At 60.9% G+C, this 56,370-nt stretch carries 53 protein-coding genes (2 of these 53 only partly in view); 25 read left to right on the top strand and 28 right to left on the bottom strand.

Features of this window, described 5'->3' with window-relative positions; translation table 11 throughout:
- A protein-coding gene (locus tag E4487_RS01865) for a hypothetical protein (protein WP_257229323.1) crosses the window boundary here: on the top strand, positions 1-398 show its 3' portion. The gene continues 256 nt to the left of window position 1, outside the view; 398 of the gene's 654 nt are visible here — the last part of the coding sequence; the start codon falls outside the window, past its left edge; the stop codon is at positions 396-398.
- A gap of 1,265 nt (positions 399-1,663) precedes the next feature.
- On the opposite strand, the gene E4487_RS01870 is transcribed toward E4487_RS01865, so the two are convergent.
- The 4 genes from E4487_RS01870 to E4487_RS01885 all read right to left on the bottom strand — a co-directional run bounded on the left by E4487_RS01870 (position 1,664) and on the right by E4487_RS01885 (position 4,814).
- Positions 1,664-2,536: a hypothetical protein gene (locus tag E4487_RS01870; protein WP_175252599.1), complete on the bottom strand. Its 873-nt coding sequence runs from the start codon at positions 2,534-2,536 to the stop codon at positions 1,664-1,666.
- 266 nt (positions 2,537-2,802) lie between these two features.
- Entirely contained in the window at positions 2,803-3,657 is an 855-nt protein-coding gene (locus E4487_RS01875; RefSeq protein ID WP_175252600.1) for a PhzF family phenazine biosynthesis protein, read from the bottom strand.
- 132 nt (positions 3,658-3,789) lie between these two features.
- Entirely contained in the window at positions 3,790-4,005 is a 216-nt protein-coding gene (locus E4487_RS01880) for a hypothetical protein (protein ID WP_175252601.1), read from the bottom strand.
- A 200-nt stretch (positions 4,006-4,205) separates the two neighbouring features.
- Complete coding sequence (locus E4487_RS01885) at positions 4,206-4,814, bottom strand: short chain dehydrogenase (protein WP_175252602.1); 609 nt, start codon at positions 4,812-4,814, stop codon at positions 4,206-4,208.
- Positions 4,815-4,905: 91 nt separating this feature from the next.
- On the opposite strand from E4487_RS01885, the gene E4487_RS01890 reads away from it, so the two are divergent.
- A complete protein-coding gene (locus tag E4487_RS01890; RefSeq protein ID WP_175252603.1) occupies positions 4,906-5,796 on the top strand; it encodes a LysR family transcriptional regulator in 891 nt (296 codons plus the stop codon).
- A gap of 183 nt (positions 5,797-5,979) precedes the next feature.
- Here the strand turns inward: E4487_RS01890 and E4487_RS01895 are convergent, their stop codons facing one another.
- Positions 5,980-6,336, bottom strand: coding sequence for a histone-like nucleoid-structuring protein, MvaT/MvaU family (locus tag E4487_RS01895; RefSeq protein ID WP_175252604.1), 357 nt, complete (start codon positions 6,334-6,336; stop codon positions 5,980-5,982).
- A gap of 263 nt (positions 6,337-6,599) precedes the next feature.
- Between E4487_RS01895 and E4487_RS01900 the strand changes: the two genes are divergently transcribed.
- The 4 genes from E4487_RS01900 to E4487_RS01910 all read left to right on the top strand — a co-directional run bounded on the left by E4487_RS01900 (position 6,600) and on the right by E4487_RS01910 (position 9,563).
- Positions 6,600-7,082 (top strand): hypothetical protein, encoded by a 483-nt coding sequence (locus tag E4487_RS01900; RefSeq protein ID WP_175252605.1) that lies wholly within the window; start codon positions 6,600-6,602, stop codon positions 7,080-7,082.
- 9 nt (positions 7,083-7,091) lie between these two features.
- On the top strand, positions 7,092-7,448 hold the full coding sequence (locus E4487_RS24455) for a hypothetical protein (protein ID WP_257229324.1): 357 nt from the start codon (positions 7,092-7,094) through the stop codon (positions 7,446-7,448).
- Positions 7,449-7,531: 83 nt separating this feature from the next.
- Positions 7,532-8,149, top strand: a complete 618-nt coding sequence (gene imuA / locus E4487_RS01905) for a translesion DNA synthesis-associated protein ImuA (protein ID WP_175252606.1) — start codon at positions 7,532-7,534, stop codon at positions 8,147-8,149.
- A gap of 7 nt (positions 8,150-8,156) precedes the next feature.
- Entirely contained in the window at positions 8,157-9,563 is a 1,407-nt protein-coding gene (locus tag E4487_RS01910) for a DNA polymerase Y family protein (RefSeq protein WP_175252607.1), read from the top strand.
- Positions 9,564-9,577: 14 nt separating this feature from the next.
- Here E4487_RS01910 and E4487_RS01915 read toward each other — a convergent pair whose 3' ends face one another.
- Positions 9,578-10,273 (bottom strand): SOS response-associated peptidase family protein, encoded by a 696-nt coding sequence (locus E4487_RS01915; RefSeq protein WP_175252608.1) that lies wholly within the window; start codon positions 10,271-10,273, stop codon positions 9,578-9,580.
- A gap of 84 nt (positions 10,274-10,357) precedes the next feature.
- Here E4487_RS01915 and E4487_RS01920 point away from each other — a divergent pair, with 84 nt between their 5' ends.
- The 4 genes from E4487_RS01920 to E4487_RS01935 all read left to right on the top strand — a co-directional run bounded on the left by E4487_RS01920 (position 10,358) and on the right by E4487_RS01935 (position 16,991).
- Positions 10,358-13,447, top strand: coding sequence for an error-prone DNA polymerase (locus E4487_RS01920; RefSeq protein ID WP_175252609.1), 3,090 nt, complete (start codon positions 10,358-10,360; stop codon positions 13,445-13,447).
- Between the two features lie 307 nt (positions 13,448-13,754).
- Entirely contained in the window at positions 13,755-14,777 is a 1,023-nt protein-coding gene (locus tag E4487_RS01925) for a hypothetical protein (RefSeq protein ID WP_175252610.1), read from the top strand.
- A gap of 335 nt (positions 14,778-15,112) precedes the next feature.
- Positions 15,113-16,315: an AAA family ATPase gene (locus E4487_RS01930; RefSeq protein WP_175252611.1), complete on the top strand. Its 1,203-nt coding sequence runs from the start codon at positions 15,113-15,115 to the stop codon at positions 16,313-16,315.
- Positions 16,299-16,991 (top strand): hypothetical protein, encoded by a 693-nt coding sequence (locus E4487_RS01935; RefSeq protein WP_175252612.1) that lies wholly within the window; start codon positions 16,299-16,301, stop codon positions 16,989-16,991. The genes E4487_RS01930 and E4487_RS01935 overlap by 17 nt, the downstream gene beginning before the upstream one ends.
- 99 nt (positions 16,992-17,090) lie before the next feature.
- On the opposite strand, the gene E4487_RS01940 is transcribed toward E4487_RS01935, so the two are convergent.
- The 7 genes from E4487_RS01940 to E4487_RS01970 all read right to left on the bottom strand — a co-directional run bounded on the left by E4487_RS01940 (position 17,091) and on the right by E4487_RS01970 (position 22,641).
- Positions 17,091-17,747 (bottom strand): hypothetical protein, encoded by a 657-nt coding sequence (locus E4487_RS01940; protein ID WP_175252613.1) that lies wholly within the window; start codon positions 17,745-17,747, stop codon positions 17,091-17,093.
- 2 nt (positions 17,748-17,749) lie between these two features.
- Entirely contained in the window at positions 17,750-18,109 is a 360-nt protein-coding gene (locus E4487_RS01945) for a hypothetical protein (RefSeq protein ID WP_175252614.1), read from the bottom strand.
- A gap of 59 nt (positions 18,110-18,168) precedes the next feature.
- Complete coding sequence (locus E4487_RS01950; protein ID WP_175252615.1) at positions 18,169-18,522, bottom strand: histone-like nucleoid-structuring protein, MvaT/MvaU family; 354 nt, start codon at positions 18,520-18,522, stop codon at positions 18,169-18,171.
- Between the two features lie 109 nt (positions 18,523-18,631).
- Positions 18,632-20,488: a hypothetical protein gene (locus tag E4487_RS01955; RefSeq protein ID WP_175252616.1), complete on the bottom strand. Its 1,857-nt coding sequence runs from the start codon at positions 20,486-20,488 to the stop codon at positions 18,632-18,634.
- A complete protein-coding gene (locus E4487_RS01960; RefSeq protein WP_175252617.1) occupies positions 20,485-20,925 on the bottom strand; it encodes an ABC-three component system middle component 2 in 441 nt (146 codons plus the stop codon). Before E4487_RS01960 ends, E4487_RS01955 begins: the two co-directional genes overlap by 4 nt.
- Positions 20,922-21,989, bottom strand: a complete 1,068-nt coding sequence (locus E4487_RS01965; RefSeq protein WP_175252618.1) for an ABC-three component system protein — start codon at positions 21,987-21,989, stop codon at positions 20,922-20,924. Before E4487_RS01965 ends, E4487_RS01960 begins: the two co-directional genes overlap by 4 nt.
- A 37-nt stretch (positions 21,990-22,026) precedes the next feature.
- A complete protein-coding gene (locus tag E4487_RS01970) occupies positions 22,027-22,641 on the bottom strand; it encodes a secretin and TonB N-terminal domain-containing protein (RefSeq protein WP_175252619.1) in 615 nt (204 codons plus the stop codon).
- A gap of 223 nt (positions 22,642-22,864) precedes the next feature.
- Here E4487_RS01970 and hrpB point away from each other — a divergent pair, with 223 nt between their 5' ends.
- Positions 22,865-25,387, top strand: coding sequence for an ATP-dependent helicase HrpB (gene hrpB / locus E4487_RS01975; protein WP_175252620.1), 2,523 nt, complete (start codon positions 22,865-22,867; stop codon positions 25,385-25,387).
- Between the two features lie 115 nt (positions 25,388-25,502).
- On the opposite strand, the gene drt4 is transcribed toward hrpB, so the two are convergent.
- The 3 genes from drt4 to E4487_RS01990 form a co-directional block, all read right to left on the bottom strand.
- On the bottom strand, positions 25,503-27,146 hold the full coding sequence (drt4, locus tag E4487_RS01980; RefSeq protein ID WP_373921497.1) for an antiviral reverse transcriptase Drt4: 1,644 nt from the start codon (positions 27,144-27,146) through the stop codon (positions 25,503-25,505).
- 533 nt (positions 27,147-27,679) lie between these two features.
- Positions 27,680-29,014 carry an ATP-binding protein gene (locus E4487_RS01985; protein ID WP_175252621.1) on the bottom strand — a complete coding sequence of 445 codons (1,335 nt, stop codon included), beginning with the start codon at positions 29,012-29,014 and terminating at the stop codon, positions 27,680-27,682.
- Positions 29,011-29,691 (bottom strand): response regulator transcription factor, encoded by a 681-nt coding sequence (locus E4487_RS01990; protein WP_134675726.1) that lies wholly within the window; start codon positions 29,689-29,691, stop codon positions 29,011-29,013. The genes E4487_RS01985 and E4487_RS01990 overlap by 4 nt, the downstream gene beginning before the upstream one ends.
- Positions 29,692-29,835: 144 nt before the next feature.
- On the opposite strand from E4487_RS01990, the gene dsbD reads away from it, so the two are divergent.
- Genes dsbD through dsbG form a run of 3 tightly spaced genes read left to right on the top strand, consistent with a single transcriptional unit; the run spans position 29,836 to position 33,139 of the window.
- A complete protein-coding gene (gene dsbD / locus E4487_RS01995; protein WP_150606595.1) occupies positions 29,836-31,566 on the top strand; it encodes a protein-disulfide reductase DsbD in 1,731 nt (576 codons plus the stop codon).
- Entirely contained in the window at positions 31,566-32,375 is an 810-nt protein-coding gene (locus tag E4487_RS02000; protein ID WP_175252622.1) for a TlpA disulfide reductase family protein, read from the top strand. The genes dsbD and E4487_RS02000 overlap by 1 nt, the downstream gene beginning before the upstream one ends.
- Before the next feature lie 2 nt (positions 32,376-32,377).
- Positions 32,378-33,139, top strand: coding sequence for a thiol:disulfide interchange protein DsbG (gene dsbG, locus E4487_RS02005; RefSeq protein ID WP_373921498.1), 762 nt, complete (start codon positions 32,378-32,380; stop codon positions 33,137-33,139).
- A 22-nt stretch (positions 33,140-33,161) separates the two neighbouring features.
- Here the strand turns inward: dsbG and E4487_RS02010 are convergent, their stop codons facing one another.
- The 3 genes from E4487_RS02010 to E4487_RS02020 form a co-directional block, all read right to left on the bottom strand.
- Positions 33,162-34,181: an AraC family transcriptional regulator ligand-binding domain-containing protein gene (locus E4487_RS02010; RefSeq protein WP_047584234.1), complete on the bottom strand. Its 1,020-nt coding sequence runs from the start codon at positions 34,179-34,181 to the stop codon at positions 33,162-33,164.
- A gap of 5 nt (positions 34,182-34,186) precedes the next feature.
- Complete coding sequence (locus E4487_RS02015; protein ID WP_037051692.1) at positions 34,187-35,101, bottom strand: GGDEF domain-containing protein; 915 nt, start codon at positions 35,099-35,101, stop codon at positions 34,187-34,189.
- A gap of 68 nt (positions 35,102-35,169) precedes the next feature.
- The gene (locus tag E4487_RS02020; RefSeq protein WP_175252624.1) at positions 35,170-36,570 is read right to left on the bottom strand and encodes a metallophosphoesterase family protein; all 1,401 of its coding nucleotides are present in this window, start codon (positions 36,568-36,570) and stop codon (positions 35,170-35,172) included.
- A 388-nt stretch (positions 36,571-36,958) separates the two neighbouring features.
- On the opposite strand from E4487_RS02020, the gene E4487_RS02025 reads away from it, so the two are divergent.
- The 5 genes from E4487_RS02025 (at position 36,959) to E4487_RS02045 (ending at position 43,536) form a co-directional block, all read left to right on the top strand.
- Entirely contained in the window at positions 36,959-39,433 is a 2,475-nt protein-coding gene (locus E4487_RS02025) for a TonB-dependent receptor (protein WP_175252625.1), read from the top strand.
- A gap of 131 nt (positions 39,434-39,564) precedes the next feature.
- On the top strand, positions 39,565-41,475 hold the full coding sequence (locus E4487_RS02030; RefSeq protein ID WP_175252626.1) for a phytase: 1,911 nt from the start codon (positions 39,565-39,567) through the stop codon (positions 41,473-41,475).
- Positions 41,476-41,563: 88 nt separating this feature from the next.
- Positions 41,564-42,280 carry a protein TolQ gene (gene tolQ / locus E4487_RS02035; RefSeq protein ID WP_134675719.1) on the top strand — a complete coding sequence of 239 codons (717 nt, stop codon included), beginning with the start codon at positions 41,564-41,566 and terminating at the stop codon, positions 42,278-42,280.
- Between the two features lie 13 nt (positions 42,281-42,293).
- Positions 42,294-42,737 carry a protein TolR gene (gene tolR / locus E4487_RS02040; RefSeq protein WP_175252627.1) on the top strand — a complete coding sequence of 148 codons (444 nt, stop codon included), beginning with the start codon at positions 42,294-42,296 and terminating at the stop codon, positions 42,735-42,737.
- Position 42,738: 1 nt separating this feature from the next.
- Positions 42,739-43,536, top strand: a complete 798-nt coding sequence (locus E4487_RS02045; protein ID WP_175252628.1) for an energy transducer TonB — start codon at positions 42,739-42,741, stop codon at positions 43,534-43,536.
- Positions 43,537-43,548: 12 nt separating this feature from the next.
- On the opposite strand, the gene E4487_RS02050 is transcribed toward E4487_RS02045, so the two are convergent.
- Positions 43,549-44,283: an ABC transporter substrate-binding protein gene (locus E4487_RS02050; protein WP_175252629.1), complete on the bottom strand. Its 735-nt coding sequence runs from the start codon at positions 44,281-44,283 to the stop codon at positions 43,549-43,551.
- Between the two features lie 94 nt (positions 44,284-44,377).
- Positions 44,378-45,466: an endonuclease/exonuclease/phosphatase family protein gene (locus tag E4487_RS02055; RefSeq protein WP_175252630.1), complete on the bottom strand. Its 1,089-nt coding sequence runs from the start codon at positions 45,464-45,466 to the stop codon at positions 44,378-44,380.
- Between the two features lie 223 nt (positions 45,467-45,689).
- On the opposite strand from E4487_RS02055, the gene E4487_RS02060 reads away from it, so the two are divergent.
- Positions 45,690-46,523, top strand: coding sequence for an SDR family oxidoreductase (locus E4487_RS02060; RefSeq protein WP_037051716.1), 834 nt, complete (start codon positions 45,690-45,692; stop codon positions 46,521-46,523).
- Between the two features lie 10 nt (positions 46,524-46,533).
- Positions 46,534-47,280: an ABC transporter substrate-binding protein gene (locus E4487_RS02065; RefSeq protein ID WP_037051718.1), complete on the top strand. Its 747-nt coding sequence runs from the start codon at positions 46,534-46,536 to the stop codon at positions 47,278-47,280.
- A gap of 12 nt (positions 47,281-47,292) precedes the next feature.
- Here E4487_RS02065 and E4487_RS02070 read toward each other — a convergent pair whose 3' ends face one another.
- The 3 genes from E4487_RS02070 to E4487_RS02080 all read right to left on the bottom strand — a co-directional run bounded on the left by E4487_RS02070 (position 47,293) and on the right by E4487_RS02080 (position 48,994).
- Positions 47,293-47,727 carry a VOC family protein gene (locus tag E4487_RS02070; protein WP_037051723.1) on the bottom strand — a complete coding sequence of 145 codons (435 nt, stop codon included), beginning with the start codon at positions 47,725-47,727 and terminating at the stop codon, positions 47,293-47,295.
- A 30-nt stretch (positions 47,728-47,757) separates the two neighbouring features.
- Complete coding sequence (locus tag E4487_RS02075) at positions 47,758-48,426, bottom strand: YciC family protein (protein ID WP_150606575.1); 669 nt, start codon at positions 48,424-48,426, stop codon at positions 47,758-47,760.
- 82 nt (positions 48,427-48,508) lie between these two features.
- Complete coding sequence (locus E4487_RS02080) at positions 48,509-48,994, bottom strand: YbaK/EbsC family protein (protein ID WP_134675711.1); 486 nt, start codon at positions 48,992-48,994, stop codon at positions 48,509-48,511.
- A gap of 103 nt (positions 48,995-49,097) precedes the next feature.
- Between E4487_RS02080 and E4487_RS02085 the strand changes: the two genes are divergently transcribed.
- The 3 genes from E4487_RS02085 (at position 49,098) to E4487_RS02095 (ending at position 51,858) form a co-directional block, all read left to right on the top strand.
- A complete protein-coding gene (locus tag E4487_RS02085) occupies positions 49,098-49,577 on the top strand; it encodes an NYN domain-containing protein (protein WP_037051733.1) in 480 nt (159 codons plus the stop codon).
- Positions 49,578-49,586: 9 nt separating this feature from the next.
- Complete coding sequence (locus E4487_RS02090; protein WP_037051736.1) at positions 49,587-50,189, top strand: PolC-type DNA polymerase III; 603 nt, start codon at positions 49,587-49,589, stop codon at positions 50,187-50,189.
- Positions 50,190-50,505: 316 nt separating this feature from the next.
- Positions 50,506-51,858 (top strand): DEAD/DEAH box helicase, encoded by a 1,353-nt coding sequence (locus E4487_RS02095; RefSeq protein ID WP_175252631.1) that lies wholly within the window; start codon positions 50,506-50,508, stop codon positions 51,856-51,858.
- A 60-nt stretch (positions 51,859-51,918) separates the two neighbouring features.
- Here the strand turns inward: E4487_RS02095 and E4487_RS02100 are convergent, their stop codons facing one another.
- The 4 genes from E4487_RS02100 to E4487_RS02115 form a co-directional block, all read right to left on the bottom strand.
- The gene (locus E4487_RS02100) at positions 51,919-52,281 is read right to left on the bottom strand and encodes a VOC family protein (RefSeq protein WP_037051740.1); all 363 of its coding nucleotides are present in this window, start codon (positions 52,279-52,281) and stop codon (positions 51,919-51,921) included.
- A 76-nt stretch (positions 52,282-52,357) separates the two neighbouring features.
- On the bottom strand, positions 52,358-52,807 hold the full coding sequence (locus E4487_RS02105) for a PAS domain-containing protein (RefSeq protein ID WP_037051742.1): 450 nt from the start codon (positions 52,805-52,807) through the stop codon (positions 52,358-52,360).
- A 4-nt stretch (positions 52,808-52,811) separates the two neighbouring features.
- The gene (locus E4487_RS02110; protein ID WP_037051744.1) at positions 52,812-53,813 is read right to left on the bottom strand and encodes a response regulator; all 1,002 of its coding nucleotides are present in this window, start codon (positions 53,811-53,813) and stop codon (positions 52,812-52,814) included.
- 146 nt (positions 53,814-53,959) lie between these two features.
- Positions 53,960-55,195: a TIGR03862 family flavoprotein gene (locus E4487_RS02115; RefSeq protein ID WP_175252632.1), complete on the bottom strand. Its 1,236-nt coding sequence runs from the start codon at positions 55,193-55,195 to the stop codon at positions 53,960-53,962.
- A 113-nt stretch (positions 55,196-55,308) separates the two neighbouring features.
- Between E4487_RS02115 and E4487_RS02120 the strand changes: the two genes are divergently transcribed.
- Positions 55,309-56,370: the 5' portion of an aminotransferase class V-fold PLP-dependent enzyme gene (locus E4487_RS02120; protein ID WP_037051748.1), read on the top strand. 72 nt of this gene lie beyond the right edge of the window; only the first 1,062 of its 1,134 coding nucleotides appear in the window; the start codon lies at positions 55,309-55,311; the stop codon falls past the right edge of the window.

The following is a 56,370-nucleotide window of genomic DNA, read 5'->3' on the forward strand; positions in this document are numbered from 1 at the left end:
AAGCTGATGGGTTGTTCCTGGCAATCCCATTCTTTAGCTGGTGCTCGGATAAACAGCCCGTGCTCCTGGTGAACAGAACGAACCAGGCAGTCACCTACATTCGTAGAAGCCTGTACGCTTTTGCGAGTGCAGATGATGGCATCGATGAGTACCGAACTGTCGGGAGCGGTTTCGCAGACGGCATCGCAGCCGGAGCAGTCATACAGCCTGGTGAGCGACTACAAATCGATGATTACTCGATGAGCTACGACGGTGATTTCGTCAGCAATAGACGAGTCGTGCTCATCATCGAAGGCAAGCGAGCGGAATGGTTCGTTAGCGTTTCAAAACTCGCTGGTTTCTTGTGGGACGAAGACCTGCATGGCTTCCATGAGCTCAAAAGGACTCAGGGCCCCTGAACCTCCTGGTGCTGTTGCAGCGTTTTCCGACTGAGGTACACGCTGTGACGCGAAAGCTGCTTTGATAGGCCTGCTTACGAAGCGCCTATTAACGTCGCGCTCATCGCGAGTGCGAAGCTATCGTTCAATACCTGCGAGCCCTTTTCCCTGGAGACGACTCCACCGATGCCGTTTGGCTGGATCACACCCATCTTGCCGTTTCCAATGATCAGCTGGATGAGTTTTCCAGCTCCATTGTCGAGTTCTGGCAGTCCCTGCCAGGCAGCATCTATGGTAACGCTGGTGAAACGACGCCGAAGTGGTTCGATACTGTCCTTCAGCGAGATATTAGGGAACGCTCCTGAAGCACCCCAGGCGCTTGCTTAGCAGGTGTACTTCGATAGACATCAAAACAATCTGACCGCAACGAGGCGGAACTACGTGGAAGCACGATGGCGGGTTACCGTTAACTGGGCGGGGAGTCGGACAGGCCTGGAGCATTTTCTGGAGCAGGTTGAATCTCGGCTTTTCCTGGCGGGCGATACTCTGGAGGTCGATCCGGCTGAGCTAAAGGACTGTAAAGAAGCCGGCGACGCGCACGATCACGCGGAAGGGATAGTTCAAGCAGCTAGCGCAGCAGCCTCACTGGCAGCTCCTGGGCTGAAATTTAATGTTGGTACGGTAATCGGGGGGAAGGCAGGGATGCCTCCATCCCAGTATGTCTTTGCCAAGATGACGGCTGGGTTGCAGATCGGCAGTTCGTGCCATCTCGACGTCTATGACAGCTCTGGAAATAGGATTTTGCCAGTCCGTTGGCCAAGGCATGTACTCGATCAGCCTGTCGTTAAGCATGCGTTGGAGATTCTTGCCTCTCTTGAGGACGGCGACTGGGGCGGGCTCTTCAAGCTCATTGAGCTGCTGCAAAGCGACAGGGCACCGTTAGCCAAATGGGAGCTGAAGGCTCGATTGGACAGGATCAGCCGCCACGCGAATAGCCCAACGGCGGCAGGACTCAATGCTCGACATGCGATTGAGAGGAGTGCCCCACCCAGTTCATCTTTGTCGTTCGCAGAGGCAGTTAGCGACGTCAGAGAGGCCGTCACTCGGTGGATCGAGTCGAAGTCAGTTTAATTAGTTGTGCGCGCAGCTCTTCAAACGGATGAATAGATTGTTGTGCCAACGGTACTCAACGCCAACGTTGCCCCTTCTAGCCATGCGTGCCGCTCACTACTGGCCGATCTGCATCTAGGCGTTCTGGAACGATTCAGCTCTCGGCAACTTGGCATCTAAGGGGTGAAGGCGAATTTCTCACCAGGAACCAGGTTGAAGTTGCAGTCTTCAGGAGGCAGGCCGTTCCTCTTGAGCGCATTTATGGTCTCAGCTTTATCGGTCAGGTCTTGCAGCATTTCGTGCTCAAGGTCTTCAAGGTGAGACAGCATATGCACGAAGCCCTCCAGCACTTCTTGATTGTCTTGAAAAAGCTGCAATTTGGAAGCCTCAACCGACCTGATGTTGAGCGGTTGAATTCCCGAGTGCGCCGCTTCTGAATTGCGCAGGCGGTTTACCAGGGCCATGTGATCCATAGCGCAATGCTCAAACTCAAGGCACAAATGGAAGGGGTGTGCGAGCGTGCCAACGAGCGATACCAAGTGGGCCTTCTTACCTTCGTGACGCTTGCAGTCTGGACACGGGGATTCTAGTAGCGCCCCTAGAGCCATTCGCCCGTACCGGGGCTCTGGTATCTGGGTGCAGTAAAGGAGCTGCTTGATTGCGACCTCACAGATCCGGGCCGAATACATGAGCACTTCGTTGTAGAGGCGGACTCGTTCCACCTCTGCGTCTATTTCGTTGTGGCCTGGCGTGTCGGTAGTGGCGTACTCATGCGCGGCGTTAATGGCCCGTGCCATGAGCAGTTGCAATGTCACACCGCTGGTGGTGTAGGGATTCGTGAAACCACCCCACGAAGGGGGTGTCGGTGCTGGCATTAGGGCTAACTGTCCCCGCTGTTGCATCCACGCTCGCATATCACCTGCGAGAGGCAAGATGTTCAGCCCGGCGATTCTCTCTCCCAGCCACCGAAATGCCTGCTGACGATAGCTCCACGAGTGGTGGCTACCGTGCCACTCACGTTTTGATGGTGTTTCAGTGGTGTTGGTCATCATTGAAGTACCGCAGCCGCTGAAGAGGCTGCCTTGCATCTTGGCGCTGAGTTTGCCGGCCAGACTGGATTGCGCATCCTACAGCCAGCATGGACTAATAGTTACGCCTTGGAGGAAATGGAAGAAAGCTCCTAGACCCCAGTGATAGGAAGCAACCGGCCAATAGCAGCCAGTCGCGTCAGGCAGAAAACGATCCATTGCGGACGCTTAACTGTCTCGATGACGTCGGGGAGATTCAGGATATGACACGAGTTAGCCCACCCGAGTCATGGGGTAAGTGAAATTGAACCTTGCACCCGAATTGCAGATACTCCACCGATCAATATCGTACCGTCAGAACTAAACTCCACTTCAGTCCTGCCATCGCGCCCGACTTTATTTCCTTGCGATGCACTATATCGCGATGGTGCTATGCCGCTGCGCTGAAGCATCGCGGCGACGCAGCCATTACCACTGCCGCATACCGGATCTTCTGGGACGGCGTCGCCTGGCACAAATGAGCGCACCTCAACCAATGCAGAATCACCATCTGCATACAGGCCGAAGACAGTAAGTCCCGTGCAGTTTGTAGTTGCTTGCGCGAGGCAATTAATGTTCGGCTTTAGATCTAGAACATCTTGCGCAGAGCGAAGTTGCAAAGTGATCCAGACAGCACCGACATCGATAATTGCAGCATTGCATACGGACTCACGATGGACGCCAATTGCCGCTAGAATGTCCAGTAGCCTGTGCTCACCTAGCGGCGCAAAACTAGGCGCTGGCAATTCAAAGAAGATCCTGTTGCCGAGTAAGTGAAGCGATACCAGTCCCTGATCACACTCCTGAACAAGCATACCAGGTGTCTTGGGAGTCAGCCCATAAGCTAGCAATGCTGTGGCGCTTCCGATAGTTGGGTGTCCTGCAAAGGGTAATTCACCTTGCGTGGTAAATATCCTCAGTCGGTAATCAGCGTTACTGGTCGTTGGGGCGCATACAAAAGTCGTTTCGGATAAATTTGTCCAGTTAGCTATTTCAAGCATCTGTGAGCTCGTGAGCTTGTCCCTTTCCAGGATAACTGCAACTGGATTTCCTTTAAATGGAGCCCCTCCAAAAACATCAACCTGGAAAAACGGAAGATTCATTTGGCCACTACTCCCTGCCATGAACACCTTTAGTCATAATTTTGAGCGCCAGGCAACGCCTGGCTAACACTTACGTTACTCTCTTCAAAGGATATTTAAAAATCTCAGATGAGTGCACCTCCAGAGCTGATACTAGCTTGCGCTAGATCTTTTGCAATTGGCTTTATCATGGCTGACAGCCTCAGGCTTCAACTCTTTCTTTTCGACTTCATTTGCGTGAATAATTTTTTGTTTAGCTCTAAATTGTTCATGCATCTTCATAGAGCGATCATGACCGTCTTCGGCATGTACCTGTGTGTAGCCAGCGACAAGCAAAAGACCGACAATAAAACCATTTATGATCTTCATGATATATATCTCGCTAGTTTAATTGATGATTTACTGGGCGCGCATGAAAACAGCGCAAGCTCATAAAGGCTGAGCCTTTTAATTAAATTAATAACGTAATGTAGATGCATGTAACTTGAGAGGCATCCGACCTGATTAACTTTCAGGTCGGCGCCCTCTTAAATTCCAGTGACTTACTTTCAGTGCAGATGGGCTCTTCTTCAGGCGTCGACGAATATAACCTTTCCGGTGATGAAACCATCAACCGAGCGCTCAAAGGCTTTGCCTACCAGCGCGCCAGGGACAGGCTGGAAGCCTGGCATCATTTCCCCATATACGTCCCATGCCTCTTCCAGAACTGTAGGGTTGACCACGTTGATGCGAATCTGACGTGGAAGCTCGTGCGCTACGCACTGTACGAAGGTGTCGATGGCGCCGCTGGTGGTAGCGTCAGCAATCGCCATAGGAATAGGTTTGACATTGAGAATGCCCGAGATCAACGTAAACGAGCCGCCATCGTTAATGTAATTCAGACCCACATTTACCAGATTGATTTGGCCGACCATCTTGCTTTGGATAGTTGTGTCCCATTGCTCATCGGTCATTTCGTTGAATTTGGCGTATTCACAGTAGCCAACTGTATTAACGACAGCGTCGAACGGCCCAACCTTTTCGAATAGAGCCTTGATCGACGCCTTGCTGGTGATATCCACCATGTGGTCGCAGCCGGTGCCAGAGCGGCTGGCGGTGATGACGTTGTGTTTCTTGAGGCCGGTCATAGCGGCTTTGCCCATGTGCCCTTGGGCACCAATCAAAATTACGGTTTTCATAGCAATGCCTCGTTAAATCTAAGGAGGCGACACTCTATGCGCCCACTGATACAATGAAAATCATCGCGGACTTGTATGAGATACAATCAAAATGACTGAGAAAATTGATATCCGACACATGCGGGTTTTACTGTATCTCGTGCGCGAGAAAAACGTTTCTCGCGTTGCCGAGCGGCTTGAGATATCACAACAGGCGGTTAGCAACTACCTCAAGCGCATGCGTGAAGTGTTTCCCAATGAGCTGTTCCTGCGTCAGAGCGCAGGCCTGCAGCCGACTGACTATGCGTACGACCTCGCAGCTAAATTCGAGAAAATAGTTGAAGAGATCGATGGCATCTTCAATTCATTCCCATTCGATCCGGCAACGAGTGAGTACGTATTCAGGGTGATCGCAAATGAATATGCGCAACTGTCTATCATCCCATCGCTTTCGCTGCTCATGCGCGAACGCGCACCCGGGGTGAAGCTTGAAGTCATTGATTTCAATCCCGATCAGCATGTCAAGACGTTGGCGCAAGGAGAGGCTGACCTAGTGATTGGTTTTTCTGACTACGTTGATCCGGGATTAGTGCGTAATAGACTGAGAAGCGACCACTACTGCTGCGTCGCTCGGCAAGGTTCGCTGCTGCCTCGGCAGATACAGGTTCTTGCAGATGTGTCTTTACATCCTCATGTAGATTTCGCCAGTGGAGTAGGCAATCTGGGGAGTCGAGTTGATGACTTCCTGAGTGCCCGGAATGTCAGCCGCACAGTGATTGCCACTTTGCCCTGCTACACGTCTCTGCAAGCGTTTATGCAAGTGAATGATACGTTGGCATTTGTACCCTCAGCCATTGCTGCTACCGGTGGCTTCCAAGTGATTGACCTAGACATGTCCTCCCTAGATTTCAATGTGGTTGTGGGATGGCATAGAAGAGCTTCGGGCAGTGCATCCAGAGATTGGCTTGTTCAGGTTATTGCTGGATTGCACACGTCAAGTTAGCTCAAAATGAACACGCCCTGATTTTGTAGACGCTCAATGACCGCTTCTGGGCGGTTAGCGCCCCATGCCCTGACTAGTAATCCTTGTCCTTCCGTATGCGGAGGACAAATCCATGAACACCATTGCTACCTAACCCAGAAACAACAAGGGCCGCAGTCGCGGCCCTATCGTGCAGCTTTCAGCTTACTGCAGCCAGCTCTCAACAGTCTCGGCGCCGTACTGTTCTTTCCAAGCTTTCAGTACCTTGTGGTTGCCGCCTTTAGTTTCTACAACTTCACCGTTATTCGGGTTCTTGTAACGCTTCAAGGCACGCTCGCGACGAGCACCTTTCACCGGAGCTGCGATGGTCTTGGCAGCATTCGGATCGAGGATGGCGATAACGTTGCGCAGGGAGTAGTTGTAGTCGGCTAGCAGGGAACGCAGTTTGGTTTCAAACTCGATTTCACGCTTGAGTTTCTCGTCGCCTTTCAGGGCTTCGAGGCGTTTTTGCTGCTCGGCGATTTGGGCTTCCAGAGCTTTGTATTCGGCAATGATTGACATTGATATTTCCCTAGTTTTGGGGTGTGTCGAAGAGATATTAATTAGCTACAGGGTATTAGAAAAGACAGGGCGAAAGAAGCCTCTATTGTGCCTGAATCGAACGAACAAATACGATGAAACGCGCCGACTTTTTGAATCGACCCGGCTTTCGTAGATTGTGGATGACCGCTGTTGGCCGGAAGCTGTCTTTCAATTCGCCTATTTCGTGAAGTTGCTCTAGGGTTGTGGTCTGCCAGGACGGCGGCCCTCAGAAAGGACTCTACATGCGCTATCTCAACATGCTCCTGATCGCACTCGCTTCAGCTCTCTGCGCGGCCTACGTCGCTCTCTGGCTCACGAAGCCTGCGCCTATCGAAAACACCACCATCCCGCCGTTGATCTTCAGGGGAGAGCAAGACGAGCTCGTCATTTGGGGTGGCTGGAAGACTGTCGCGGGATACCAGGCGCCCGGAACGAACGCGGTAGAGATCCGCTGCAACCGCTTCACCAACACCTGCCATGAAGCAGTCGCCTCGATCCTGCATCACGCCGAAGGCGAAGACCTGGAAGCGCAGGTCTTCAGCTACAAGGTAAACAGCTGGGACGAGACCAAGCTTGAGGCTGTCGCGCAGCGGGCTATGGGGGAATGTTTGGAGCGTCGCCTGGTCATCCACACACCTGACAAATCTGCCGCTCTGAGTTGGTCTCCACCCCCAGGATGTGAGGGTGATACAGGCCGAGCGGTGCTTGTCGGTGATCCACTGTAGAAGGCCGCGATGAGCCGTTCCCAACAGCTGCGAAAGGTTCGCCTCAGCCTATGCCTGGTCATTGCCGCAGCGCTTGGTCTAACGGCCCTCGAAGCGGTGGCAGCTAATACTCCTTGCTCCGGGAGGAAGGGTGGTATCGCCGGCTGTGATGGCGATCTCTTCCTCTGCAATGACGGCTCGATCAGTGGCTCGAAGAAGAGCTGCTCAGCCTACATGGGGATGGGGCGTGCTCCAGCTGCTGTTCCACAGCAGCTACTCAACTCCAGCGGCGAATGCACGTGCGGCACCAGTACCTTCTGCACCGGCTCACGCGGTGGCGTTTACTGCCTGACTCCCTCGGGCAAGAAGAGCTATGTGAGGAAGTGAGTCGAAACGCTCGTCGGGCTTGCTTGACCGGTATCTAGCTAGACCGAATACTGTATTTAAATACAGTATTTTGGTTCGCCTGCATGTCATCTGTGATTTCTCTCGACCGCCTGCTCGATGCGCGCCGTGTCTGGCGCGGTCAGGCGGGCCCGTCACCTTCAACAAGCTGCCCTCCAACTGGTCACCGCGACCTGGATGCAGCACTTCCCGGCGGTGGCTGGCCAGCTGCTGCGCTGAGCGAGATCCTGGTCGCCACCAAGGGGATCGGTGAGCTGCAATTGCTATGGCCTACCCTGGCTCGCCTCACCTCGGCGGGTGAGCGCGTGGTGCTGGTGAGTCCTCCTCACCTGCCGTACCCCCAGGCATGGATCGGCGCCGGTATCGACCTGCGTCATGTAAGCATTGTCCAGGCGCAAGACCGTGATGCGTTGTGGGCGACTGAGCAGTGTCTGCGCTCAGGTAGCTTCGGGGCTGTGGTGTCATGGCCGTACAAGGCTGATGACCGAGCATTGCGCCGTTTGCAGGTGGCCGCAGAAACCGGCCAGACACTGGCATTTGCCTACCGCCCACAACAGGAAGCTGTGAGCGCCTCGCCGGCTGCCCTGCGCGTGGCCATTGATGCGAAGCCTGCCCAATTGCGGATACTCAAGTGCCGGGGCGGTCTGCCTCCGTCGCGGCCAATCGCGACCACCTGGCATTGAGTCGATCATGCTCTGGGCCTGCATCCTGCTGCCGCAATTGGCCATGGACGGCGTGCTTAGGCACTGCGCCGACAGCCAAGCTCCGCTCGTGCTGCTTGCGGGGCCGCCGCAGCGCCGCATCCTGCAAGCAGTCAATCCGGCAGCCAGAGCACTCGGCTTGAGACCTGGGCAGGCGCTCACGGCGGCTCAAGCGCTGACGACTGACTTCACCACCGCAGATTACGACCAGACGGAGATTGATCGCTGGCAGCGCTTTCTGGCTGCTTGGGCTTATGGTTTCAGCGCCCAGGTGAGCCTGCGCTATCCGCGCTGTTTGCTGCTGGAAGTCCACTCCAGTCTGGGGCTGTTCGGCCCCTGGCCAGTCTTCGAAGCACGTCTGCGCGAGGAGCTCACTACCCTAGGGTTTCAGCACCGCATCACTGCCGCACCCAACCCCGCCGCAGCCCGAGTGCTAGCAAACGCCCGCGACGGCCTGGCAGTGTTTGATGACGAAGAACTCCGCCAGGCTCTTGACCCTCTGCCGGTGGCACGCCTCGGCCTGCCTGAGGCTGCTGCGATGGCCTTCAGCCGGATGGGGCTACGTCAGTTGCAGCAGCTGCTGGCGCTGCCTCGTGACAGCCTGGCTAAACGTTTCTCTGCCGAGGTGTTGCTGCATCTCGACACTGTGTTTGGCCGGCGTCCGCTCGCCTTGGAGTTCTACTCTCCGCCTGATGTTTTCGACACGCGTCTTGAGCTGAACTTCGAGGTCGAGTCGCACCAGGCTTTGCTGTTTCCACTGCGTCGTTTGACGGCAGATCTAGCTGCCTATTTGGCGGGTCGTGATAGTGGTGTGCAGCGATTCACCCTGCACCTGGAGCATCGCAACCAAGCCGATAGCTTGGTCGTGGTGGGGCTGCTCAGTGCCGAGCGTGATGCTGCCATGTTGTTTGAGTTCAGCCGTGGTCGCCTGGAGCATCAACAGCTGCCAGCACCTGTATTGGCCGTAAGGCTGGTGGCGCGGGATCTGCCTCCGTTCGTTCCGCAGCATCAGCAGCTCTTCGACGAGAGGCCGCAGCAGACGCAATCCTGGGAGCAGCTCCGAGAGCGTCTTCGGGCCCGCCTGGGCGACGACGCTGTGTATGGACTCAGCCATCGAGCTGATCACCGCCCTGAACGGAGCTGGACTCAGGATGAGATCAAGACTCCTCTGCCAGCGTGCGCGCCACGTCCAGGCTGGCTGCTGGTTGAGCCTGAGCCACTGTCCGAATCAGGGTTGCGCATTCTTTCCGGCCCAGAGCGCATAGAATCGGGGTGGTGGGATGGTGGTGATGTGCGCCGCGACTACTACGTGGTGGAGACCCGATTTGGCCAGCAAGGCTGGGCCTATCGGGCCGTAGGCTCCGGGCAGCTGATGTTGCATGGCTGGTTCTCATAAGCGGGTTCCTGGGCTCAGCTGGAGGCCGACGTCAGCGGTTCAATCAAACTCGCACCCTCGTTCCGATAGTTGCCGACCTCACGTCCCACTGCATACCAATGAAATGCGTCCACTGGCAGAGCCTGTTCGTGAAGCATGTGGCCAGCTTCGTCGAGGCTGATGTCTGAGATCCACGTTCTCGCGCTTACCGCATCGAACACCACGGGGCGGCGGTCATGCACATCGAGCATCCCGCCCTCGGAATCCGCTGTGATGATACGGAACCCGTCATCTGGTTTGGGTTCCTGGTCGGGCTCTGAAAATTGCCCAACAGCAGGAAGGAAAAGCGGCTCGCTGTCCTGACGACGGATGTAGTACGGCTGCTTCGTCTTCTGGCCTTCCACTGGGCACCACTCGTACCAGCCGTCTACGCACAGCAACGCGCGATGTGGCCAGACTTGTCGGTAGAAGGGGCTCGTGGCGACTTTCTCGCGCGTTGCGTTGAAGTCGTTGCGCACCGGCTTTTCTGCCCAGGCCGGCAGCCAGCGCCATCGCTCAGGTGCCCATAGGTATCCCTGGGCCATTCTGCGCAGTAGGCCTATCCGCGAGTGAGGAGCCACGTTGTACCGATTGATCGGCTCTGCTGATGGCGGCAGCAGGAGCTGGCCTTGAATGGCCAGCGAGGCGAGGTACTTCTGCTCAGCCCGGATCTGCGCAAGTCGTCCACACATCTTCTGCTCCTCTTGTCAGCCCATCGTTGACCCTTTGGGGGGGATGGCTAAAACTGTATATCCATACAGCACTTGTAATCGATCATGAAAGACCTCGAACCGCCACTGCCTCAGTATGCGGAGCTTCATTGCCTCAGCAATTTCAGCTTCCAGCGCGGCGCATCCAGTGCGGAGGAGCTTTTTCTCAAGGCCCGCCGTCTCGGCTACCGGGCGTTGGCTATTACAGATGAGTGTTCGCTGGCCGGAATCGTTCGTGCCTGGCAGGCCTCCAAGTCCAGCGGCGTTTCGCTGATCACCGGTACTGAGGTCAGGCTAGTCGAGGGAGTCCAGCTGGTTCTCCTGGCTTCCAGCCTCGTCGGCTACCAACGAATTTGCGCGCTCATAACCCAGGGACGACGACGCACGGCCAAGGGCACCTACGAGCTGCGCCAGTCAGATCTTGCCGGCTCCACTGAGGGTATCTTTGCTCTCTGGATTCCGGGATTCAGTAAAAACGAAGCGCATGGTCGTTGGGTCGCTTCGGCGTTCCCAGAGCGCTGCTGGATCGCGGTCGAATTGCATCGAGGCCCCGACGATGCCGCGAAGCTCACTGGCCTTGATGCCCTGGGTCAACGCCTGGGGATTCCCCTCGTAGCCGCAGGCGACGTGCACATGCATGCCAGAGGAAGGCGTGCGCTACAGGACACTCTCACTGCGATCCGCAATCACTGCACCGTCGCCGAGGCAGGACATCACCTGTTCCCCAATGGTGAGCGCCACCTCAGGTCTATCTCTTCCCTGACCAACCTCTACCCAACGCAGCTGCTGGAGGAGACCGTCCGGATCGCAGAGCGCTGCACCTTCGACTTGAGCGAGCTGCGCTACGAGTACCCGCACGAGGTCGTGCCCGAAGGAAAAACAGCGGCGGCCAGGCTCAGGGAGCTGACATACGAGGGCGCCAGTTGGCGATGGCCCGCAGGCATGACGGAGAAGGCCCATGCCCAAATCGAGGCAGAGCTGGGGTTGATCGAGGAGCTCAGCTACGAGAGCTACTTCCTCACCGTCCATGACATCGTTCGCTTTGCCCGAAGCAAAGAGATCCTCTGCCAGGGGCGTGGCTCCGCAGCCAACTCGGCGGTCTGTTTTGCCCTGGGCATTACCGAGCTCGATCCCACCCGAATGAACATGCTGTTCGAGCGCTTCATCTCGAAAGAGCGCAACGAGCCGCCCGATATCGACGTCGACTTCGAGCATGAACGACGCGAGGAAGTGATCCAGTACATCTTCGAGCGGTACGGTCGTGAGCGTGCAGCCCTGACTGCCGTCGCAAGTACCTACCACTTTGCCGGCGCCATCCGCGATGTCGGAAAGGCACTTGGCCTGCCGCCCGACCAGCTGACTGCACTTTCGAATTGCTGTGGGCGGTGGAGTGATCGCATCCCAACTCCGGAGCGGCTGCTGGAGGCTGGCTTCGATCCGGAAAGCCCTGAGCTGAAGCGAATCCTTGTGCTCACTGGCGAGCTGGTCGGCTTTCCGCGTCACCTGTCCCAACACCCCGGTGGGTTTGTGATCTCCGAATACCCGCTATCGGCCCTGGTGCCGGTCGAAAACGCGGCCATGAAAGACAGGACGATCATTCAGTGGGACAAGGACGACATCGATGCTTTGGGGCTCATGAAGGTCGATGTGCTGGCCTTGGGCATGCTTAGCGCGATACGCCGCTGTCTGGATCTGCTGCGTTCCTACGAGCGCCGAGATCTAACCCTCGCCACCATACCGGCAGAGGATCCTGAGACCTACGCGATGATCAGCCGGGCGGACACGCTGGGTGTGTTCCAGATCGAGTCGCGGGCACAGATGGCGATGCTGCCTCGTTTGAAGCCAAAGACCTTCTACGACCTGGTCATTGAGGTGGCCATCGTGCGTCCTGGGCCCATCGTGGGGCAGATGGTTCATCCCTACCTGCGCCGGCGCAATGGCGAAGAAGAAGTGACTTATCCCAGTGAAGAACTGAAGGAGGTGTTCGCCCGCACCCTCGGCGTGCCTTTGTTCCAAGAGCAGGTTATGCGCCTGGCCGTCGTCGCAGCCGGATACACCCCAGGGGAGTCCGACCAACTACGCCGCTCGATGGCTGCGTGGAAGCGTCATGGCGGTCTGGAACCACATCAAAAACGTCTGCGCGAAGGAATGCTGGAGCGTGGCTACACCCTGGAGTTTGCCGAGCGCATCTTCGAGCAGATCAAGGGCTTCGGTAGCTACGGGTTTCCTGAGTCGCATGCGGCGAGCTTTGCTCTGCTCACCTACGCCAGTTGCTGGCTCAAATGCCACGAGCCGTCGGCGTATGCATGCGCGCTCATCAACAGCTGGCCGATGGGTTTCTACTCGCCCGATCAGGTGCTCCAGGATGCGCGCCGGCACGGGATTGAGGTGCGCCCGGTCGATGTCGCAGTGAGTGATTGGGACTGCACTTTGGAGGAAGCTGGCCGACACCTACCAGCAATTCGCCTGGGGCTCCGGATGATCCGTGGTCTGCCCGAAGAGGTCGGACGGCGGATTGAGGTTGTGCGGGAGGAGAGGCCTTTCGAGGACGTGAGCGATCTGTGTTTACGAGCAAACCTGGACGGCAAGGCGCGCGAGCTACTGGCCGATGCCAATGCCCTGAAAAAGCTCGCCAGCAACCGTCACCAGGCACGTTGGGAGATCGCTGCCGTGCAGCAACCCTTGCCGCTTTTCAGCTGTAGCACCGACGAGGAGCCGGTGGTGATACCAGCCCCAACCGTGGTCGAGGACATGCACGCCGACTACGCGCGAACGGGCACTACGCTTGGCCCGCACCCCATGTCTCTACTGCGGGAGACATTGCATGCAATGCGGGCGAAGAGCTCCCGTGATTTGGGCAGCGTGGAGGACGGGAAACACGTCACGGTGATCGGCATCGTCACTGGAAGGCAGCGCCCATCCACAGCGTCCGGAGTCACTTTCGTCACCCTGGAGGACGAGTTTGGCATGGTCAACGTCGTGGTTTGGCGAGATCTGGCGGAGCAGTACAGGCTCGCGCTAATGGGCTCGAAACTGCTCCAGGTGAAGGGCAAGCTGGAAGATCAATCGGGTGTGAGGCACCTGATCGCGGGGCATTTGAAGGATCGGAGTGATCTGCTTGATGGGCTGGATGTGAGGAGCAGAAATTTCCACTAAGCAAACCGAAGCTCGTCAGCGGCAACTACCAGGCAAAAGTCGCACATTATTGAGCTCTAATGACGCGGTGATGGCCAGCTGCTATAACTCCCACGCATCAAGTAACTTGAGTGGGGCGTCTGTATGGGAAAGAGATCTTCGGTTATTCTCCATTCTGTGTCGCAAAGCTCGTATAACTTGGCATTGAAGAATATTTCAATTAAAGGCAATGGCTCTAGCCCGATTGTGCAGAAATAGGGTTTAAATTCTGCTGAGATAAAGTAGTTTAAATTACTAAAAATTATCCTCGTATTAGATTGAGAAAGAAATGGATTTTTCGAGGTTCATACAGAAGGGCTCCCTTGAAGGAGTGCGCCCTGACCAGCCACAGATTGGATTCAGCATCCATGAATCCATTGTTCATTTTAATAACAGCTTTATGCAGAGCGGCTCTAAGCTACTGGGCGACTTTATACAAGAGCATGCGCCTGCTAGAAAATGGATTCTATCGTCAGACTACGCATTTTACGACACCAAAAAATTCAGTGACGCTGTAACATTTTCGCTATTCCCGCATTGGGCCCCCTTTGAAGAAATGTCATCACACATAGATTCGATGGCCCCATCCGACATCAAAAATGTCGGCTCAGTAAACGACAGTTTCATATCATTCCTTAGGGAGGGGCCAGTATTCAGTGTCACGCTAATATTAGATCGCGAGCGTCGAATGTTCAGCGATGAAAAACTTTACCACTTAGCCCGAATTGACTCTCAGGTTGGCATGCTGGAGCACTGGTGTCAATCCACGCCAAAAGGGAAAGATAGGTATCAAAATACAATCAAGCAGCTGAAAAAAGTGAAGGCGCTAGTTGGCTCAAAAAGTCTAAATTTTCGCCTATTCAGAGACATTGAGATTGTCGGTAGTCTGGCGGCTTATTTGCTTGCAGAAATAAGTGTAAAAGCCAATCCTGAGAAAATAGCTTGGCTCTCAGATCGCGACAGTATGCTGAATTTCAAGGGCAAAGTCATAGGTGATTATATGTTTGACCAAGTTAGCTATCTTTATCACGCCCTTTGCTCAAATAGCGAGGTAGATTCTTCCGGCAGACTTTTATTTGTCAAGCCCGAGGCGAGCGGAGAACTGGTTTACGATAGCTTCATCAGAGTGCCTGACTATATTGCCGGAACCATGGCCGACTATGACTTTGAAGAAAAAGAGTCTTCCCATGTTAAATTCGAAAGGGTACGGGACGGGGTATTTTCCGAAGAGCGAAGAAATATATCCTACAGGCTATTTTTTCACCCGGACATGAAGGCTCACAGGCTTACATGGGGTTTGGCAGAGAACTAAAAATAAGAGTCTGAGACCCCATTATTCTTTCACAGGCAGTGAAGCGTGCTTTCAAAATTGTGAATTACCCATAAATAGTCACTGAGAACGTCCGCTTCTGGCCGATAGCAGCCGGTCATGAAGGGCTGCTTCCGGTCAGTCGGGACACCTTTTCCCCCAATTTCGTTACAGCTTTCCTCAGTGAAGGAGAGGGAATGCACGGCGAGTTACTCCTAGAGGGACTACCTAGACCTGACTCTTATCAAGAGAAAGTAATCAGGGGAGATGACGAAAACTAGTCGTGGGGAAAGACCATCAATCCGAGCCAATTTCAATCGAAAAAGAACATAAAATAAATGACGACTTTACTTGCCCAGCTGACAAGAGTTATCGATAACTCCATTGAGAGAAATAAAGATCCCAAAATATCCTACGTGATTGGTGATAACGGTTCAGGGAAAAGCAGACTGCTAGCCGACATATGTGAGCACTACGAGGGCGCTATCGAAAGCAGCGTAGAAACAGTTCTATGCATTACGAATGCAGCAAGTGACCGGTTCACCTTTACAGAGGGTCGACTGAGACAGTATTTGGGTCTGCGAAATTCTGGTAATGCAATTTTTTCATCAGCGCTAAGTAGGCAAATGGCGCTATTGGTTGTTGAGGCAGTGGCGCAGGGGCGCTACAGATATCTTATTGAGCTTGAAAAAACGCTAGGCAAAAAATTCGACATCGATCTTGGCGGAGCTGATGGTTTAAATGCGGAGAATCTCTCGTCCACGATTGATAAAAGACGCATAAAGACGGATAAATTCAATGAGAGGTTTAGTCTCGCTAAGCGTAGAAGATTAGTAAGCTTACTTAAAGGTGGCTTGGATTTCAGGCGGCTAAGCAGGATTGATGCTGAATTGCTAATCCTTTATTTGCAAACCCGGCCAAGTGTCACTCTTTACTTAAGAGACAAATCTGAGCTTCATGAGTTTGAGGCATTGAGTTCAGGCGAGCGAAACCTAATTGCACTCGGCCTTAAAATCATAAGCCATGCATGTCCCTATGCGCTAATACTTATAGATGAGCCTGAAATAAGTTTGCATATGCAGTGGCAAATGGAATTTCATAAAAATCTTGTGCAAATGCTACGCCCGTATAAAAATTACCATGTAGTAATCGCTACTCACTCTCCCGTCCTTGTGTCGGAAGCTGCAAAAAACAGTCGAGCCGACGCGATATTTGTGCTCAAAAGCGCACCCAACTCAAAAGACAGGGAAGCTATTGCACAAGACTTCAAAATCATCGACGCTGACGACGTCCGAAGCTGTGATGATCTAACCCTCCTACATTTCCATACGCCGACATACAACTCAAAAGCTATCGATATTCGTATCGCTGAACTGGTATTGGATGCCACGTCGCCAGCACCAAGCGGGGCAAGCGTCCAAGCACTAGAAGAGTTGAGAGATACCGAAAACCTCCAGCCTGACAAAAAAGCAACAATTGAGGAGGCAATAGAGTTGATTCAGGAAAGGAACTCAAGAGTTAAAAATGAAAAAACTAGCTGATAAAACATCCCTTAAGGTTTTAAATCGGCTAGAGCGATATATTTCCGCAGGCTCTATTAAGGCTGGCGATGCTTGGGATGTTTTCTCGCGCCCCGATAAGGCTCTTGAAGCAAAGGTAAAAGAGCTCAAGATTAACGCCCTCGAATTAGAAAGCCTGAAAAAGCTGAAGGTATTAGTAAAGGATAAACTAAAAAGCAGGATTTCTGGGCGTTGTGCATACTGCAAAAGAGTCATGGGTCAGCATGGTATGTCATGGCACATTGAACACATCAAAGGAAAGACGCTAAATCCCCAGTTTATTTTTGACATGGAGAATCTTACATTTGCATGCATTGATTGTAACTATACAAAAAGCTCATCAGTTGATAAGCCTAATTTATCTCACGAAATTATTAATCCCAATTCCAAGGCTTTTCAATACAGCAAGCACATTAAATTTATACATATAGCCACGGAGAACTTGCATTATCTTCGGTATTCGCCTATATCGACCGAGGGTACTGCTACCTACACGAAACTTGCGTTCAAACGGCTTGAGCTGATTGAGCTGGTTACAAGCCTGAATCCGGTTATCAGAGATATAGCCACTCGAATAGATACGAGAGTTGATGACCTCGATGAAAGTGATGATTCGCTGAAGGAGTTCATGATGGCGCTTAAAGATGCGATCACTTGAACACTTAGAGCCCGTTTGCTCGGTTCAACATGAAGGGGAATGAAGCGGAGCAAGGGCGCTATTGAGCCTTTCCGAACCGCTAACCAAATGAGCTCCGTGCTAGTGGGCAGGCTCAGCCTGAGGTGAGCAAGGCGGCTCCACAGGCGGCAAGCAATCCGCGAACTCCCGGTAGATCTTCCCCATGACGCCCGCTTCAGCAGGTACGCCCGCGATGATCAGCAGCAGATTGCCCGCCAGCCCCAGCAGGCCGTTCGAGTGCCGTATCTGCATAAGGGCAAGCTCCATGGGGAACCCTCGCCCATGGCGGTGCACCGCGTGAATGCCACCATGCACGTATGAGCTCAAGGGCTTCCAGGAGTAGTGCTTGAACTCGCGCAGGCCGGCGACAGGTACGTGGGGTGCCTTCGCTTCGATCTCATCGAGCATCCGGCTGAGCATTGGGATCTTGCTCGCTTGCTTAGCTGCCTCGCGTGTCAGCTCAGCGAGCATGAGCTCCACTTCCTGGTCAGAGGCACAGTGGTGCATCCAAATCGCTCGTACCAGGGACTCGTACTGCACGCGCAAAAGTGCGGCTGCTGAGGTGCAGAGGCCAGCAGCTGTCAGGTACTTCAAGCTCTGAGCGTGCTCGAAGCAGGGGCTTGCTACCGAGCGAACTGCTTGCAGGCGCAGAGAGTCGTCGAATAGTGGAAGGCCCAGAAATTCTGCGATGCGAGCTTCAAGCTCTGCCGACCGACCAAGAAGTTGATTGAGATCCATAGCTACATCCCAAAATCCGCAACGGCTCTTAGTCGGCGCAATCCCGCTGGGACATGTGCAGCAGGAAGGTCAGACAGGAGGGTAATTGTCAGCCTGCCATGGAGGTGCCGCAGCACCTGGAAGTGCTCACGATTCATGGTGCGAAGTGCTCCGAGCAATGGCCGTTCCCCGGCCTCTACATTTGCCAACAAAAGCCCTATCAGTTGCGCCAATCCATCCGCACTCACATGCCGGGGAAGCTCTTCGGCGAGCTTGCCCGTCAGCAGCGATTCTAGAAAGCCCAGGACTTTCTGTTCCAGCACTTCAGCGCCGTACTGTTCCAGCGCAATTGCCCAGAGCAACCTTGCCTCATCGCGTGTCATACAGCTCCCAAAAACGACAAGGGCCGCAAATGCGGCCCTTCCGTACATTCAATACGCGCTTATTGCAGCCAACCATCAACTGTCTCGGCGCCGTACTGTTCTTTCCAGGCTTTGAGAATCTTATGGTTGCCGCCTTTGGTCTCGACCACTTCGCCGTTGTTCGGGTTCTTGTAGGTCTTCAAGGCACGCTCCTTGCGAGCGCCTTTAGGAGCAGCAGCACCTTTGCTTGCTTGCGGATCGAGCAGAGCAATGACGTTACGCAGGGAGTAGTTGTATTCAGACAGCAGGCCACGCAGTTTGCTTTCAAACTCGATTTCGCGCTTGAGCTTTTCGTCGCCTTTGAGGGCTTCGAGGCGCTTTTGCTGCTCGGCGATCTGGGCTTCGAGGGCTTTGTATTCTGCGATGATCGACATGGAATATCTCGATGATGAGTCGGTGGATTTAGTGCTGAGCGATATTAAGGCGGAAAGCTCTTAATATGCCAAGATAAGTTCACACCTTGGCAGAGACAGGCTGCGTCGCTTAGCTAGTGATCTTTCGTGTGTAATCTTTCCCTTCAATGGGCGTGAAGAAGCCGAATCTTCCGACTCCTCGACGCCTAGAGAAATGCATGTAGTTGACGTGAGGAATAATGCTCAGATCAGGCTCTTGGTTGTCGAAGATGATGATCTGCTTGTCCTTGTAGTTCTCAGCGATGTCACTATAGAAGGAGTAGATCATATCGCCAGCAATCAAGTCCTCCTCAGAAATCTCCTCACCTCGCTCTTGGTCTGCCTGCTTATAGGTGGTGAGAGGCGAATCGAGGACGACTAAGCCAGGATGCCTTCCTAAAGGAGCTAGGTGCTGCATCAAGCCGATGACGAAGGCGGAGAAGCCGATAGCCCTGTAGCCCTTACCAAAGCTTTGGCGGGGCTTGCCGCCGATGACCAAATCCCTGGTTTTCAAGTCAAACGTTGTTGGAGTGTGGTCAGGGAAGCCCCAGCGTTTGAGTACTTGCTCGATAGCCGTGGATAGAGCAGAAAGTTCGCTAGCGAAATCAACCGCCGTGTACTCTTCTTGCTTCTCATTCAGGCCTTTAGCCAACTCGTCCATTTCTGCTTTTAAGCCTTGGATGGACTTAATCGCGTGCCGGAGTGAAAGCACCTGGCTATTTAGGCCCGAGCATGTTGCCTTCGACTCATTTACCAAATTAAGCAACTCAGAAATAGAAGACCCGAGGCTAGATTCAATAAATTCAAGCTCCAAATTCTGCAAGGACAGTTCGTCATCAGTCACATCAATCGAGATGATCAAGTCCTGCGTAGCCATTTCCAGCTCGTTCATGTGCCAATCAATCTTGGCAATCTCCGCTTGGACTGCGGGGACAAGGTCGGCAGGAGCAGCGCATGGGCTTTCCTGATGGATTTGCCCACCACATGTAGGGCAGGCAACATCTTCGTAGAGAGCTAATAGTCCCGAAGCCTCGCCGATCCCTACCAAACGCTCACGATCAGATTGATACTTTCCTTTAAGCGACCCAAAGCGCTCTAGAAGAGTTCGGTTCTCGGCAAGTTTTAAATCTAAGGCCGATATCTTTCCAACAACTCTACGCTTTTCTTGGAGCAAGCTATCATGGTTAGAGATTGCGGCATTCAGCTCTGCCTCTCTGAACTCCAGCAGCGCCTCCTCTCGCTGTAGCTCTTCTTCAAATTTGTCAGCCTCCTGCTCCAAAGGCCCCTCACCTTGCGGGTGGAGCCGTGCCAGCAAATATTCAATCGCTGATATCTTCTGCTGAATAGAATAGCTTGATTGAACATCCTTCTTGAGTGCTTTAGCCTCGGAGTCATCCACGCCAGTAAGCACAGTACGAAGAAGCGATTCTTCGGTCGTTGCGTCGGTATTTTGGCCTGTTCCAAGGGGTGATTGCTCGGCCACTATCCGTGCTTCATCTACAACAAATAGCTTTTCCATCACCCTAATCGAAAGCGCACCAGTATTAAGGCTCTCCTTACCGGCCAGCAGCTGCTTGTCATTGAGAGAGAATTTCCCCAAGAGGAAATTCGACAAATTACTAAAATTCCCCTCTTTGTGTTTCGCCGCCAACTTCTTCGGTTGTTGCCCCTCTTCGAGCAGCATTATTGGAGCACGCAGGGTCAGTTCGCGCTGCAAGCTAAAGCAGCTTCCGTCTTCATTTTCGAACTCAACGGTCAGCATAGTATAACCAGCTGACTCATCGATGGTCTTTGGCGGATTCTTTGCTCCGAAGATGAATTTCAGACAATTTAGAACATATGATTTACCCGTATCTGAAGCCCCGGCGATGATATTGGCACCATTAGTAAAATAGAGCGCTGCCGGCCCCTTATCCTTACCACTTACTGTCAGGCTCTTGATTATCATCTGCCGAGAACTCGCATCCTAAACATTTTTTGTTGTTCTTCACGAAGTCGACCTAGATTGCGCTCAACCCAAGTCAGATTCTTGATCAGCTTTTTATAATACGACGATTTCAAAGCGCTGACGTAGTGAATGGCTTCATCCGTGGCCCTATACTTTATCCCGTCACTACCAATTGAAGAGGTGATGATGCCCTTGGATATGAAAAACTTTAACGTGGTCGGGAGTGTTTCTCTTCTTTTTATAATTTCAGAAAAATGATTTGGCAGCGCAGGATGAATATTTTCACCCCCATCAAATTCCTTCGAAAATATAAGCGCATAGTCGAAGAAAGCTATTTCATCTAGATTGAGCTCAACACCTGGTATCAGGGTGAGCAGCAAAGCCACCCTAGTCCCAACCTCTACAGGGCTATTGAATAACTCGGATTGGGGAATCATTTTCTCACCCACTGAAACTTCCGTTCATTCACTATGTGATGACACAACCCTTTTTTGTCCTGAATCTTCATGAAGGGCGACAAGGGGTGCGATCTGTAATCCACCATCGCAGATATTTCACAAGTCCTTAAATAGCGGGCAAAACCATCTGAATGCTGCTGACTGACGGTAGCCCTTATCGCTTCATGGCATTCCTCTTTCAGATCCCCAAAGCAATAATCATCGGGAATCCAGTCTCTGGAAAAACGCTCCAGTGACTCTGCTGCATAGTAATTATTTCTAGCGCTTCTCAATTCATCCGCTAGCTCAGGGTGCTGATGAATATTTGAGCTATCGACTACAGCACTTTTGTGCTCAGTGAATGCATCGAAAAGGGCTTGCGTATAGACACGCTCGGTTGCATCGATGGCATCCGGCGCTTTAGGTATAACTGGACGTCTCTTGTCGTATGTGCCAAAGCGATAGCCATGAAAAGGCGTATCCTTATGCATATCTATCAATTGCAAGGGGGGGATATGATCAAATATAGAAAAGTCGATGGTATCGATATGCCGTAAGAAATTATCATCCAGTTCTATGAGCTTAGAAGTGGTGATTTTCTTTGCGCAAGTGGTCTCCCAGCGCTCTAGAAGCTGCCTTTTTAGCTCATTTGGATCAGCAATCACCTTCAGAAGATCAGTGCTACACCCTTTAGGTGAAACAAAATAGTACCTCCCAGGAAGGCTATATTTCCCTATGTAGGAATAATAGGCGATCTTGCCGATTTCAAGAACAACATCAGCAACACTCAGCTTGTCCTTGTATCGTTTACACTGATAATTGTCCCAGCCGGATTCAGTGTGCGCGATAATATCGCGCCCCATATCCCCGCCGCCGCCACATCTCACTACCTGCTTATACTTACCCTTCAGATAATGAGTGATTTCGAGAGTAAAAACCTCCCAATCATCTGAGGACATGATTGTGAGTCTATCGAGCACCGAGACAGGCATGCCATGCTGCATGTCCAATGCTGTAATCATTGCTTCCGGTGCTGGTGGTGCCGGAATTTCAAGCTCATCCAAATCTGACACCTGCATTGCCCCGCAACAGATGGTATGGCTAGTATTTTTTCACGATGTAAAACACGCCGCCCTTGATCTCTAACTTGTTGCCGGTAGACGTCAATATCGCATCCAGCGCCAGATCCCATGGCACATTCCTGAGTGCCAAGCTGATCGTGCCCTCAACGTCACTGGAAATAACGAAATTCTTGTCAGTGAAGTCGGCCAGCAATTGAATTGCAGACCTGACATCTATTTCCGTAAGCCGAATTGATACTTCCTCCCCGAAATATTGATCACCTTGGACGATGCTGTCTTTGTCCAAATCAACGATGATCTTCGGTTTCAGGGTAAAAAGAGCGATCTGGTCTGACGCACCCAGTTGTACAACTCTCTGTTCCAGCTGATAGCGATCTGAACTAACAGATAGTCCATATCTGCCCTGATTTAGGCATATGCCATTGTAGAACGGCTTGTCTAAATCATTAATTTCGACCTCTGCGTCAAACGGATAGGCTTCAACTCGAAGCGCGACTTGTCCGCTCGGGCAGGAGGAATTACGAGGCCCAACCTCTAGACCAGCAATTGAGAGAATGCCTTGAAAGGCAGCAATACCCGCTGTAAAGCCGGTGACTAGTAGTCCGAAAGGCTTTAGGGCGTCCGGGAACTGCATGGGCGATATCCATATCTGTGTGATACGACTTTATAACCTGCGCTATCAATCGCAGGCAATCTCATCTGGCCAGCATCAAGGCACCCTAATTGGCTAAGCAACCGGGCCTGGGGGCGAAGGACTGGTGTGAGGCTGCCCGAAAATGGCTACGGAAGTGCTTATCCGAATAGGTAAGTTGGCAGATGCCTCAGCGATATACTGTGCAGCTTGATTTGGAGCCACCATGATCCAGCTGCCCATCGATGCCGCAATCCCCCCTCTGCGCCAGGCCCTGGCTGACCACGACTCCGTCGTATTACAGGCCCCTCCAGGTGCCGGTAAGACGACACGCGTTCCCCTTGCTCTGCTGAACGAGGCCTGGTTGGGAGGACAGAGCATCTTGATGCTCCAGCCCCGTCGAGTGGCCGCTCGCGCAGCTGCCGAGCGCATGGCCAGTGAGCTGGGCGAGAAGGTGGGTGAGACCGTTGGTTACCGTATTCGCCTGGAGAGTCGGGTCGGCCCGAGTACGCGGATTGAGGTAGTCACTGAAGGGATCCTTGCGCGCCGGCTCCAGGATGACCCTTCGCTGGAGGGTGTCGGTCTCGTCATATTCGATGAGTTCCACCTTCGGAGCTTGGACTCCGATTTGGCCCTTGCGCTCTGCCTGAATGGCCGTGAGCTGTTCCGTGATGACCAACCACTGAAGCTTCTGGTGATGTCGGCGACCTTGGAGGGAGCTCGTCTTTCGAACCTCCTGGGTGATGCTCCGGTCGTGACCAGTGAGGGACGGATGTTCCCCGTCGACACGGTATGGGGTCAGCCCTACCAGACCGGTGAGTACATCGAGCCCAAGGTTGTCCGAGCCTGCCTCGATGCTGTCCACGATCAACAAGGCAGCATTCTGGTCTTCCTGCCCGGCCAGGCCGAAATCCGCCGCGTGCATCAGGAGCTCAGCGACAAACTCGCGGGGCGCGATGACCTTCTGTTGTGCGCCTTGCATGGCGAACTGGATCTGAGTGCCCAGCGCACGGCTATCGAACCGGCGCCACCGGGCAAGCGCAAGATCGTGCTGGCGACCAACATCGCCGAGACGAGCTTGACCATCGAGGGTGTGTGCGTGGTGATCGACTCCGGTTTGGAGCGGGCGCCACGGTTTGACCCGTCAAGCGGAATGACGCGCCTCGCGACACAACGTATATCCCAGGCCAGTGCCGCTCAGCGTGCTGGCCGTGCTGGTCGCTTGGAGCCGGGTATTTGTTATCGGCTTTGGTCTCAAACTCAACATGAGCAGATGGCGGCCTATGGCGCCCCGGAAATTCACCAGGCCGACTTGGCGGCTCTGGCGCTGCAATTGGCGCGCTGGGGTGTTACGCCTGATCAGTTGAGGTGGCTCGATATGCCGCCCGCAGCTCCCTTTACCCAGGCCCGAGATCTGTTGGGCCGGTTGGGGGCTTTGGAGGCGGATGGTCGTTTGAGTTCGCATGGCCAGGCGATGGCAGAGGTGCCTGCACATCCGCGTATTGCTCACTTGCTGCTGCGTGGTCATGCGCTGGGGCTTGGGCCGCTCGCTTGCGATGTTGCGGCGCTGCTAGGTGAGCGTGATGTGCTGCCAGGTGGTGGGGCTGATCTACACAGCAGGCTGGCGATGCTGGAGGGCAGTCAGCGCATGCCTCGCCATGCACAAGGGGCTGCACAGAGGATTAAGCAGCTTGCTCGTCAGTACCGTAGTTACCAACGTGGAAGCGTTACGGCGGCTGTGGTTGACCCTGAGCATCCCCGCTGGCTTGGCTGCCTACTAGCGCTGGCGTATCCCGACCGCGTAGCTCAGCAGCGGCGTGCCGGTGGTGGGGAATACCGGCTCGCAAACGGGCGCGCGGCGATGTTCACAGAGCCCGACGCGCTGATGAAGCACACCTGGTTGGTGGTGGCTGAACTGGGTAGCCGACAAGGCCAGCGTGAGGAGCGCATCTATGTCGCGACCGACCTCGATCCTGCGTTGTTCGAAAACGTACTCGCAGAGCTGGTAACGGTCGTCAACGAGCTCGACTGGGATGACCGTGCTGGAGCATTGGTAGCTGATCGGCAGCGCAAGGTGGGTGAGCTGGTGTTGAGCCGCGAGCCGCTCAAGGAGCTCGATGCGGATGCTCGTAGTCGTGCGCTTTTGGGGCTTGTTCGGAAGAAGGGCTTGGAACTGCTGCCTTGGACGCCGGAGCTGCGACAGTGGCAGGCGCGTGTGGCGCTGCTGCGTGAGCTGGATATGGCGCAGCAGGGGCAGAGTAAGTGGCCGTGTGTTCGTGATGCCACGTTGCTCGCGACTTTAGAGGAGTGGCTGCTCCCGTACTTGAACAACGTCAGCCGTCTGAGTCACTTCGGCCTGTTAGACCTCAGTTCCATTCTGCGCGGAGCGCTTCCCTGGCCGCTGCCGCAGGAGTTGGATGAGCTGGCTCCCACGCACATTAAGGTGCCGTCAGGCTCTTCAATCAAACTGGACTACAGCGAGTCTCCGCCAGTGCTGGCCGTAAGGCTCCAAGAGATGTTCGGGCTGGCGGATACCCCTCGTATTGCCGGTGGCAAACTGCCGATCAAACTGCACCTCCTTTCGCCGGCAAGGCGACCTGTCCAAGTGACCCAAGATCTCGCGAACTTCTGGCGCAGCACCTACTTGGAAGTGAAGAAGGATCTGAAGGGGAGGTATCCGAAGCATTGGTGGCCTGATGATCCGATGGAAGCGGAGCCTACGGCTCGGGCGAAGCCGAGGGGGGCTTGATTGGAGATCAAGGCTGGCTGGTGTGCAGGATGCCTTAAGCATGCTCCAGAGCCCAAAGTGCCTCGGTGATCAGGGGCTCTGGTGTCGCGGTGTGTGTTCCTTAATCTTCATCGCCCTATTTTTTGTCCGTGAAGTCATGGAAGCTAAGCCTCTCCTCTCTCTTAACGAAAGGGTTGTAGAGGTAGGCGCAATAGTCTTCAGCCTTGGACTGAGACGTTGAAGGGTTTACGAACTGGACGTCGTATTTCTTCAAAATTTCGAAAGTGGGTTCGGCCTCATAAGGGTTGCCGATTCTGTCGTGGAAGAAAAGTTGATAGAGCAGTATCCAGTACTGGTCGAGTTCATAAAGCGTGCTGCTTTGAACTAACTCGCTCGCAAAGGCTACCGCAGCATCTACACCAGCATCGAAGCCGCTTAACAATGTTATTGCAGCGGCGTCTCCGCTCTGGATCACCCGATCAATGTTTTCGGTGGATGGATGAGATTTTAGTTGCTTTAAGTAATATAAAGCCCAGCACATACCATCTGAGCGACGGTGCAAAGCATTCACTTCGAGGATCTTGTCGAATTTTTCAGTCACCAAATCGGTGTCATAATATTCCGAGGTTACATCTATCTTCTCAAGCAGTGGCAAGAGTATCGGGTAGTGCCAGCTTAAGTTGAGGATGTAGTCGAACACTGTTGCGGCGGTGCTGCCTTGAGCCCTATGGCAGATGAGGCCAGCTGCAAGTTTTAGTACGCTGCCATCAGGCTCCGCTCTGTTTAAGTGGACAGCATAATCCAAGAAATTAATTGCGTCGTGAGTGTAAAGCGTTAAGGCGCCGCTTGAGTCGTTTTTCCAAGGCAACGCATTGTGTAGCTGAGTGGCCCATGAGTCTACTAATGGCTCGGGGAGTTCGGTGATTTTAGTTTTACTGAGGTTCAACGATAAGCGGTAGCGCGAGAGCGCGATATTGAGGGAGCGAATGAAGTCCTGCGCTTCCAGATGTGTTTCGCAATAGGCTGTGTAGTCATCTATGTACCGAACAAATCGGAACTTGCCAGCTAGCTCCCGATCTACGGCTGCCAGAATGATTTCGACTGCGATGCTGGATGAGGCAGGGCCAATAGGAAGACCCGAAGTCTCATTGCGCTTTGCATTGCGGAGTACAGCGTCGAGTTCAGAGCTCCAGTGCTTCTCTCCTTTCCTGGCGCGAAGCCGCTCTTTAGCCTCCGCATAGCCTTGGATCGCCCACTCCAGCGAATGGGTGTAAATAGAGCCAAAGCAATTTGCGACATCGGCATGTGCCCTGAAGCCCGCAGCGAAGCTTAACTCTAATGTGCTTTTTGTTCTGGTTTCATGGTCGTCATAATTCATGATGAAGATTCGGCCATCATTATGCTGTTCAGCGGTGACGGCGCTATTTTTATCCTTCATCAGTCTGATTACTTCCTCCCTATGGTCTTTTATGTTTGTATAGATCCTGGAGTAGGCCAGAGGGTGGATGAGGCTTAATATCCTTGGGACATTGTTAAAGCGTGTCGCCCGGAACTCAACGAGATCGAACCAGTAAGTTGTTCGCTGCTTGCTGAGGTCTATCTTGGCTAGTTCCTCAGCGATTTCAGGTGTGAATCGGCTGGAGGAGAAGCAAGGTGGGAGTTCTGGGGTGGAGTCCTTTTGATTTGGAAAGTAATTCCAGCGAGTTAATGCTTCTAGGAAATGCCTTTCTTTGCTTTGAAAGATCGCGACATTTGATGCGGGGCTGGTGAATTCTTTCACGGAATTTAAATCTCCCTTGATGATTTTTGTATTGTTATTGTTTAGCAGTATCGAGCTTCAGATGTATTTAATGGGGCTAGCCAGCTTTCTTCCCCGATCATACTTCTGGCAGCCCAGATGGTCGATAGATCTACTTGGTTGCTTTTATTTAGCCCTGCTAGAAGGATGGTCGGCTTGAGATGGCAGCTGCCGGGGCCGCCGTAGGGCAATCGAGGAAATTGAAGTGGCCGCTACAGGAGTGATCAGGGGCAGTCGCGGTGACGGTGTGTCAATCCTTCGTCGGAGGGCGGGGAAAGGTGGGTTTATAGGGTGTCAATCGTGGATTATTTTCACCGATTGCATGTCAATCTTTGTGGTGTGGTATTGACAGTCAATGGGTGTCAATGGCATTATTAGTTTGTGTCAGCTTGTATGCCTATTTCGAGGCGTCAATCTCTAGAACACTCACGTGGTGTCAACAACTACTGGCCGGACGATCCGCTGATCGCCGAACCCACGGCACGTGCCAAGCCGCGCAAGTAAGAGCGCGTCGCTCAGCCGCCTTCGTTGCGCAGCCGGGCCGCGAGGCACACCTCCAGGCCATCGGCATGGGCGATGAACTGCAGGCTGCAGCCGCAGCGTTCGGCGATGGCCTTGACGATGGACAGGCCCAGGCCACTGCCGTCGCTGTCGGCGCTGCGCCAGAAGCGCTCGGTGACGCGTTGCAGGCGCTCGGGGGTCATGCCCGGGCCCTGGTCGCGGATGCTGAAGCGCACGCGACCCTGGCCGTCGCGTGCGATGTGCAGGTCTACCTGGGTGCCTGGCCTCGTGTGCCGGCGGGCGTTCTCCAGCAGGTTGCGCAAAGCAGCGATGGCCAGGGCCGGGGGCATGGCCAGGCACTGCTCGGACAGGTCGTCGGCAACACTCAGTTCTACGGCCGCACCCGGCTTGTGCGTCGCATCGGCGATGGCCTGCTGCGCGATTTCCAGCGGGCGGCATGGCAGGCCTTCATCGAAGGGCAGGTTGCCTTCGACCCGTGCGAGCATCAGTAGCTGTTCGAGTATGCGCTGCAGGTGATCGGCGCCCTGTTCCGCCATGGCGATGGCGATCCGTGCCGGCTCACCCTCGGTCATGGCCGCGACCTGCAGGTGGGTTTTTACCGCAGTCAGCGGGCTGCGCAGTTCGTGGGCGGCATCGTCGGTCAGGCGCCGCTCGCGCTCCAGGGTGGCGCCGATGCGCTGGAACAGCTGGTTCTGTGCCTCCACCAGCGGCGCCAGCTCGGCGGGCAGGTCGGTCAACGGCAGCGGTTCGCTGGCGTTGGCGCTGCGTCCGGCGAGCGCCGCCCGGATTCGCTCCAGCGGCGCCAGGCCCCGCCCCAGGCCGACCCAGAGCAGGGCGAGGCTGCCGAGCAGGGCGACCGCCACCGGCACCGCAGCGGCCAGCAGGATCGAGCGCTGCAGCGTGGCCCGTTCATCCAGGCGGTCGGCGGTGGTGATGCGCAGGTCATCCTGGATCAGGGTGAAGCTGCGCCACAGCTGGTCACCGATGACCTGATCGTGGAAGCCCTGCTGGCTGGCATCGAGCATGTTCTCCGGCGTCGAGTGGCTGCGTGCCAGCACCTCGCCGCGCAGCGAGCTGATCTGGCAGGCCAGGCCATTGGGAATGCCCAGCTGCTCCGCACTCAGGCGGGTGCTGCCGTCCTGGCTGGTGCGCGCCTGCGGCAATTGCACCAGCAGGCCGGCGACCATGCGGGCCGAGGCGGCCAGGCGTTCGTCGAGCGACTGCAGCAGCTGGCTGCGCAGGTCGTAGAGCATCCAGGTGGCGGCCAGTGACCAGAGCAGCACGAAGGCGGCACCGAGGCCGAGGGTCAGACGCAGGCGCAGGCTCATCGGGGCTGCTCCTCGTGGCCGGCGGTGCCGAGCCGGTAGCCCAGGCCGCGCACGGTCTCGACGATGCCGTTGCCGAGCTTGCGGCGCAGGTGATGGATGTGCACGTTGAGGGCATTGCTCTCGACGTCATCGTCCAGGCCGTACACCGAGTCCTTGAGGTGCTCGCCGCTGAGAATCCGCCCCGGATTCTGCAGCAGCGCCTGCAACAGCGCCTGTTCGCGCCGCGACAGGTCGACGGGGACGCCGGCGAGGCTGACGGTGCAGCGGGTCGGGTCGTACTGCAGCGGGCCATGCTCGATCAGGTGCGTGGTCCTGCCGGCTGCGCGGCGCAGCAGGGCATGCAGGCGTGCGGCCAGCTCGCGCAGGTCGAAGGGCTTGGTCAGGTAGTCGTCGGCACCCGCCTGCAGGCCGGCGACACGCTCGGCCACGGCGTCGCGCGCGGTGAGGACCAGCACCGGCAGGGCCAGGCCGTCACGGCGCAGGCGGCGCAGCAGGTTCAGGCCGTCTTCGTCGGGCAGGCCGAGATCGAGGATCAGCAGGTCGAAGTGACTGTGCTGCAACAGGCTTTGCGTCGCCGCCGCGCTGGCGGTGTGAGCGACGGTGAAGCCCTGTGCCTGCAGGCCTGCGATCAGGCCACTGGCGATCAGCGAGTTGTCTTCGGTGAGGAGCACGTGCATGTTCGAAAGGGCGCGAGAAGGGCGAGTCGACAGTATCGCTCATCCCGATTAAGACAGGATTATCGGCGCTGCCCCGGGCACTGTTAATCGCCTGTTAATTGCCCTCTGGCATGCTCGACGCATCCTGGATTTCAAGGTGCCCGCATGCGTGTCGTCATCCTTCTGCTGAGCCTGTTCTGCTCCTCCGTGTTCGCCGCACTGCCGTTCGACGGCCCGCGCGCGGACGAGGAATTCCTGCCTGTCGATCAGGCGTTCGTGTTCGATGTGCAGCAGCAGGATGGGGGCGCAACGACACTGAGCTGGGACATCGCGCCAGGCTATTACCTGTATCGGCAGCGCCTGAAGTTCATCGGCCTGGCGGACGCGCATGCCCCTGAACTGCCCACGGGGCTGGCGCATGAGGACGAGTACTTCGGCGCCTCGCAGATCTACCGTGAGCGTCTGCAACTGAGCCTGCCGGCCGAGGCCCGTGGGCGTATCGAGGTGCAGTGGCAGGGCTGTGCCGATGCCGGCCTGTGCTACCCGCCGCAGAGCCGCACCCTCGACCTTGGCGGTGGCGGCGCCGTCAACGTCGCCCAGGCCGACGACCTGGCGCTGCTCGACGGCCTGCAGCAGCAGGCGCTGTGGCTGAGCATGGCGGTGTTCTTCGGCCTCGGCCTGTTGCTGGCGTTCACCCCCTGTTCGTTGCCGATGCTGCCGATTCTGGCCGGCATCGTGGTGGGCAGCCGGGCTTCGTCGGCGCGTGGTTTCGCCCTGGCAGGCAGCTATGCGCTGAGCATGGCGCTGGTCTACGCCCTGCTTGGCGTCGTCGCCGCGCTGCTCGGGGCGAACCTGCAGAGCCTGTTGCAACAGCCCTGGCTGATCGCCTCGTTCGCGGCGCTGTTCGTGGTGCTGGCGTTGCCGATGTTCGGCTTCTTCGAGCTGCAGCTGCCTACCGCGCTGCGTGACCGCCTGGAGCGGGCCGGGCGTGGGCGCGAGGGCGGCAGCCTGCTTGGCGCCGGGTTGCTCGGGGTGCTTTCCGGGCTGCTGGTCGGGCCGTGCATGACCGCGCCACTGGCGGCTGCGCTGCTGTTCATCGGGCAGAGCGGTGATCTGTTGCAGGGCGGCCTGGTGCTGTTCGCCCTCGGCCTGGGTATCGGTACGCCTCTGGTGTTGCTGGTGACGCTCGGCCAGCGTTTCCTGCCCCGTCCCGGGCCGTGGATGGCGCGGGTCAAGGCGGTGTTCGGGTTTCTTTTCCTGGGCACCGCGCTGTACCTGCTGCAACCGCTGCTGGGCGAATCCACCTGGCTGGCGCTGAGTGGTGCCTGGCTGGTGCTGGCGGCCAGCAGCCTGTTGCACCTGGCGGGGCAGCTGCAGCGGCAGCGTGCGCTGGCCCACGCCGGCGCCGCGCTGCTGGGCCTGTGGGGCGTGGCGATGGTGCTCGGGGCGGCGGGCGGTGGGCATGACCCGATGCGGCCGCTGGGGGTGTTCAGCGCCGTGGCGGCGCCGCAGGCCGAGGCGCGCAGCGCCGGTTTCGTCGATGTGCGCGAGCCCGAGCATCTGCAGCGCGAACTGGAGGCGGCGAAGGCCAGTGGGCAGTGGGTGCTGGTGGACTACTACGCCGACTGGTGCGTGTCGTGCAAGGTCATGGAGCGCGAGGTCTTCGGCAATGCCGAGGTTCAGGCGCGACTGGCGCAGGCGCGTAAACTGCGACTGGACGTCACCGCGCCGGGCGCCGCGAGCAATCAGCTGCTCGGCCGCTATCGCGTGCTGGGGCCGCCGACGCTGCTGCTGATCGGCCCGGACGGTGCGGAGCGACGCCAGCAGCGCATCACCGGTGAGGTCGATGCCCGGCAGTTCATCCAGGTATGGGACAGTGCGATGGAGCGTGGCTGATGTTGACGATGGATGTAGGACCGCTGGCGCTCGGCGTCGGCCATGTGTTGCTGCTGGTCAGCCTGCTGCTGGCCACGCTGGTCGGCTGGTGGCTGGGGCGCAAGCGCCAGGTCAACCCGGAGGCGCTGATCTTCCGTTTGTTGCTGGCGGCCCTGCTGGGCGCACGCCTGGCGTTCGTCGCCCTGTATGCCGGGCACTACCGGGATGCGCCCTGGCGGGTGATCGATATCCGCGACGGCGGCTTCATCGCCTGGGGCGGTCTGCTGGCCGCCGCCCTGCTCGGGGGCTGGTACCTGTGGCGCCGGCCCGAGCTGCGCACCGCGCTGGGCGCCGGCATGGCCACCGGGCTGCTGGTGTGGGGCATGGGCAGCCTGGTGCTGCATACCCTGGAGCGTGGCACCCGTCTGCCGGACCTGGCCCTGCGTGATGTCCAGGGCCGCTCGGTGATGCTGCGCGAGCATCTGGGGCAGCCAATGGTGATCAATCTCTGGGCCACCTGGTGCCCGCCCTGCCGCCGCGAGATGCCGGTGCTGGCCGAAGCGCAGCGCCTGTATCCGCAGGTGACCTTCGTGTTCGCCAACCAGGGCGAGGGTGCTGGCGAGGTCCGCACCTTTCTCGCCAGCCAGACGCTGCAACTGGACAACGTGCTGCTCGACAGCGGCGGGCGCCTGGGGCAACTGGTCGGTTCGCGAGCGTTGCCCACCACCCTGTTCTACGACGCCGAGGGCCGCCAGGTCGGCAGCCACCTTGGCGAACTGTCCAGCGCCAGCCTGGCGCGGGCACTGGAAACCCTGAAAACGGACGAATGATCATGCAACCAATCAAGTCTCTAGTTCTGCTCGCCACGCTGCTGGCGCCGTTGGCGCAGGCCGCCGAGCTGCCCGCCGCGATCAAGGCCGTCGAAGGCCGTGGGGCCAAGGTGGTCGGCACCTTCGAGGCCCCCGGCGGGCTGCAGGGTTATGCCGCCCGCTACAACGGTCAGGGGCTGGCGCTGTACCTGACGCCGGATGGCGAGCACGTGCTGATCGGCACGCTGCTCGATGCCAAGGGCGCCGACCTGACGGCGGAGCCGCTGGAACGCCTGGTCTACAAGCCGCTGGGCGAGGAAATGTGGCAGCGCTTGCAGAGCAGCACCTGGATCGCCGATGGCGACGACAAGGCCAGCCGGGTGGTCTACGTGTTCTCCGACCCCAACTGCCCGTACTGCAACCTGTTCTGGCGCCAGGCGCGGCCCTGGGTCGAGGCCGGGCGGGTGCAGTTGCGCCATGTCATGGTCGGCATGCTGCGTGCCGACAGTCCGGGCAAGGCCGCGGCGCTGCTCGCGGCGCAGGATCCGCGTCAGGCGCTCGGCGAGCATGAGGCGGCCGGGCGCGAGAGCAAGCTGCAGGCAGTGGCGAAGATTCCCGACGCGATCGCGGCCCAGCTCGACGCCAACCTGGCGCTGATGGGCGAGATGGGCGGCGAGGCGACGCCGGCCATCTACTACCTCGACGAGCGGGGCCGCCTGCAGCAGCACAAGGGGGCGCCACGCCCGGACAGCCTGGAAGCCATCATGGGCTCGGCGAAACCCTGAGGCGCGGGCGCAGTGGCCGCTGTCAGCGGCACAGCAGGCCACCCAGCTCGCTCGGCACGCGGCCGGTCCAGCGCTTGAACGAGCGGCGGAAGTTGGTGATGTCGTTGAAGCCCAGGCGCTGCGCCACCTCGTCGTTGCTGCAGCCCTTGACCTGGTAGAGGTACAGCGCCAGTTCGCAGCGGGCCCGGTCGAGCCGCTCCTGGAAATGACTGCCGTGCTTGCTCAGCTTGCGCTTGAGGGTCGCCGGGCTGGTGGCGAAGGCCTCGGCGACTCGCTCCAGGCTCAGCGGCTGGTGGATATGGGCGCTGAGGTGGGCGTGCAGCTCGTCGAGCAGGCTGCCCTGCCAGCCCCATTGCGCGAGCTGCTGGTCGCACTGCTGGCGGGCGATGTGCGCGCCGGTGGCACCGGCGTGCGGCCAGGGGCGCAGCAGGTATTCGCGGGGCAGGCTCATCACCGTCGATGGGCGATCGAAGCTCAGCTCGTCGCTGAGATGCACCCAGTACTGCTCGACATGGCGTGGCTCGGCGTAGGCGAACTGCAGGCGCCAGGGCAGGCGTTCGTGTTGCTGGCGGCGGGCCAGGGCGACCACCGCGGTCATGCTCGCCTCCAGCAGAAAGGGCAGCTGCTCGGCGGCGCCGCAGCTGTCGCGCCAGTACAGGTGCAGGTACTGCTCGTCGAGGTGCAGCACCGGCGTCAGCAGGGGCGAGAGCAGGGCACGGTAGCGGCCGAGGTCCTGCAGCGCCTGCAGCAGGTTGTCGGCCTGCTCCAGCAACTGGCTGGCGGCGCCATAGTGGCCGGGCCACAGGCGCTGGCCGAACAGGAAGCTGCTGTCCGGCGCATCCAGCAGGCGCCTGGCGTTGGCGATCAGGCGCAGGAACTGCGCGGGGCTGACCCGTGCCCGGCCGGTGACGATGTCCTCGTAGAACAGTTCGCAGCCCCGCAGCAGGTGATGGCTATCGATGCCCCGCGAACGTGCCAGGTCGATCAGCACGGCGGGCAGATCGTGAGCGGCGATGAAGCGACTGTCGCACTCGTAGCCCATGGCGCTCACGCACTGTGTGCCAGACGCGGCTTGGCCCGCGCCAGCGTCAGGTTGAGGCGCTTGAGCAGCTGCTCCTCGTCATCGTCGAGGGCCATGACCGCGGCCACGGTGGCCCGCAGTTGCAGGCGTTCGCCATGGCGCTGGCTGCGATGGGCGAGGCTGGCGATGCTCTGGCGCAACTCGGCGGCGATGCTCAGCGCCTGCTGTTCGCCGGTGTTCGGCAGCACGGCGACGAAACGGTCGCCGGCCAGGCGGCAGAGCATGTCCTGCTGGCGCAGGTTGAACAGCAGCAACTGGGCCACCACCTGCAGCACCTGGTCGCCTTCGGCCTGGCCGTAGCGCTGGTTGACCAGGCTGAAGTCGTCGAGGTCGATGGCCACCAGCGACAGCGGCTGATGCTCCGCGCGCGCCTGTTGCAGCGCCTGCTGCAGATGCTGGCGCAGGTACTGGGCGCCGGACAGCGGGGTGAGCTTGTCGAACAGGCGATGGTCGCGCTGCAGGTGTTCGCGCTTGCGCATCTGCGCGCTGATGGCGCGCTGTTCCTGCTGCAGGTGGTACATGCCTAGCGTCAGCAGCAGCATGCCGAGCGGCATCGGCGCGGTCTCCAGCCAGTTGTCCCAGACCGTCTCCTGCGGCAGGCGGATGAACTCGTCGAGGCTGTCCATCCACATCGAGAAGGCGATGCAGCACAGGCCCAGCGACAGCAGGCGGGTGACCCAGCCGGCCGGGCGGCCACTCAGCAGCATGATCAGCCAGCCGCAGAGGATCAGGCAGGTGCCGCCTTCGCCGGCCACGTCCATCCAGTTGATCTCGGCCCAGGACTTGATCTCGCCCGCACCGAGGTAGAGCAGCAGCCCGGCGTTGGCCGCCAGCAGCAGGCCGGCCAGGGTCAGGCCATGCAGTTTCAGCAGTGCTTTCATGGTCGATTCTCCCGGCAATGCTCGTCCGTGGCCGAGCATGCCGGAGGCAGGTCTCATTTCGATGACAGTCATTTGTCCCTCGCGCTGCAGGGCAGGCCGTCCGGGCCGGCGTTCCGGGTGCAGTAGCGCTCGGCCGGGGTAGCCAGGTCGGGCTCGTGCAGGGTCTTGTGGCCGCTGGCGTCGCGCTGGATGTCGAAGGCGTCGTAGAGCCGGTCGTCGGCGCTGTAGGCCCTGACGCTGAGGCGGTTCTGCGCCACGCTGATGGTCTGGTACAGCTGGGTGTCCTCGGCGCTGCGGTCCGGCTGGCTGTGGGCGCGATCGTTGAGGCCGTACATCTTCGAGCCGGTCACCGAGACCATGTACACCGGGCCGATGGCCTGCTGGCTGCGCAGGGCCTGGCGCGTGGCGGCGCGGCCGGCGACATGGGTCAGGCGGCTGTAGCAGTGGTCGTGGCCCTGCAGCACCAGATCGACGCCATGGCGCTCGAACAGGGGTTGCCAGGCGGCCTTGAGTGGTTCGCTGTCCTCGGGGCGGGCGCAGGTGTAGATCGGTTGGTGCATGACCACGATGTTCCAGCGCGCCTGGCTGCTCTGCAGTGCGTTCTCCAGCCAGCGGGTCTGGGCCTCCAGGGTGCCGAGGTCGAGTGCCGAGGTGCCGTCCAGCACCACGAAGCGTACGCCCTGGTAGTCGCTGACGTAGCTGGTCTCGGCCACGCCCTCGGCGCCGTTGCGTGGCAGGGCGAACTGGGCGGGAAAGTGCGCGCCGAGCGTGCGACTCTCGCTGCCGTCGGGCAGCAGGTCGTCGAGGTATTCGTGATTGCCGACGGCGACCAGTTGCGGGATGGCGGCGTAGGCCCAAGCGCCCGCCTGGTTCCACTCGCCCCATTCGTCGTCATGGGCGAGGTCGTCGCGCGAGGCCACCAGGTCACCGGCATGCACCACCAGCGCCGGGCGGGCGACGCTGCGCAGGGCCTGGCGAATGCTGCGTGAGGCGACCTCGAGGATGCCGTTCTGGGTATCGCCCAGGTAGATGAAGCTGAAGGGAGCGAAGGTGCGGCTGGCGGTGCGGAACTGATGCCACTCGCTCCAGCCCGCGCTGCCCTGCACCCGGTAGGCATAGGCGGTATCCGGGCTGAGGCCGTCCAGGCGCACCTGATGGTAGAGGGACGGGCCGTTCTCGGCGTCCAGGCGGCGACTGCTGCCACTGAGCTGGCGGGCCTTGGCCACCACCTGCGGGCCGGCCAGGGCCGGACCGAACTCCAGCACGGTGCTGTCCTGGCGCAGGTCGGTACGAAAGCTCACGGCCATCTGCGTGGCGGCGTCGGCGCCGGGCGTCAGCACGATGCGGTCCGCCAGGTTGCCGGCGGCATAGGGTTGGCCTGGCGAGCGTGGCAGCGGCGACTCGGCATGGGTCAGGGGGCTGCTCAGGGCAGTGGCCAGCAGCGTGGCCAGCAGCAGGGGGCGATGCATGTGCGGTTTCCTTGGCTGATCCGGAAGTGCGTTCGGCGCCAAGGAAACAAAGGCGCATGACGGTTCGGTTACCGCGCCGGGGGTCGATTCGGCTCAGGTGAAAGGTGCCGTGCAGGGCGATTTTTTCAGCCTGGATTAAGCCGGTGCGGGGTCGTGGGCGCAGTGGCGCCGCTGTCCACCCGGCGCTGGCCGCTCCGATTCCCGCGCAGAGCCTCGGGCAACGCGGCATGGCCGGGTCATTTCAGCTCAGAACACCTGTGAAACCGCCACGAAACAGGCTTTCAGGGCCCGCTCCGGCAGGGGCTGTCACGCAAGTGCCACAAAGCATTCCTAGCTTTCGCTGCCATCGCCTGGTGTCGCCAGGGGCCATTGAAACGAGGGATTCAAGGTGGCAAAGCCATTTCGTCATATCCGCACAGCGGGATTCAACGTCAGCCTGCTGGCCATCGCCATCAGCGCCGCACCGGTCTGGGCCGAGGAGGCGGTCGAGCGCGTCGAGGTGATCGGCCAGGCGGCGAGCATCGACAAGGCGCTGCAGGAACAGAAGAGCGCCGACAGCATCAAGAGCGTGGTGCATGCTGACGGCGTCGGCCAGTTGCCCGACGACAACGCGGCCGAGGCCCTGCAGCGCATTCCGGGGCTGTCGGTGGAGCGCGATCAGGGCGAGGGGCGTTTCGTCAGCGTGCGCGGCATCGCGCCGGATCTCAACAGCGTGACCATCAACGGCACCCTGGTGCCGGCCCCGGAGGGCGACCGCCGTGCGGTGGCGCTGGACGTGCTGCCGGCGGAGCTGGTGCAGTCGCTGTCGGTGGTCAAGAGCCTGACGCCGGACATGGACGCCAACTCCCTGGGCGGCACCATCGAGGTGGAGAGCCTCTCGGCCTTCGACCATGACGGCCTGTTCTACACCCTCTCCGGCGAGGCCAGCCACGACACCAACGTGGACAAGACCAGCCCCAAGTTCTCCGGCGCCATCAGCGATCGCTTCAGCCTGGGTGAGGGCACCGACAACTTTGGCGTGGCCGCGGCATTCAGCTGGCAGAAGCGCAAGTTCGGCTCGGAGAACGTGGAGACCGGCGGCGCCTGGGATTTCGACGATGGTGCGCGGCTGGAGGAGGTCGAGCAGCGTGACTACCAGATCACCCGTGAGCGTACCGGCTTCGGCCTGAACTTCGACTATCAGCCGGACGACTATTCCAACTATTACCTGCGCACCCTGTACAGCAAGTTCAAGGACACCGAGACGCGCAATGCCGCCGGCATCGAGTTCGACGACGCGCAGCTGTCCGCTGAGCGTGGCGATGGCGAAGGCTGGCGCGAGCTGAAGTCGCGTGAAGACACCCAGGAAATCCAGTCCTACGTGTTCGGTGGCGAGCGCATGATCGATCTGTGGACCATCAGCGGCCAGGCCGGCTACAGCCAGTCCACCGAGAAGGACCCGGGCGGCATCGCCGGCGCCAAGTTCGTCGGCGACTTCACCGGCATCGGTTTCGATGGCACGCGCAAGCCGCACCTCGTTGCCGGCGACGCGTTCTACGATCCGACCGCCTTCGAACTCGACGAGGTGGAGTGGGAGAAGGTCAGCGGCAAGGACAAGGAAAAGAACATCCGCCTCGACCTGGCCCGTGACTACGACCTGGCCGGCAACGCCGCGCAGGTGAAATTCGGCGGCAAGCTCAGCCGGCGCGACAAGACCAGCGATACCGAGGTCTGGGTCTACGACGATTTCACCGGCGTCGGGCTCGACGGCTTGCAGAGCGGCCGCGTCGACTACTCGCTGGGCCGCTTCGGCAACGGCATCAGCGCCGGTGCCATCAAGGGCCTGATCGGCGGGTTGGATCGCAGCCAGTTCTACGACGAGGAGAACTCGCGCATCAACGACTTCGACATGCGCGAGGACATCAACGCGGCCTACCTGATGAACACCCTGGATGTGGACGACTGGCGCTTCATCGCCGGCCTGCGCTACGAGGGCACCGAGTTCGAGGCCAAGGGCACCGGCCTGCGCGATGGCGTGTACGAGGACAGCCAGAGCCGCAACCGCTACGACCACTGGCTGCCGGGCCTGCATGCGCGCTACCAGCTGTCGCCGTCCACCGCGATCCGCGCCGCCTGGACCAACAGCGTGGTGCGCCCGACCTTCGGCCAGCTGGCGCCGGGCTTCGCCATCGACGGCGCGGACGCCTCCTTCGGCAACCCCGATCTCAAGCCGCTGGAGTCGATGAACCTCGACCTCGGCATCGAGCACTACATGGGCCGTGCCGGTGTGGTCTCGGGCTTCCTGTTCTACAAGGACATCGACAACTTCATCTACAACACCGACCTGGCCGGCAGCGGCGAGTGGATCGGCTTCGACGAGGCACTGACCTTCGACAACGGCAGCAGCGCCAAGCTGTATGGCGTCGAGCTGGCCTACTCGCAGAAGTTCGACTGGCTGCCGGCGCCGTGGAACGGCCTGCTGCTGGGTGCCAACCTGACCCTCAGCCAGTCCGACGCGAGCATCGAAGGCCAGGGCGCCAAGCGCTCCATCGACCTGCCCAACCAGTCCGACACCGTCGGCAACTTCATGCTTGGCTGGGAGGACGAGCGCTTCAACCTGCGCCTGGCCGCCAACTACAAGTCCAGCTACCTGTACGAGATCGGTGCGGTGGAGGACAAGCGCCATGACCTGTACGTCGACGACCAGGTGTTCGTCGACATCAAGGCCGGCTACTTCATCACCCCCGAACTGCAGCTGACGCTCGAGGCGCAGAACATCACCGACGAGTCCTACTACGTCTACACCGGCAGCCGCCGCTACAACGCCCAGTACGAGGAGTACGGCCCGACCTACAAGATCGGCCTGACCCTGACCCATTTCTGAGCGCTGCGTGTTTCAGGGTGGAAAACGCGTTCTCGTCCACCGAAAGGCGCTCGCCACACCGACATCTTCAATGGCCTGGCCCGTCGCCACTCGGCGGCAGCGGGCCGGGCCACCGTTACCAGGAACTCTTCATGCGTTTTTCCAACCTGTCCCTGCTGGGGCTCTGCATCACCCTGGCCGCTTGCCAGAGCCATGAGCCGCAAGAGGCTGTCTCGGCCGTGCCGAACGTCGTGCTCAGCGACGCGCTGATCGCCAGCGAAAACACCCAGTGGCTGGCGCCGCTGCCCTTTCTGCCGGGGGCCGAGCGTCTGCAGGTCGGCGCCCGCAGCCTGCAGGTCGTCGATGCCGATGGCCAGGTGCTGAGCGAACTGGCGGGGCGTTTCGCTACCCTCGACCAGCGTGCCGACGAGCGTGGCGTGCTGGTTGCCACGCTCGACAAGCGGCGTCAGCAGGCCCTGCTGGCGCGCCTCGACGACGCGCAGCAGTGGAGCGCGCCGCACTACCTGCCGAAGACCCGCTTCGCCATCGAAGGGCTGTGCCTGTATCGCGATGAAGCGCGCAACGACTTCCTCTTCCTGGTCGGCGAGGAGGGCATCGGCGAACAGTGGCTGGTGGCCGAGCACGGCCGGCCGCTGGCGCAGGCACAGCGGGTGCGGGCGCTGAGCCTGCCGCCGCAGAGCAGCTTCTGCCAGGTCGATGACAGCTCCGCCAGCCTCTACGTCAACGAGGAAGGCGTGGGCCTGTGGCGCTACGCCGCCGCTGCCGAGGCGCCGCTGCTGCGTGAGCCGGTAGAGCTGGTCGCGCCCTTCGGCGAGCTGCAGGACGCCGGCGGCATGGCGGTGCTGCCCGATGCCTTGCTGCTGCTGGATCCGGCCGCCGCCAACCTGCACCTGTTCCAGCGCCACGCCGCACAGTGGCAGCGTGCCGCTGTACTGAGCCTGGCCGGGCTGGACGAGCCGGAGCAGGTCAGTGCCCGGCGCACGGCGCAGGGGCTCGAGCTGCTGCTGGTGGCCGACGATGGCGCCCGTCGCGCCGCGCTGAACTGGCAGCCCGAGAGCGCTGAAGCGCCGCCGGCGGTGCCGGTGGTCACCCCCCTGGTGCAGAGCGAGGTCGCGCCGAGCCTGGGCGATGCGGCGGACGACCCGGCGATCTGGGTCAATCACGCACAGCCCGAGCGCAGCCGCGTGCTGGGCACCGACAAGCAGGGCGGTCTGCTGGTCTATGACCTGGCCGGCAGGCAACTGCAGGACCTGCGCGTCGGCCGGCTGAACAACGTCGACGTGCGCAACGGCTTCCAGCTGGGCGCGCGCCGGGTCGACCTGGCGGTGGCCAGCAACCGCGATCACAGCAGCCTGCAGCTGTTCGCCATCGACCCCGCCAGCGGTGAACTCGGCGAGATTGGCCAGATCCCCACGCCACTGCGGGAGATCTATGGCCTGTGTCTGTTCAAGGATCGCCAGGAGACCATTCACGCCATCGTCAACGACAAGGACGGCAGCTTCCTGCAGTACCGCCTGAGCGGTGCCGGCGGCAAGGCCAGCGGCCAGCTGGTGCGCCGTTTCCGCACCGCGACCCAGCCGGAAGGCTGTGTGGCGGACGACCGCAACGAGCGCCTGTACATCGGCGAGGAGGACGTGGCGGTGTGGACGCTCGATGCCCGTGCCGACGCCCCGGCCGAGCTGGAGCGGGTCATCGCCGTGGGCGGCCCGCTCGAAGACGACATCGAGGGCTTGGCCCTCTATCAGGGGCGGCAGCGTGACTACCTGCTGATCTCCAGCCAGGGCAACGACAGCTATGTGGTGGTCGAGGCGCAGGCACCCTACAGGCTGCGCGGCAGCCTGCGCATCGGCCTGAACGCCGAACGCGGCATCGACGGGGCTTCGGAGACCGATGGCCTGGAGGTGACTTCAGCCAACCTCGGCGGCCCCTGGAGCGCTGGCCTGCTGGTGGTGCAGGACGGCCGCAAGCGCATGCCCGAGGGTAACCAGAACTACAAGTACGTGCCCTGGACGGCGATCGCCGCCGCGCTGGGCCTGGAATGAGACGGCTGGCGTCACGCCTGTCATCCCGGTGTAACGCCAGTGTCTTGAAATGTGAGCCATGGGGCTCGAGCCATTGAAGGAAAGCATGATGCAAAACCAAGCCCATCTCGAACACATGACCGTCTGGGGGCTGGTCAGCGAGGCCAGTCTCGTCGTGCAGGCGGTGATGCTCTGCCTGGTGCTGGCCTCGCTGATCAGCTGGTACCTGATCGTCCAGCGTGGCGGCGTGCTGCGCCGCACCGAGGCGCTGGCGAGAGACTTCCTCAAGCGCTTTCGCAGCGATGAAACAGGCGCCCTGTACCGCGCAGGCGTGCAGCAGGAGCTGCCCGCCGATGCCGCCCTGCAGCGTATCTTCCTGGCGGGTTATCAGAGCTTCAGCCAGCTGCAGGCGCATGCCGGCAACAGCACGGAGACCGTGCTCGACGGCGTCGAGCGCAGCCTGGCGGTGGCGATTGCCGAACAGGAGGAACGCCTGGAGAAGGGCCTGCCGTTCCTCGCCACGGTGGGCTCGGTGAGCCCCTACATCGGTCTGTTCGGCACCGTGTGGGGGATCATGAATTCCTTCCTCGGCCTGTCCCAGGTGCAGCAGGCCACGCTGTCGACGGTGGCGCCGGGCATTGCCGAAGCGCTGATCGCCACGGCCATCGGCCTGTTCGCGGCGATCCCGGCGGTGATGGCCTACAACCGCTTCTCGGCGCGCAGCCAGACCCTGATCGCGCGTTACTACGCCTTCGCCAACGAGCTGCAGGGCCGCTTGCATCGTCGCCTCAATGGCGTTGGTGCGGGCATGGCCGCTGCCGCTTGAGGAGGATGACGCGATGCTGGTTCGACCGACGCACAAGCATGGCCTGAAGGCCGAAATGAACGTGGTGCCCTATATCGACGTGATGCTGGTGCTGCTGGTGATCTTCATGGTGACCGCACCGATGCTGGTGCAGGGCGTGCAGATCGAACTGCCCAAGGTGGCGGCCGAAGCGCTGCCGGCACCGGGCGAGCAGCGCATCGTCACCCTGTCGGTGAAGGACGACGGCAGCTTCCACTGGAACCTGGGCAGCGAAGTGGATATCGAGTCGCAGACCGACAGTGCGCCGAGCAAGGAGGCGATGCGCGAGAAGATCGCCGCCATCGTCGCCGCCAACCCGCAGACCCAGGTCTACGTGCGCGCCGACCAGAATGCCGACTATGCGTCGGTGGTCGCCGGCATCGCCGAGTTGCAGCGTGGCGGTGTCAGCCGCCTGGGCCTGATCACCGAGGCGCCCTGACATGAGCAGCATGACCCTGGAAATGCCCGCGCCGCGTCTGGCCTGGCCGGCCTGGCGCGAGCATGGCCTCGCCATTGGCGTCGCCATCGCCCTGCATGCCGGCCTGGCCTATGTGCTGCTGCACCTGGCCCACCAGGCGCCGCTGCCGACACCGCTTGCCACGGTACTCACCACCGAGCTGATCAGCCTGCCGGCCCCCGTGGTTCAACCGCCGGCGCCCGTCGTCGCCGAACCGGCAGTGGCGCCGCCGCCGGCGGAGGCGCCGGTCGAGGCGCCAGCACCCGAACAGGCGGACCTGGCCTTCAAGAGGGCCGAGCAGGCGCGTGAGGAACAGGCGCTGCGCTTGCAGCGTGAACGTCAGCAGCGGCGTGCCGAGGCGCAGCGCCAGGAGCGTCTGGCCCGCGAAGAGGCGGCGCGTCAGGCGCAGCTGGAAGCGCAGCAGTTGGCCGAGGCCCGCCGGCTCGAAGCCGAGCGCGTGGCGGCGGCGAATGCCGCAGCCGCTGCGGCGCGCGCCGAGGCGCAGGCGGCCAGCCGCCAGTACCTGCCCATCGCCAAGCAGGCGCCGGACTATCCAGCCAAGGCGCTGGAACGCAAGATCGAGGGCGAATGCACGGTGGCCTATACGGTGAACGCTGCCGGGCGCGTGGAGGACCCGCAGGTGGTCGGCAATTGCCATCCGTTCTTCGTCAAACCGTCACTGGCCGCGGCCAGGACCTTTCGCTACCAACCGCGCGTGGTCAACGGCCAGGCGGTGGCGGTGGCCAACGTGAAGAACACCTTCAGCTACCGCATCGAATAGGTGTGGGGCGACTCAGGGCAGTTGCAGGTCTTCGCCCCTGGCCTGCAGGCGCTGGTAGGCATGGTCGAGCGCGTCGCGTAGCTGTACGGCATTCGCCGCGTGGCGGGAGACGATCAGCTTGAGCTGCAGGCGCTGCACCTCGACGAACGGCAGGTCGCCGATGCCGAGGCTGCGCCGGGCCTGCTCCACCGGCATCTGGTAGTCGAGGAGGAGGTCACCACGTCGGCGCAGCAGCATCTCCAGCGCCGCGGTGTGCCGCGAGGTGCGATGCAGGGTGATGTGCCGCGCCGGGTCTTGCAGCCACTGGTTGATGCCCTGCCAGTAGCTGTAGCCGGTGATCAGGATCACGCCACGGCCCTGCAGGTCGTCGGGCAACCTGGGCGGTGCGGTGCCCGGGCGGTAGTACAGGTTGAGGGCGATCTGCCCGAGCAGGTAGCGGCTCTCCAGGGTGTGCTCGGCCAGTTCGGGCTTGCCCGGGGCGCCGAACCAGAGCGCGATGCTGCCGTCGATCAGGCCGTTGTACAGGCGTGCGCCGGGGTAGGAGCGGAACTCCGCCTGGTAGCCTGCCTCGTCGAGCAGGCGCGCGGTCAGTTCGAGGCCGACGCCACTGGGGTGGCCCTGGTCGTCGGTGTAGGAGTAGGGAGGGAATTCGTAGTAGCCGACATGAATGCGTCGCTCGCTGCCGGCCGCACAGGCGACCGGCAACCACAGCAGGGCGATGAGTATCAGGCAGAAGCGTCTTGGCATCGAGGTGTCGCGGCTGTTTGCCGTCTTGTCATTCTTGAGGCGGTGCCGGTCGAGCATGGACAACAGGCGGTGGCGTTGTCCAGCCCTGTCGTGCCTATTCCTGGCTGGGGATGAAGAAACGTCCGATCACCGGCAGGTGGTCGGAGATGGCCAGCGTGTCGTCCTGGCGCACCTGGCTGGCCAGCGGCGTCAGGCGCGGGCTGTAGAACAGGTAGTCGAGGGTGCGATCCGGACCGCTGGCGGCAGGGTCGTTGGGATAATGGGTGTACCACCGCGCCTGGTCCGCGCCGCTGGCCTGCAGCAGACTGGGGATCATCGGGTAGCGCCTGGCCAGGTCCTGCAGCTCGCTGTCGGCGGCATACCAGCTGCGCTGGTCGTCGGGCAGGTGTTCGAACTGACCGGGCGGCAGCAGGTTGAGGTCGCCACCCAGGACCCACGGCTGGCCGGCCTGCTGCAGTTGGCGCAACAGGCCATCGGTCATCTCGACCTGGCGTTGCATGGTGTCCTCGCCCAGGGCGAAGGCATCAAAATGGGTGTTGATCGCCGCCAGTTCGCCGCCACCGCGGATCGGCAGGTAGCTGACCAGCAGGGCGCGCTTGAGCTGAAAGGGGCGGCTCAGCAGGTTGCTGGCCAGCATCGGCAGTTGCAGGCGCTCGGCGCGGGCGATCTGGAAGCGGCTGAGGGTGCCCAGCTTCATGCCGACGCTGCCGAGAATGTGCGGGTGCGGCACGAAGGCGGACTTCCAGTAGAACGCCTGGCTGCTGCACGGGTAGAGGTCTGCCAGACGCGTCTGCAGCAGTGCCAGCTGGTCCTGGTAGTCGGTGGCCTTGGCGTTGTCGTGCAGCTCCTGCAGCAGCACGACGTCCGGTTGCTCATCGCGCAGGATGCGCACCACCTCGTCCAGCGTCCGTACCAGGTCGGCGCTGCTCGGGCGTTCGTCCGGGCCGTCGCCGCCAGGCAGGTCGTACCAGAACACGTGGCGCTTGCCGGCCAGGTACTGCACGTTCCAGGTCATGACCTTCAGCGCCTGCCCTGGCTGCAGCTGTGCCACCTGGCCCGTGCAGGACACGTCCGCCTCCTCGCGCGCAGCGGGGTTCCAGGCCAGGACATGGACCAGGGCCAGCAGAATGACGGGCAGCAGGGCGACGAGCAACAGCAGGCGAAGCGGGCGGGGCAGAGACATGGCGGCATGAGCGACTATGCTGGAAGGAGGCGAGGATACCCGAGTGCACCGGATCGGCCCAGGCATTGCTGGGCGATTGTCGAGTATCTGCCGAGTTCGCACGGTCGTTCGGCCCCAGGGACAGATGGCATGAGCTGCAGTAGCATGCGAAAGACTGTTGTGTGGGTCGCCCTGGCGAAGGGCGGCAGTTGATATCGGTGAGCGTGGATTCCGGGAGCCGCACATGTATCGCAAGGTGTTCGCCAACAAGGTTTTCGATCGCAAGGTGGTGCTGATCACCGGCGGTTGCGCCGGCATCGGCCGCGCCCTGGCCGTGCGCCTGGCGCAGGCTGGCGCGCGCCTGGTGATTCTCGACCTGCACCAGGCGGCGCTGGATGGCCTGGTGCAGCACCTGGCCGACCATCACAACGCCGAGGCGCTGGGCCTGGTGTGTGACGTCGCCGATGCCGATGCGGTGCAGCGTGCCGTGGCCCTGGCCTGCGAGCGCTTCGGCGGCATCGACGTGCTGGTCAACAATGCCGGCATCACCCACCGCAGCACGTTCGCCGAGACCAGCCTGGACGTGTTCCAGCGGGTCATGGCGGTGAACTACTTCGGCGCGTTGCACTGTACCCAGGCCGCGCTGCCCAGCCTGATCGCCCGGCGCGGGCAGATCATCGTGCTCAGCTCGCTGTCGGGCATCGCGCCGTTGCTCTATCGCAGTGCCTACAACGCCAGCAAGCATGCCCTGCACGGCCTGTTCGAGACCCTGCGTTTCGAACTCAAGGGTTCGGGCGTCAACGTCATGCTGGTATGCCCGGGCTTCACCGCGACCGACCTGCGCAAGAACGCGCTGGTCGGTGACGGCTCGGTGGCGGCGCAGCCACCGCTGGCAATGGGCAAGGTCGCTTCGCCGCAGGATGTCGCCGAGGCCATTTATCACGGTGCGCTCAAGCGCCGGCGGCTGTTGGTACTGTCCAACGTCGACTGGCGGGCGCGGGTGCTGGCGCGTTTCTTCCCGCGGCTGTTCGAGCGTGTGCTGTTGCCACGGCTTTCCGGCTTGAAGCCGCGAAGCTAGGAGGTGTCCGATGCGTGCCTGGCTGCTGCTTATCCTGCTGCTGGCCTCTGTGGTGTGCCGGGCCGAAGAGCCTCGTCCGCTGCAGGTGATGACCGATCTCTGGCCGCCGTTTCGCATGCTCAAGGAGGATGGGCAGCTGCAGGGGCTGGATATCGATCTGCTCGACGAACTCTCACGTCGCACCGGACTGCGCTTCGAGGTGCATCGCGCGCCCTGGGCGAGGGGCCTGGCGGCGCTCGAACAGGGCACGGCGGACATGATGACCGGCCTGGCCAGAACGCCGGAGCGCGAACGCTACATCCAGTACCTGGATGCGCCCTACTACGCCTGCTCGCCGCGCTTCTACGCCAGCCCGGCGCTGGCCATGCGCCTCAAGGACTATGCGGCGCTGCACGAGCTGCGCATCGGCTACGTGCTGGAGTCGGTGTATTTTCAGCCATTCGACGATGACCAGGGGCTGAAGAAGGTCGGGGTCAGCAATGAAAGCCAGTTGCTGGGGATGCTGACCCGTGGCCGTATCGACGCGCTGGTCGGTACCGACTGCCAGGTCGACTATGCGCTGCTCGACCCCAGGTTGGCCGGCCGCATCGTCAAGGCGGCCTATCAGCCCGAGGCGCGTACCGAACTCTACATCGGCTTCTCGCGCCAGCGCCTGGAGCGCATGCCGCAGCTGGCGGCTGCGCTCGAGAGCCTGTTGCGCGAAGGGTGGGTCGCCAATGCCGCCCTGCGCTATCAGCCGGTGGTCGCGCACCAGTAGCAGGGTATGTCGTCAGCCATGCTCGTGCTGCGCGCCGCTCGCCAGCATCAGCTCCATGTCCCAGAAGGCCGCCTCGATCTTGTGGCCGTCGAGATCCCTGATGAAACAACCGTAGTACGGCTCGCCATAGTCCGGGCGTGGCCCGGGCTGGCCTTCGTCGCGACCACCGGCCTCCAGCGCCGCCTGGTGAAAGGCGTGCACCGAGGCCTTGTCCGGGGCGACGAAGCCGAAGTGGCTGCCGTTGCCGAGCGTGGCCGGCTGGCCGTTGATCGGTGTCTGCACCCAGAACTCCGGGTATTCGCGCCCGAAGGCCACCGCTCCCGGATGGCGCATGATCTCGCGGCAGCCCAGGGTCGCCAGCACCTTGGCGTAGAAGGCGCTGGCGGCGTCGAAGTCGTTGGTACCGATGGAAATGTGGGACAGGATGCTCGGGTTGCTGTCGCTCATGGCGTGCTCCTCTTGGGCAAAGCAGCAAGCCTAGTCGTTGTTCTGCGATGCTGCCGGTTGCCTGGGTTCGAGCAGCATGAACAGGCGGAACAGCACCACGATGGCGAACAGCTGGAGGAAGCCGTTGCCCGCCTGGTGCAGCACCCAGAGCAGGGTGTCGGCCTGGCTCGGCTGCGTCCACCAGTCGAGCAGCCACAGCGGGAGCAGGACGTTGGCCAGGCAGGCGAATACCGGCCAGAAGCGCCCCTCGGTCATGCTGAAGCTGCTCTGCAGGGCGCGCAATGGCGGCTCCTGGCGCAGCACCAGGATCAGCTCGGAGAAGGCCAGGCGCATCATGATCCAGATGCCCGGCACGATGAACAGCGACAGGCCGAGCATGATCGCCAGCGTGCTCAGGCCGGTCATCAGGGCGAAGCTCGGCCAGAGCTGCAGGCCGGCGGCGAACAGCTGGGCGTTGCCCGGCGTCTGCCCGTTGCTGCGTGCATGCAGGAAGAGGATCAGCGGCGCGGCATACAGCGGATAGAAGAGGATGCCGAGCAGGACCCCGTAGGCCGGGTTGGCGTCTTCGCCGAGCTGCGCGGCCAGCACGGCCTGGGCGATGGCCTCGAGCACCAGCAGGGGCAGGGTCAGCCGGGCGATGGCCGCCAGGTTGTGGCTGGAGAAGAACCAGGCATCGCGGAGCACGGAAAGTGGATTCATCGGCAGGCTACCAGATGTAGGGGGCTGTTGAGGTTGCATCGCGCGCCGCGTTCGGCCACGCCGGCGCTTGGCCGCAGAGGATTCAAGGGTACTCCAGTTGCGCATTGGGCAGCGCGGCGAGCAGACGCGGCAGCTCGCTGCCTGGCACCTCCAGGGTCAGCTCGGGCGGGCCGGGCGAGTACAGCAGAAAGTCGCAGGCGAGCACGGCGCGGTCGATCAGCAGGGTGATGCCAGCGTCGTGGCCGAACGGGCAGGCACACATCGGCACGCAGCCGGTGAGCGCGGTCAGTTCCTCGTCGCTGGCGATACGCGGGCGGCTGCCGAGCAGCGCCTTGAGCCGTGCCCAGTCGGCACGCGCCCCTTCGACGCTGACCAGCATGGCATGCCGCTGACTGGCGACGCGCAGGAACAGGCTCTTGCTCTCCACCCCGCGCAGCGCGAAACGCTGGCGCACGGCGTGGGCGGTGGGGTAGTCGAGAACGGCTTCGTGCTCGACCAGGCGATGAGCAATGTCCAGGCGTCGCAGCAGGTCGAGGTTGCGTTGGCAGAGGCTTTCTAGCGGTGTCATGCGTCAAGGATAGGGGCAGGAGCGGTGCTCCGGCCAGTCCCCGGCGCGTCGGGCGGTCGGCTCTGGCATACTGGCGCCTTCGTTGCCCGTACGAGGACTCCCGGTGAAGAAGATCGCCGTATTCGCCGATGTGCAGAACCTCTATTACACGGTGCGCCAGGTGTACGGCTGCCATTTCGACTACAGCGTGCTGTGGGCCGAGGTCAGCCGCCGTGGCGTGATCGTCGAGGCCTATGCCTATGCCATCGACCGTGGCGATGCCAAGCAGCAGCAGTTTCAGCAGATCCTGCGCAAGCTCGGTTTCACCGTGAAGCTCAAGCCCTACATCCAGCGCAGCGACGGCTCGGCCAAGGGCGACTGGGACGTGGGCATCACCATCGATGTGCTCGACGCCGCCTCGCGGGTCGACGAAGTGGTCCTGGCCTCGGGGGACGGCGACTTCGACCTGCTGCTCGAACGCGTGCGCAGCCAGGGCGTCGCCGCCATCGCCTTCGGTGTCCCGGGGCTGACCGCGCAATCGCTGATCCGAGCGGCCAGCCTGTACGTGCCCATCGAGGGCGATCTGTTGTTGCGCAATCACTGAGGTCTCACGTTGGAATCCATTGCTGTCATCGACTTCGAAACCACCGGGGTTTCACCTGCCCAGGCGCGTGCCACCGAGATTGGCGTGGCGATCATCGAGGACGGGCGCATCGTCGACCGCTATCAGAGCCTGATGTACAGCGGCGCCTGGGTGCCGCCCTTCATCGAGCAGCTCACCGGCATCAGCAATGCCATGCTGCGCCAGGCGCCGCCTTCCGAGCAGGTGATGAACGAGGTGGCCGACTTCATCGGCGAGCGGCCGCTGCTGGCGCATAACGCGGCCTTCGACCAGAAGTTCTGGGATGCCGAGCTGGCCCGTGTGAGCCGGCGGCGCGCGCAGCCGTTCGCCTGTTCGCTGCTGCTTTCGCGGCGCCTGCTGCCGGAGGCGCCGAGCCACAAGCTGGGCAACCTCAACAGCTGGGCCGGCCTGCCGGATACCGGACGTGCCCACCGGGCCCTGGCCGATGCCGAGATGGCCGCCAACCTGACCCTGCACCTGTTCGACCTGCTGCGTGACCGGCATGGCCGGCACCAGGCCGATCATGCCTTCCTCTGCCAGCTGCAGAGCCTGTCGGCAGCCAAGGTGCGCACGCTGCTGGCGACTGCCAGCTGAGCTTGCCTCGTATCTGCAGGAGCGGCTTCATTGCTGAGTGCTGCGCCGAAGGAATTTCGCGACTGAAGTCGCCCTTGCGGGGTGGTAGCCCGGATGCAATCCGGGGCGACGGCGGCCATGCCGCGGATTTCATCCGGGCTACGTGAGGGCGTACCCTCTGCATCCATGCGTGCCGTCACGGCGAACGGACGCCCTTGCCACTGCCTGCGGCGCGACTGGGCGCTGCAGCGGCGAGCTTTTTCATGGCGGAGAGCGCTCCACGGGTGGGGGACAGGGTAAACTGCGCGCCTGTTCCCATTGCCTCGCTGGTTGCCCCATGACCTTCGCCTCCCTCGGTTTGATCGAGCCGCTGCTGCGTACCCTCACCGAACTCGACTACCAGACCCCGACGCCGGTGCAGAGCCAGGCCATTCCCGCCGTGCTCAAGGGGCGCGACCTGATGGCGGCGGCGCAGACCGGCACCGGCAAGACCGCCGGCTTCGCCCTGCCGTTGCTGCAGCGCCTGACCCTGGAGGGCCCGCAGGTGGCCAGCAACTCGGTGCGCGCACTGGTGCTGACGCCGACTCGCGAGCTGGCCGAGCAGGTGCTGCAGAGCTTCCAGGCCTACGGCCAGCATCTGCCGCTGAGCAGCTATGCGGTGTACGGCGGGGTCAGCATCAACCCGCAGATGATGAAGCTGCGCAAGGGCGTCGATGTGCTGGTGGCCACGCCGGGGCGACTGCTCGACCTGTACCGGCAGAACGCGCTGAAATTCACCCAGTTGCAGACCCTGGTGCTGGATGAGGCCGACCGCATGCTCGACCTCGGCTTCGCCCGCGAGCTGGACGAACTGTTCAGCGCGCTGCCGAAGAAGCGCCAGACCTTGCTGTTCTCCGCCACCTTCTCCGACGCCATCCGGCAGATGGCCGGCGAGCTGCTGCGCGACCCGCTGTCGGTGGAAGTCAGCCCGCGCAACGCCGCGGCCAAGAGCGTCAAGCAGTGGTTGATCCCGGTGGACAAGAAGCGCAAGAGCGAGCTGTTCCTGCACCTGCTCGAGCAGAAGCGCTGGGGCCAGGTGCTGGTGTTCGCCAAGACCCGCAAGGGGGTCGATCAGCTGGAGCAGGAGCTGCTGGCCATGGGCGTGGCGGCCGACTCGATCCATGGTGACAAGCCGCAACCGAGCCGCCTGCGCGCACTGGAGCGCTTCAAGGCCGGCGAGGTGCAGATTCTGGTGGCCACCGACGTGGCCGCACGGGGCCTGGATATCGATGACCTGCCGCTGGTGGTCAACCTCGACCTGCCGATCAATGCCGAGGATTACGTGCACCGCATCGGCCGTACCGGCCGCGCCGGCAGCAGCGGCGAAGCCATTTCCCTGGTATGCGCCGACGAGGTGGAGCTGCTCGCCGCCATCGAACGGCTGATCCGCCAGGTGCTGCCGCGTCGCGAGGAGGCGGATTTCATCCCCGACCACCGGGTGCCGCAGACCACCATCGACGGCCAGGTGCTGAAGAAGCCGAAGAAGCCCAAGCAGAAGCTGATCCCCGGTGCGGGCGGCGCGGCCAAGAGCGGCGGCAAGGGCAATATCCACCTCGGCCGCTGGTTCGAGGAAGAAGACGCCAAGCCGAAGGCCAAGGCCGTGCGCAAGGTGCCGAGCTTCGGCAGCAAGTCCAAAGGCGGCAAGAAGTAGCGCTCGACGTAGCCCGGCTGACATCCGCGGGAAGCACCCGCGGCTGAAGCGCAATGCCGCTCAGATGTTCTGGCCGATGCGCCAGAGCACGCCGCTGGGGTCGAAGAGCATGAACTCGCGGATGCCCCAGGGCTGGTCCTGCGGCGCAATCAGTCGCGTGTCGAAACGGGTGTCCAGACGCGCGGCCTGGATCTGTTGCCACCAGGCATCGACGTCCTCCACCAGCAGATGCATGACGAAATTCTCCGCCTGTTCCTTCACGTAGAAGTTCTGCAGCAGGAAGGCACAGTGGTCGCCATGGCTGAAGTAGGCCATCTGCTCGTCCGACCAGGCCAGCCGAAAGCCCAGGGCCTGGTAGAAGTCCAGGCTGAGGGCGAAGTCCCGTGCCGGGACGAAGGTCTTCAGTTCGACGCTGCGTAGCATGCCAGTCTCTTCGCGTGGGTGAGGGGCGGGCGAGGCGAAGCCTGTGCGCCGCTGGCGGGCCAGGCCTGGCTGCATTCTACCCGGGCTGGGCAGGGCTGGCTTGCGCCTGGGCCGCCACGGCCGCTGCGGTCATGTCGTAGATCACCAGGCACACATGCTCCACCGGCTGTCCGGCCAACGGCAGCACGGTGACGTTCTGGTACATGAAGTCGGCCTGGCCGGTGATCGGCTGGTAGCTCTTGAAACGCATCAGGTAGGGGCGTTGCTGCCACAGGCTGAAGGCGCGGGTGCCGAGCTGCACCACGCTTTCCACCTTGCGCTCCAGCCAGGCGCGGTCGATGTCGGGGAACAGCTCGAACAGCGAGCGCCCCTGCACCTGGTCCGGCCCCAGCCCGGAGTGGTTCTCCATGAAGGCGTTCCACACCTCCACATGGTACTGGCGGTCGAGCACCACCACGCCGACGTCGATGCACTGCACGATGTCGAGCAGCCAGTGAACTTCCTTGATATCGATCTGCGCAGGCATCGCTTCACTCCATCAGGTAGCCGATCTTGCCGGTCAGGCGTTTGATCGAGTCTTCGGTGAACAACAGCAGCAGGTCGAAATGGATGGCATGGCCCTCCAGGCTGTAGCTGATTTCCACGGCCAGGGTCTTGCGCCAGCGCTGGCGGTTGATCTGGATGAGCTGGTCGAGGCTGGCGTGCTGGCCGAGCAGTTGCGGATGGCCCTGGGAGAAGCGCAGGTCGAGCTGTTCGGCGATGCCGGCGAGGCAGGCACCGGTCAGGATGCTGGCCAGGTCCAGCAGCATCTCCGAGGTCTGCGCCTCGTTCTCCGGCTGCCAGCCGAGCAGGCGCGCCATGTCGTCCACTTCCGAATCATGGAACAGCAGCAGCGCCTCGCCGGCGATCGCCTCGCCGATGAAGCCCTGGCAGATGGCGCTGAAGCGTTCGCCGCGCTGGGCGTCGAGCAGGGTCATGTGCAGTTCGCTGACCTCGAAGATGTTCACCTGCGGCACTGGCAGCTGCACGAACACCCCGAGCACCTTGGCCAGCAGGGCCGCGGCGCGGCCCATGGCGACGTTGCTCACCTCGCGCAGGGCGTCGCGGAAGCTGACTTTCAGCTCCGACAGGGCCGCCGCCTGGGCCTGCGCCGTCGCACTGCCGCGAGGGTCGAACAGGCCCAGCTCGATCAGCGTCTGGCGCAGGATCGCGGGGTCGGCAGGCTTCTTGATGAAGGCCAGGGCGCCCAGCTCGCGGACGCGGCGCAGCGCCTCTTCCTGCACGTCGCCGGACACCACGATGACCTGGCTGCTCAGGCCTTCGGCCCGCAGCGCCGCCAGCGTCTGGTAGCCATCGAGCACGGGCATGGTCAGGTCGAGCAGCATGACCTGCCCCTGGCCCTGACGGATCAGCGCCAGGGCTTCCTCGCCATTGGCGGCCTGGCTGAGGGTGACCGGCCATTCCGCCGGCAGGGCGCGGATCAGCTGCTTGCGCGCCATGTTGGAGTCGTCGCAGACCAGCAAAGGGATCACGGCGGGGGATTACCTGTGTGGGGAGCGCTGACACTCAGCATAGACGCATGCCGTTGCGCATGCCCCGGCATTGCCAGCTTGACGGGCGAATTCGCTCGCCGGCGTGCGTAGGGCGGGTGCAACCCGCCGCCCGGCAGGGACCTGCCCTAGGGTTTCAGCCAGTTCAGCAGGCCGTGCGCGGCCACCCGGCCGCTGGCGAAGCAGGCAGTGAGCAGGTAGCCGCCGGTGGGGGCTTCCCAGTCGAGCATCTCACCGGCGCAGAACACGCCGGGCAGGGCCTTGAGCATCAGGCCGGCGTCCAGTACCTCGAACGGCACGCCACCGGCGCTGCTGATCGCCTCGTCCAGCGGTCGGGTGCGCAGCAGGGTGATCGGCAACGCCTTGATCCACGGCGCCAACGCGGCGGGCTCCGCGAAGGCGGCGGCGGGCGCCAGCTCACGCAGCAGCGCGGCCTTGACGCCATCCAGCCCGGCCTGGCGGTGCAGGTGCTTGGCCATGGAATGCTTGCCGCGGGGCTTGCCCAGCGCCTGTTGCAGCCTGGCCAGGGGCATCTGCGGCAGCAGGTCGAGGTGGACCACGGCCTGGCCGTCGGTTTCGATGGCGCGGCGGATCGCGGCGGAGAAGGCATACACCAGGCTGCCCTCGATGCCACCGGCGGTGAGCACGAACTCACCGATGCGCGCGTCTTCGCCGCTCAGGCCGAGGGCGACGTTCTTCAGCGGCGCGCCGGCGAAGCGGGTCCGCAGGTGCTCGCTCCAGGCCGCGACCTCGAAACCGCAATTGCTCGGCTTGAGTGCCGCCACCTCGATGCCGCGCGCCTGCAGCAGGCGGGTCCAGGCGCCGTCGGAACCCAGGCGTGCCCAGCTGCCGCCGCCGAGGGCGAGCAGGCAGGCATCGGCGGCCAGCGCGCGCTCGCCATCCGCTCCGGCTATGCGCAGGCTGCCGTCTTCGTTCCAGCCCAGCCAGCGGCTGCGCGTATGGATGCTCACGCCCAGCTCGCGCAGGCGCCGCAGCCAGGCCCGCAGCAGCGGCGCCGCCTTCATGTCGCAGGGGAACACGCGGCCGGAGGTGCCGACGAAGGTGTCGATGCCCAGGCCGTGAATCCACTCGCGCAGGGCGTCGGCGTCGAAGTCGGCGAGCAGCGTCGCGACCTCGGCCTGGCGCTCGCCGTAACGGCCGATGAAGGCGTCCCTGGGCTCGGAATGGGTGATGTTCATGCCACCGACGCCGGCCAGGAGGAACTTGCGCCCCACCGAGGGCATGGCGTCGAACAGCTCCACGCGCACGCCGCCCTGGGCCAGCACTTCGGCGGCCATCAGCCCGGCAGGGCCGCCGCCGATGATGGCGACGTGGTGAGCGGTGGGAGCAATGGCGGTGGTCATGGCACAAGGACGATCGGCAGGTGGCTGCGCATTCTACCCGAGAGCTCCCCGGCCTTGTCATTTGCCCGGGCTTAGGGCAGGTTCTGCTCGAACCTTTTCGGCTGGAGTCCGTTATGTCCCATATCTGCCCCGACATCGATCCCGATGGCCTGATCGAATATTCGGTGGTCTACACCGACCGCTCGCTGAACCACATGTCGCAGTCGTTCCAGGGCGTGATGCGCGACATCTCCAGCACCCTGAAGCAGGTCTACAACGCGCATGCGGTGGCGGTGGTGCCCGGCAGTGGCACCTTCGGCATGGAGGCCGTGGCGCGACAGCTGGCGACGGAGCAGAAGTGCCTGGTGCTGCGCAATGGCTGGTTCAGCTACCGCTGGACGCAGATCTTCGACATGGGCCGCATTCCCGCCGAGGCGCTGGTGCTCAAGGCGCGCCCGGTTGCCGACGGCCCGCAGGCCGCCTTCGCCCCGGCGCCGCTGGACGAGGTGCTGGCGACCATCGCCGCGGAGAAACCGCAGGTGGTGTTCGCCCCGCACGTGGAAACCTCCTCGGGGATGATCCTGCCGGACGACTACCTGCGCGCGGTGAGTGACGCCGTGCACGCCGTCGGCGGCCTGTTCGTGCTCGACTGCATCGCCTCCGGCACCCTCTGGGTGGACATGCAGGCCTGCGGCATCGATGTGCTGATCAGCGCCCCGCAGAAGGGCTGGAGCGCGTCGCCGTGCTGCGCCCTGGTGATGCTCAGCGAGGCCGCCCAGGCGCGCGTCGAGGCCACCCAGAGCACGAGTTTCGCCTGTGACCTGAAGAAGTGGCTGCAGATCATGCAGGCCTACGAGCAGGGCGGCCACGCCTACCACGCCACCATGCCCAGCGACGCCCTGGCGCGTTTTCGTGATGCCATGCTGGAGGCCAAGGCCATCGGTTTCGCCAGCGTGCGCGAGCAGCAACAGGCACTCGGTGACCGCGTGCGCGCCATGCTCGCCGGGCGTGGTTTCAAGAGTGTCGCGGCCAAGGGCTTCGAGGCGCCCGGCGTGGTGGTCTGCTACACCGACGATGCGCAGATCAAGAACGGCGCCAAGTTCGCTGCCGTCGGCCTGCAGATCGCCGCGGGCGTGCCGCTGCAATGCGACGAGCCGGCGGACTTCCAGACCTTCCGCCTGGGCCTGTTCGGGCTG

It is taken from the genome of Pseudomonas sp. BMW13 (genome assembly GCF_013357275.1).
GTDB lineage: Bacteria > Pseudomonadota > Gammaproteobacteria > Pseudomonadales > Pseudomonadaceae > Aquipseudomonas > Aquipseudomonas khazarica.

Coding starts and splice junctions, on each gene's coding strand:
- E4487_RS01870 (WP_175252599.1), bottom strand. CDS start 2,536: ATGACCAACACCACTGAAACACCATCAAAACGTGAGTGGCACGGTAGC.
- E4487_RS01875 (WP_175252600.1), bottom strand. CDS start 3,657: ATGAATCTTCCGTTTTTCCAGGTTGATGTTTTTGGAGGGGCTCCATTT.
- E4487_RS01880 (WP_175252601.1), bottom strand. CDS start 4,005: ATGAAGATCATAAATGGTTTTATTGTCGGTCTTTTGCTTGTCGCTGGC.
- E4487_RS01885 (WP_175252602.1), bottom strand. CDS start 4,814: ATGAAAACCGTAATTTTGATTGGTGCCCAAGGGCACATGGGCAAAGCC.
- E4487_RS01890 (WP_175252603.1), top strand. CDS start 4,906: ATGACTGAGAAAATTGATATCCGACACATGCGGGTTTTACTGTATCTC.
- E4487_RS01895 (WP_175252604.1), bottom strand. CDS start 6,336: ATGTCAATCATTGCCGAATACAAAGCTCTGGAAGCCCAAATCGCCGAG.
- E4487_RS01900 (WP_175252605.1), top strand. CDS start 6,600: ATGCGCTATCTCAACATGCTCCTGATCGCACTCGCTTCAGCTCTCTGC.
- E4487_RS24455 (WP_257229324.1), top strand. CDS start 7,092: ATGAGCCGTTCCCAACAGCTGCGAAAGGTTCGCCTCAGCCTATGCCTG.
- imuA (WP_175252606.1), top strand. CDS start 7,532: ATGTCATCTGTGATTTCTCTCGACCGCCTGCTCGATGCGCGCCGTGTC.
- E4487_RS01910 (WP_175252607.1), top strand. CDS start 8,157: ATGCTCTGGGCCTGCATCCTGCTGCCGCAATTGGCCATGGACGGCGTG.
- E4487_RS01915 (WP_175252608.1), bottom strand. CDS start 10,273: ATGTGTGGACGACTTGCGCAGATCCGGGCTGAGCAGAAGTACCTCGCC.
- E4487_RS01920 (WP_175252609.1), top strand. CDS start 10,358: ATGAAAGACCTCGAACCGCCACTGCCTCAGTATGCGGAGCTTCATTGC.
- E4487_RS01925 (WP_175252610.1), top strand. CDS start 13,755: ATGGATTTTTCGAGGTTCATACAGAAGGGCTCCCTTGAAGGAGTGCGC.
- E4487_RS01930 (WP_175252611.1), top strand. CDS start 15,113: ATGACGACTTTACTTGCCCAGCTGACAAGAGTTATCGATAACTCCATT.
- E4487_RS01935 (WP_175252612.1), top strand. CDS start 16,299: ATGAAAAAACTAGCTGATAAAACATCCCTTAAGGTTTTAAATCGGCTA.
- E4487_RS01940 (WP_175252613.1), bottom strand. CDS start 17,747: ATGGATCTCAATCAACTTCTTGGTCGGTCGGCAGAGCTTGAAGCTCGC.
- E4487_RS01945 (WP_175252614.1), bottom strand. CDS start 18,109: ATGACACGCGATGAGGCAAGGTTGCTCTGGGCAATTGCGCTGGAACAG.
- E4487_RS01950 (WP_175252615.1), bottom strand. CDS start 18,522: ATGTCGATCATCGCAGAATACAAAGCCCTCGAAGCCCAGATCGCCGAG.
- E4487_RS01955 (WP_175252616.1), bottom strand. CDS start 20,488: ATGATAATCAAGAGCCTGACAGTAAGTGGTAAGGATAAGGGGCCGGCA.
- E4487_RS01960 (WP_175252617.1), bottom strand. CDS start 20,925: ATGATTCCCCAATCCGAGTTATTCAATAGCCCTGTAGAGGTTGGGACT.
- E4487_RS01970 (WP_175252619.1), bottom strand. CDS start 22,641: ATGCAGTTCCCGGACGCCCTAAAGCCTTTCGGACTACTAGTCACCGGC.
- hrpB (WP_175252620.1), top strand. CDS start 22,865: ATGATCCAGCTGCCCATCGATGCCGCAATCCCCCCTCTGCGCCAGGCC.
- E4487_RS01985 (WP_175252621.1), bottom strand. CDS start 29,014: ATGAGCCTGCGCCTGCGTCTGACCCTCGGCCTCGGTGCCGCCTTCGTG.
- E4487_RS01990 (WP_134675726.1), bottom strand. CDS start 29,691: ATGCACGTGCTCCTCACCGAAGACAACTCGCTGATCGCCAGTGGCCTG.
- dsbD (WP_150606595.1), top strand. CDS start 29,836: ATGCGTGTCGTCATCCTTCTGCTGAGCCTGTTCTGCTCCTCCGTGTTC.
- E4487_RS02000 (WP_175252622.1), top strand. CDS start 31,566: ATGTTGACGATGGATGTAGGACCGCTGGCGCTCGGCGTCGGCCATGTG.
- dsbG (WP_373921498.1), top strand. CDS start 32,378: ATGCAACCAATCAAGTCTCTAGTTCTGCTCGCCACGCTGCTGGCGCCG.
- E4487_RS02010 (WP_047584234.1), bottom strand. CDS start 34,181: ATGGGCTACGAGTGCGACAGTCGCTTCATCGCCGCTCACGATCTGCCC.
- E4487_RS02015 (WP_037051692.1), bottom strand. CDS start 35,101: ATGAAAGCACTGCTGAAACTGCATGGCCTGACCCTGGCCGGCCTGCTG.
- E4487_RS02020 (WP_175252624.1), bottom strand. CDS start 36,570: ATGCATCGCCCCCTGCTGCTGGCCACGCTGCTGGCCACTGCCCTGAGC.
- E4487_RS02030 (WP_175252626.1), top strand. CDS start 39,565: ATGCGTTTTTCCAACCTGTCCCTGCTGGGGCTCTGCATCACCCTGGCC.
- tolQ (WP_134675719.1), top strand. CDS start 41,564: ATGCAAAACCAAGCCCATCTCGAACACATGACCGTCTGGGGGCTGGTC.
- tolR (WP_175252627.1), top strand. CDS start 42,294: ATGCTGGTTCGACCGACGCACAAGCATGGCCTGAAGGCCGAAATGAAC.
- E4487_RS02045 (WP_175252628.1), top strand. CDS start 42,739: ATGAGCAGCATGACCCTGGAAATGCCCGCGCCGCGTCTGGCCTGGCCG.
- E4487_RS02050 (WP_175252629.1), bottom strand. CDS start 44,283: ATGCCAAGACGCTTCTGCCTGATACTCATCGCCCTGCTGTGGTTGCCG.
- E4487_RS02055 (WP_175252630.1), bottom strand. CDS start 45,466: ATGTCTCTGCCCCGCCCGCTTCGCCTGCTGTTGCTCGTCGCCCTGCTG.
- E4487_RS02060 (WP_037051716.1), top strand. CDS start 45,690: ATGTATCGCAAGGTGTTCGCCAACAAGGTTTTCGATCGCAAGGTGGTG.
- E4487_RS02065 (WP_037051718.1), top strand. CDS start 46,534: ATGCGTGCCTGGCTGCTGCTTATCCTGCTGCTGGCCTCTGTGGTGTGC.
- E4487_RS02070 (WP_037051723.1), bottom strand. CDS start 47,727: ATGAGCGACAGCAACCCGAGCATCCTGTCCCACATTTCCATCGGTACC.
- E4487_RS02075 (WP_150606575.1), bottom strand. CDS start 48,426: ATGAATCCACTTTCCGTGCTCCGCGATGCCTGGTTCTTCTCCAGCCAC.
- E4487_RS02080 (WP_134675711.1), bottom strand. CDS start 48,994: ATGACACCGCTAGAAAGCCTCTGCCAACGCAACCTCGACCTGCTGCGA.
- E4487_RS02095 (WP_175252631.1), top strand. CDS start 50,506: ATGACCTTCGCCTCCCTCGGTTTGATCGAGCCGCTGCTGCGTACCCTC.
- E4487_RS02100 (WP_037051740.1), bottom strand. CDS start 52,281: ATGCTACGCAGCGTCGAACTGAAGACCTTCGTCCCGGCACGGGACTTC.
- E4487_RS02105 (WP_037051742.1), bottom strand. CDS start 52,807: ATGCCTGCGCAGATCGATATCAAGGAAGTTCACTGGCTGCTCGACATC.
- E4487_RS02115 (WP_175252632.1), bottom strand. CDS start 55,195: ATGACCACCGCCATTGCTCCCACCGCTCACCACGTCGCCATCATCGGC.